Genomic DNA, 43,562 nt, shown 5'->3' with positions numbered 1-43,562 from the left:
GCCGTATACCGAACGGTACGTACGGTGGTGTGAGAGGTCGGCTACTCAATTAATGAGCAGCCTCCTACTCGATTTTTGTTTGATTGCGAATTGAGTTATAGTAAGTAACGTGTCTCGAACGGTCTGTTCAACGATGGCCGTCGTCGTACAGGTTAAACCTTCGAGGTAGAACGTTTCAGACTTTAGTGTGGAATGAAACGATTCGATGGGGCATTATCAGCGGGCGTACCCTTGCGGGACATGCTCATGGTAATGCCTTTTCCCTTTACAGCTTCTTGATATGCCTGAGAGGTGTAGACGCTGCCCTGATCGCTATGGAGTATCGTGCCTGAAAGATCGGGTAACTGGCCCAGTGTGTCCAGCACCAACGCCGCATCTTGCTTGTCAGCTATACTGTAGGCCACAATCTCCCCGTTATACAAGTCCAGAATACTCGACAGATATAACGTTTTTCCACCAAACGGCAAATACGTAATATCGGTAACGAGTTTTTGCAGGGGGGCATCGGCCACAAATTGGCGCTTTAACAGGTGTTCTGCTATGTAGGCTGGCTGCCCTGTAGGTTTGCGTTTCTTCACTTTGACACCCTCAGCCCCTCACGCTGCATAATCCGCTGTACGCGTTTGTGGTTAATCCTGTGCTCCCTCCGAAGAAGCGCCGCGATCTTCCGGTATCCATAACGAAACTTATGCTGTCTGCAGAGTTCACGAATTTTCTCTACCATGTGATCCTTGCATTTCCTCCCATAGGAGGCTTTCCAACGATAGTAGGTGGCACGAGGAAGTCCGATCCATGCACATGCTTGGCTCACAATGACTTCCCCACGAATGGACTCCATCCATTCCACTATGATCTTGGGAGACACCTCCTTTCCAACTGCGACATCTCTTCCATGAAAGCTTCGTGAACCGAGCGCCATCCAAGGCATTTGCGAGGCCTTCAAAGACCGGCTTATTGTGCCGTTATACGTTACCATCGCTGGCAGCGATGAGGTCAGGGGTTCGATCCCCCTAGGCTCCATAACTAAAGAACCCGCCAAACACAAGGATTTCTGAGTGTTTGGCGGGTTTTTGTTATGCATTGATGTTGAAGATTATGGGGCGTGGTCACACGTTTGGTCACACTCAGGATTTTTTTGAGTGATTTCGAGTAAGATTTAGTTAAAAACGCAGAGTTCAACTGTACGGTTTGATGCTTCTCTTTATTAGGTATTTAAGGGAAAGAGGACTTGGTGAAATATTAGCCGAACAGCATCTCACCATATTGCGAAGCGGTCTCTTTGTGAACAGAGGGTAAAACGTGGGAATAGGTATCAAGGGTTACTCTGATATCAGAGTGACCGAGGATTTCCTTCACCACTTTAGGATTTATGTTACGAGCAAGCATAAGTGTCGCAACGGTATGACGTAGATCATGGAATCGAATTTTTGGGACATCAGCCTTCTTCATAATTTTATAGAAAGTTCGGAGTAAATTGCGAGGATTAAGCGGTTTGCCAACTTTAGTACAAATAACTAAGTCATGATCTTCATAAAGTGATCCAGCAGAAAGCTTCTGCCGCTTGATTTTCTTGTGATGTTTTTTCAGATCGTCTAATGTTCTTTCGATTAAAGTAATTGTTCTTGCACTTGATTTAGTTTTAGTGTCTTGAATCAATTCTTTGCCGTCATGACTTAACGTTTGACGTACGCGTAGGACACCAACTTCAAAGTCGATATCCTTCCAGTGGAGACCAAGTATTTCTGACTGTCTCATCCCCGTGGATAGAGCGAGAAGAAACACAATATGCAGATCATTCTTTTCAGCAATTTTGAGAAATCGAACTGCTTCATCGAGATTCCAGACAGCCATTTCTTTATGGGGCACTTTAGGAGCGTCAGCATCAGCTGCAGGGCTATAGGAGAGGTATTTCCGCTTTACAGCTGTTTTAAATGAGCTTTTTACGATCTTTTGAATATCTTGTATCGTGCTTTCGGATAGTCCTTTTTCTTTTAGAAGATAGCCGTAAAAACTTTCGATCATTTGTGTTGTAATCTTACCCATCTCCTGATTTCGAAAATAGGGTGTGATATGCTTCTGGATATTTGATTTATATGTTTTAAAAGTCACGGTTCTGAGTTTATATTCTTTGCTTGAGAGCCATTCACCTTCGAGGAACTCAACATATTTTGTATTGTTCTGTTTTACATAGGTGTGATCATCCACTTGTTTTAACAGGGTTCTCATTTCTTTCATGGCTTCCTTTTCTGTCCTAAAGCCACGTCTTTTGATTTGTCTCCGTTTGCCATTCTCATCTTTTCCAGCGCTAACGACAAACCAGTATGTTCCTTTTTTTTCATCCTTATGAACTTTCATCTGCATGTTGCCTCCGTTTCGGATCGTTTTTTTGAAATGCAAATAAGCAGGAGCGATATGCCCCTGCCAATTACAAGTCTGTTACCGACCGAATTATATTTTATTTTGTCTTCATTGTATTAAGCAATTGGTCACGCTCCGTTCGAAGGGATTGGACTTCCTTCTTGATCATCCCTTTACGTTCCATCTAAGTTCCTTTTTGACTGAATTCCAAGGCCAACTTCACATGTTTGGCAGCGAGAATTAACAGCCGCTCATGTTCGTACTCATTTTCAAGAACCATCTCAATATTGTTACTCATCGTTTACTAACAACCTTTCTGGTTCGGAATACAGCCAATAATCAGCCAACACAAATAAACTGCGACAATATTGCCGCAGCTTGTTCCAGGGGTTATTTAATCTTCCGTCAACTCTTTGAAGCGTTCCATGTTCATTTTCGCTTCTGACAATACAAAGTCTTTTACTGCCACTTTAGGAATTCGATATCCCTTCATCTTGAGCGACTTTATTTGTTTGCTGCGAAGAAGCTCATAGACTTTGGAACGCCCAATATCCAGCGCCTCCATAACATCTTCCACCGACATAATATCATCGTACTGCGAAAACATAGCATCACCCTTATCGTAAGATTTCTTTCTTGCTCTGGAAATAATGTATATTTGAATCTGTTGAGTGTTCGATTATGATACTGTTCAATGCAAATTGGTTTTGATTGAATAACGATTTTTCTGATTGGATAGAGTTGAATGTTAAAAGAAGCAATAAAGTCATCTAAACAGATTATTTTTGTTTTAAACTCGTTTAAAGTGTGATAGTGTGATAGAAATGAAATCTAAATCATCACACTATCACTGTTTTTTTAAAAAAGGGGATCAGTTATATGGAAAGTGAGTTTGGTGAATTTTCTAAACAGGAATTAATAAAGAAATTTAAAAGCAAATACTCCGATGACGAATTTGATATAAATGATAACGGAGAATTTTGCATTATACAAAACAACAAGCTGAAGCCGATAGCTAACTTTAGTCTTATTCCAAAGGGAACTGCTAAAAATACAAATGGAAAAACAGGCTCGTATATTTTTACCGCACTGATATTTGATGGTCAGAAGACTACTATTTTGCCTGAAATAGAAGTGTCAAATAAAGATATAGCAACTAAGAGTTGGTTGCGCGATCAGATTCCATTAGGCATGTTTAATATGAGTGAAACAAAGGGATATCAGTTCTTTAAGAAATTTATTCTTAGATCACAAAATAAAGAATTGTTAGATCTATTAGATATTGAAAGATCGGGATGGCATTGCATAGAGAAGAAATGGGTTTACGTACACAGTGGTGGTGCTATTGGTGAAATGGATAAGAATATACGGTTAACAGAAACGGAATCAAATCTTAAGATTGATAATCAAATTACATCCAAAGAAGCGTTTTTAGGAAGCTTGGGTATGCTGGATATTTGTGATCCGAAACTAACCCACGCTCTTCTTTCATTAGTATTGGTTTCAGTAATTACATCACCGTTGATTGAAAACGATTTAGCTCCTAGATTCAGTATGTGGGTCGAGGGGAAATCGGGTATGGGGAAAACGAGCTTATCGAAAATGTTTACTCAAATTTTTGAGAATCCCAAGCTCGTTCATGTATACGATTTTAAGAAAGACTTAAACAAGAATCTTATGAATAGAGATTGTGTTTCCATCTTTGATGATTACGGTACTGCAAAAACAAAAAGGACAGCGGATTTGACAAATGAAAAAATTGAAAAACTGATTAGAGATATCGGTGACAGAGAAGCAAGTGCGTATTTTACAACACATCCTGAAGGTATGTTTCTCTTCACTGGCGAAAAGTTTATTGCGATGGGCAATGCAGATATAACATCATCCGCAGGACGAGTTGTGCGAGTTCAAATTGATAATTTATTCGATAAAAAGCAAACTTCAACATATGATCCATTGAAGGTAGAAAGATTTAATCGCTTTAAGGAAACCAGTTTTTTGCCTACAAGTATGGCGAGCTATTTGAAGTGGGTGAGTGAGAAGTTGAACACCCATTTCATTGAAAGCTACCGGAGAGATTTCGAATATCATCGGAACTATTACTCAACAGATCCGAAAGTCCACAGTAGACAGAAAGACAGTTTTGCTCATCTGACGGTTTCTTATAATTTCTACTTGGCATATGGTTTAGAGAACGGGTATATAACCCCGGAAGAAAATTCTCTCTATGTCGAGAAGGCGAAAAATGTATTCTGGGAGTTGCTGAAGCAGCAGGCGGTTTCACCATTTGACCAGGACGTCCAAACATTTCTAGATGCACTTGAAGACTTGATATTACAGAGAAAAATCACTGTTACTGTCAAAGGTGTCCCCTATATGGAACGAAGTGAAGTATTAGGTATCGTTGATATATCTGAAAAAACGTTAAGTTTGGCATGGCAACCTGTGTTTGAAATGGTCGTTAATCATATCCTTCTCCAAACTGAAAACTCAGACTTCATGAGTGATATAAAGATTGGAAAGCTGTTGCGGGAAGCTAATCTAATTTACAGATACAATGACAGGGTTACGAAACCAGTAACTGGGCTGAATGGTCGTGCCATTCAATTCAATACTGATAAGTTTCCTGATCTGATTGAGTCAATTATAGAAATTAATAAGAGTAGAAACTTTAATAGTATGCTTGAAGAATACGCAAGGATTACAGAAAGTAATGATCGTAGAGAAGAAGAAAAGCGAGAATACAGAGAAAATAAAAGAGAATTGAAGAAGTTAAAGTCCAATATTTTTAAAACAGGCAAAGAGTATAGGGACAGCGAGTAATCGCTGTCCTGTTCTTTTTTTCTCATAGTTCTTCCGAGTTGAATAGGTTTATGTCGATTTCATTTGATAATTTATGATAAATATAATTTGTTTAAAATAATGTTTTAGGTAGCGTCAAGAATTATGTGTAAATGAAAATATCCTTGTCTGGTAGAAGATGGTGCTAATCTTTGTTGGAGAACATCGCTAGTAGCTCGGATCGAGCTTGGTCAAAGCCAATATGGCAGCGTGTAGCGAAGCGTTGGTTATAGCTTTCAAACTGTGAAACCAAGAATTTCTCAAGAGCTTCTTCATGTGGAAATTGCTCTTTGCGCTTGGTATATCTCTTCATTTGTTTATTGAAGGATTCAATTAGATTGGTCGAATAAATGCTTCTCCATATGGGCTTTGGAAAGCTGTAGAATGTGAAGATATATGGATTTTCTCGTAGAGATTTAACGACCTTAGGATAAGTAGATTTCCACTTGTCACAGAAGGTCTCTAGAGCTGCCTTACCGGCTCTCTCACTGTCTGCCCGGTACACCGATTTAAAGTCCCCACAAATCTCTGCACGGTCAGATACACGGACTTTATGGGCAATATTACGTGCCAAATGAACACAACACGTTTGGTATTTGGCCTGTGGATAGACTTCTCCAATTGCATCTACAATGCCTTTCAATCCATCCGAAATAAAGAGTAGTACTTCTTGTGTACCACGATTCCGAACGTCTTGCAGGAGTTCTTTCCATACGTAGGCCGATTCAGTTGGCGCAATGGTGTATGCTAAAACTTCTTTTGAGCCATCTTCACGAATCCCAACCGCAAGATACACAGCTTCTTTGGACACCGTTTCTCGCTTAACAGCAATGTAAGTCGCATCTAAATAGACGCAAACATAACGTTTCGTTAGCGTGCGTTTCATAAAAGCTTCCACATGTTCAACCATAACTTTGGTCATGTTAGATACGGTTTGAGGCGTGTAATGATGTCCATACATTTTCTCCATAAGGTCAGCAATTTCTGTCATCGTCACACCCTTCTGGAACATGTGAATGACAAAGGATTCGAGCGTGTCATTGGAACGCTTGTACGGGGCCGCCGTTTGCTGCTTAAACTCTCCATTGCGATCTCGTGGGATGTGGAGCTGCAGGTCACCATACTCCGTATGAAGTGTACGTGTGTACACTCCGTTACGCGAATTACCTGAATTCATCCCCATCCGGTCGTACTTTTCATAATCTAGGAATGCCGTTAATTCCGTTTCTAACAAACGATTCATAGCTGATTCTAGGTGAGAACGAAAAACTTCCGTCACATCCTGTTTCGTGACTAGAGCTTGGACTAAATCTGATGTAAAATGATTCATAGGGAAGACCTCTTTTCTATGAATTGTTGTGTGGTAACTCAATTCTACAAGAAAAGGTCTTCCTTTTGCTATTTATCTATTTACACAAGATATTTTACGCTCTCCGAATATTAGAGTGTAGGCACGGTTGGATTACTTTTAAAACTGCGCATAACAAAAACCTAAGTCCCATACTAACTGGAGGTTTTTGTTATGCAGCATACCGTTCATATGTTTTACAAACTGAATTATCATTTCTATACGGCCTTGTTTGCAGTTCTACAGCAATTATCGGATTCCAACGGAACCAAGTTTTATAAAGAAGTGGATGGCACTTACCATTGTCATTTGCTTTTAAAAGAAACAGGGATAAAGCTGATACTGCGAAGGTATAGAATATGAGGAAGGAATCAGCTATAAATCCTTAGAGATCATTATGAATCCCATGAGACTGTTAGATGAGAACGATTATTTGCAATTAGCATCAATGGAAAACTCCAAAGCGATTTATGCTGCTTTTAAAAGAGCATTTGAACCGATTAAAAAGAAATTTGAAAGTAAAAGGCGTAATCGGAATTTTAAATTTAATTTACATCTGCTAGACGCCTACAGCTTCAAGAGAGTCGATTTTGCGGTTAATATCTATACAGAGCATATCAAGCTCTATATGAAACTGATTAAGCGTTCTAATGTTCCTAATGGCTTTCAACAATTCGTAACGTACAAGGAATCAAGCAAGCGTTGGGAACCGCCTGAACATAGCTTCTACCTATTCAGAAAGAGCAAATCAGGTTCAAAGTCGAGTCGTGTCACCTTGAACATTCAATGCTATGATAAAGGCGAGCAACTAAAGGAGCACAATTTAGCCTGTGATGAAAGAGCAGAATATACAATTCGATTTGAGGTTCAATGCCATTACAACAAAGTATATCGGATTATTAAACACAACGGCTTAAATAAGCAAGGGTTTTCTCAGTTTTTGCGAGAAGATATATCTGAACAAGAACTCCAAAAATATTTCAAAAAAACAATTGGCTACGGCAATTATTATACGTTATCTAAAGCAAAGGAACGCATCGGGAGCACACGGTTGAGTCTGGAAATGAAACAATCACTGATTGAAACACTAGAATTAGTTAGTGCTAAGAGAGGCATTTGGAAAGCAAAAGAAATAGCGGTGGATAAGAAAGAATTTGATAAGCGGATAAAAAAATTGCATAAAATTGGAGTTAATCCTGTAACGATCCCCATGACAGAAGGGATTGATTATTTACCCTGTTTATTTGATTTGTAGAAAAAATGGCGCAGCAGCACTTTACTGAAATTCGATGAAATGCTGCTGCATTGAAAGGTAAAGCGATTTATCAGCTATATTTCTGTTTCCAATCCCATTTCTTCCATAGTATTTCTTCACCGTGTTCACGCTTTACTGAATCCTTGAGCATCCAAAGGAAATTGTTCGGGTTATCAAAATCTCCGGTCAAGCAGCCTGCGCAAAATTGGTGACAGTTATCCATGACAAGGTTATAAGAACGACTTTGACCTACCATTTCGTAGGCCCGGTGGCCAGCCATTGGGAAGCTAATCGTGCTATCGTAATCGTGATAGCATGGAACATAAATCTCGTGATTAAATGTTGTGATGTGGTTGGTAAATTCTCTTAAGCTAACACGACGAATGTAGCCATCGCCATTTAACTGTATGACTTCACCTTCCGACATGTAAATACCTGAATGCTCCATTGTCCCAAAACCAAGATCAGTATAAATGATCGAGCCGTAAGAAGGTTCAAGATTTTCGCGGATCATCACACGGTTTCGAACAGATTCGATTTTGGATATTAACCATTCGCTCATTTATTCATACTCCTCCTTTTAAATGGGATGCGTTTTACCTTTCGATGGTCACGTACTTGGCTTCCATCCACTGATTTGTAAGCCATTCGATGCCAAATATTTTGGCAGTTTCTTGTTCTTTTCCTTTTTCAACTATGAAGGAAGCGTGGTTCCAGTAAACAAGTATTTTTGCTCCACTGATTTTTTTCACTGTACCACTGAAGGTCCCTAATCCTACCGTGTCACTAACATGAACAAGCTTCCCGCTGTAGTCCAATGGATCGCTGTCATTGTATTGAATTTTATCGTGTTCCTTTTGTATGTCTTCCACTGCGTTTGCAAGGTTTTGACGGTTGTCCTCCTGCTTTTGATAGCCGTCAAGTAAAGCAAGTTTATAACCATATACAAGCCAGTCGCTTTCTTTAGCTTCTGCTCCGCCGTTGTATATAAGGACCATCTGCATTTCCCCATCCCAAGCTACCTTTGCTCCTAAATTTTCAGTGACAAATCGAACGGGGAGCATTGTGCGCCCTTTAATCACGGTGGGAGGAACGTCCAATGTTTTCTTCACACCATTTACATTTGCTGACTTACTGTCTATCCGAAGTTCAATTACGTTTTTATTCAGCTTTATCGTTACTTTTCTTTCTTTACTATTCCAGCCAACGCTCCCGCCAAGTTCTTCTATGATTGGCGCGATAGGAAGCAGGGTTGAGCCCTTTTTGACAATTGGCGTCACACTATGATCCGAGTCATCGAAAAATTGACCGTCGTCCTCCGTCAGCAACCAAGGGTTGTTGATTTGCATGGCGAGAGTTACAGGATTCGCAATTTGTTCTACTTCGGTTCCGTCCCCTGTCAACAAGCTGAATTCTAAATTACGATCTTCCGTATAATGAGTTTGGAACTTTTTCCCGTACTTCGAGTTGGCTACAAGGTCGTTGATGAAGCTAAGCGGAACAAAAATTCCAAGCCTGTAATCGTCTAAATAGGTGGCTGGTGATTCAGTGGTGAAGCTTTCCTGTCGCATTTACACAGGTACCAGATTCGTCAAGCTCGTATTCCTGTACGTCAGTAAGCCCCTGCGTGATCTTAAAGCATTCTCCTTGGAAACTAACTAAGGAGTAGGGCGGTGTCTCGTCCCATACCACCGTTTCTGTCCCCGAAAGATCAAGAAATGCCAGGATCTCTTTGAGTGGAAAAACAGCAAGATCATCCACGACAACAGGTGTATGTACAAGGCTTTCTTTTTGACCGACAAGTTTGATTCCGATGTCACTTGCTGCATAAGCTGCTTGGGACATACAAAATGCCATAAGTAAGGACAAGCAAACAGCCACGATTCTCTTTTGCATAGTTCAACCTCTTTTCATTTGATTAGTTCTTTTTGTAAAGAGCATCGGATATCGGAGAATCTTGATTTCGACCGTAAAATTCGAGACTGTAGTCGCCAAATGAGTAGGAAATTGTATAATTACCATCCAAGTCAGAAAACCCACTCTCGTCAGACTCACCAAATTTGTCGATAACATCCTGTGGTGTCGATTCTCCAATCTTGACACCTATAACTGTATGTCCATCGATAAATCTCACAGTAGTTACTTCTCCCTCTGTGATATTCCCGTTAATATTCAATTGGCTTGTTGTATAAAAAACGACATCATTGAACTCATAAGCGAATCCTGTTCCGGTATCCACTTCCTGAAGCACTTCGCCGTTCAAATCGAATAATGTGATCGTGCTATCCCCAATTCCTGAAGGAACCCCCGGGATCTTCCCACCAAAAAGGCTATTCGGCAATGGAGAAGGTTCAGGCTGCGGCTTACTTGTTGCTTCAGATGCAACGGGCTTTTCTGTACTCGGCTTGACGGGTTCAGGTTTCGTTATTTCCGCCGCGACTTCCTTATCATCAGTTGATAAAGCCACTTCATGTTTGAGAGGAATTTCAAAAGTAAACGGTTCAGTACGCACCTCCCAATTATCGCTACTGCCTTCGAACGTTGCTTTGAAGTTTTCTCCGTTCACATTTATGGCTGGGAATACGATGATCCCTTCTACTGTGACTCCGGGGCGAATGTTGTCCGAATTAATTTCAGGGAAATCGGCGTAAGTATTACTTGTTCTCTCGTACTGTTTTCCTTCTTGAATCAGGACAGACGAGTAAGTATGAAAATCAATGGTGTCTGCCGATTCATTACTGATCTTGAAATAAACGCGAGTTTCCTGCTTAGCCAACTCTACTTTGGATATCTCCATGAGGTATCCATTTTGATTCTGCGTTTGATCGACTTCGATTGTCGTAATAGAAGGAGCAAATGCGGTAGCATAATCTGTCTGGTCGACATTCTTTACTCGAATGACCGGAATTTTTAACGTTGCACCAAAAGCGTCTTTCCCTTGGAACAATTCCTGAACTTCTCCTACAATATGCAGAATGTCTCCTTTTTGAATGTCAAGTGTCGTATCGTCCAAGCGTACTATTGTATTTTTACTATCGTCGTTTCGTGCATACACTTGGAACGATTGGAATTTGTCTGTCTTTTCGGGGGACTGAAAAACTCGACCATAAAAATCAACCTGATAACCTTCAAATGGCTTTGCATTTACATAAAGCTGATCGAACTGTTCGGAGGTCAAGATTACATCCTTGCTCTTTGACTGGCTGCTTTCATCGCTCATAACAATTCCTACCACAAATAAGAGCAGGATGAGGAGGCTAATGGCAACTAGGCTATATTTCAGTTTTGTGCTCATTTTGACTGATTGTTTCTCTGGTAGCAGGAAGCCGACACCAGATAACAGTGCTGAAGATGCACCTATCATGGCGGCAAGGCCAATGTCACCTACCATAAAACTACCGATGATAAGGCCTGCTACACCTAACAGTATTTGCAGTACTCCAATAACTTTCATTTTTTGCTCCTTTTAAAGTGTGATAAGTACTTGAGACTATTTTGAGCTGACTTTCCTTGTTTTCAGCAGAAAGCCAATCCCAGATAAAAGAGCGGATGTTGCGCCGATTATGGCTGCAATACCAATGTCACCAAACATGGAACTCCCCATAAAAATTCCCGCCGCTCCAATGATTATGAGAAGAATACCGATGATTTTCATATTGAATGATCTCCTTTTGTTGTGGGTTTATTGTTCTTGCAATCTGCCGGATGATTGGGCACATTGTTTTTAATGGTATCAATGATAAGTTGCTTTAAATCGTCGGTCGTAAGTACAGCAAGGACAGCATTTTTATCTTTTGTCTGATCGTTTGGCTGCGTTCCGGTACCAAATAAGCTTTCAAGAGAACAACCAAGACCAGTAGCTATTTTTTCAAGAGTGTTGATAGTGCAATTGTTTTTCTCTCCTCGCTCAATTTGTCCTAGGTAACTGATATTAACCGATGAGCTGAGTGCCAATTGTTCTTGACTCATTCCCCTTTGGAGTCGGAGGTACCGAATTTTCTCTCCGATATTCTGTCTTGGGTTCATATTCATCACCTCCATAAAAAGAATAGAATTTTACTATCTTTGCTTCAATATGATAGAGCCATTAAAAAAGTACCTGTGGATACGATATCGTGATTATTTGTTCAGATTACACTGCTGCTAAATATACGCCCCCCCCCCCTTTTTTGACAATAAAAAAGACGCCTACCACGAAGGCAACAATAAGACTGCATGAGAAATAAACAATTCCTCATGAATCTTTAAAGTTGTCTTGTGTCTGCGTCAAACGTTGGATATTATTGGCAGCTAATGCAAAGCTTGAAGGCTTTGCGGCTGTGGAACCTTTGCTGAAATCGCGAGTTCCAATTATTAAGTGGGGAAAAGCAATGTTTGAGAACTAATATACACATTTTTATTGTTTGTTTCAACGGTTAATCTTCTTTCCCCACATTCACATTAGGCCACGCTCTTTAAGGGACACAAAATTACCTGCTCCAATTATTATATGGTCGAGAACTTCTATCCCAACGATTGCGCCTGCATCCACCAGTCTTTTTGTTAATTCAACGTCTTCCGGAGACGGAGTAGAGTCACCGCTAGGATGGTTATGAGCGCAGATCAGGGAAGCGCTGGCACGTTTAATTGCAGCTCGGAAGACTTCTCTTGGATGGACGATTGCAGCGTTGAGAGAGCCGATGGAGATGATCTCCTTAGTAATGAGACGATTCTTTGTGTTTAGGAACAGGCATACGAAATGCTCTTTGGTCAGATGGCAAAGTTCTTGGGAGAGCAAGGAATATACATCCTTGGGGCTTCGGATTATGTACGGTTCATCGGTAGGTATTGTGAGTGCTTTTGCCAGCTTAAGCATTGCAGTGATTTGTCGAGCCTTGCTTATGCCAATACCTTTGATCGTTGTTAATTGCTGTTCGGAAACATCTAATAGTTCCGTGGTCGTTGGAAACTGTTCAAAAAGCTGCTGGATCGTGTAGCTGTCCTGTTGCTCCCTGAGGGATTGGGACATAAGCGACTTCAAATTTTCATTGTGCTGAAGGTTCATTTGGACTCCTCCTGATTATGGGATTTGGGAAGAAGAAAGAACCAAACACATTGGATTGTGTCCGGCTCCTACATGATTAGTCTCTTGCGAGGACTATCTATCACGTATAGGTATCAGGGGTATAATATAGATTTAATTCTTTATAGTTTTCGAATTTCAATAGAGCAATTGTCTTATTTACATATTTCTATAAAAGGGAAATGACGGAAGCTGTCGAATTTATATGGTGGGTGACAAAGTACCTAAGCAGAGGAGCGTTTGTCAATGTTTCTTTCAGAAGTCAGAATTACAAACTTCCGAAAATTTGGTCAAGGAACTAATGGTGAACCTGGACTGGTTCTCGAATTAAATAAAGGTCTAAATGTCCTTATTGGTGAAAATGATGCCGGAAAATCGACAGTAATCGATGCAGTCAAATTTGTATTGTTAACTCAAAGTCGAGAGTATTCCAGACTCGAGAAAGCAGATTTTCACAATGATTCTAATGAATTGAAAATTGAATGCATTTTCAAAGGATTTTCTGTGAATCAAGCGAAGGATTTCTTAGAGTGGATCACTATTGATTCAGATAAACAATATAATCTTCGTGTTTTCCTGACTGCCAAAAAGGATATTAAAGGAAAGATATTAATTGACGATGTGCATGCAGGAAGTGATAGTGAGGGCCAAATTTTACATAGTAAAGCACGTGATTTACTTAGAACGATTTACCTTAAACCCTTGAGAGATGCTGAAAATGAACTTGCAGCAAAGCGGAACTCACGATTGTCTCAGATTTTATATTCACATCCCGAGTTTTCAATGGGTGAAGATCATAGACTGGTTGAAATCATTAGGGAGGCTAATGAAAAAATCAGGAGTTACTTTGATTACGACGAAATGACCAGTGATGAGAATAAGATTCTAAGATCAATTAATATGTATTTGTCGAAGTTTTCTGATAATAAAAATTTGTTGCGTTCAAATATAGAGATAGCTGCAGTTAACTTGAAAATGATCTTGGAGAAAATCGATCTATTGCTTGTTACTACGAAGTCAGGTCTAGGTTCGCTTAATCAACTATACATCGCGGCTGAATTATTGCTTTTACAAATCGAAAAAACAGAAGGCATCAATCTTGCCCTGATTGAGGAAATAGAGGCTCACTTGCATCCGCAAGCCCAGATAAGGGTAATAGACTACCTTCAAGAATTAAGTGAAAGTAGCACATCTCCAATGCAGATACTATTGACAACTCACAGTGTCACATTAGCTTCAGTTATCAAATTGCATAATTTAATCTTGTTTACTGAGGATGGTTATACCCCTGTCAAGTAGACAAATGAAAAAGACTAAGCAGCCAGCGCGTGCCGGTACTCAATCGGCGCGCGCTGTTTGAGTTTTGCCTGANTAGTTTTGCCGCGCGGGATAATACCAGGATAAGGCTTTTTCTTTAGCTGAAGGCAATACTAAACTACACAAAGGAGACTATAAATTTTTAGAAAGATTCTTAGACTCTACGAAGGCCAATTTATTTTTTGCAAAAGGAGTTATGATTGTTGAAGGTGATGCAGAGAACTTATTGCTGCCCACATTTGCCGATAAGCTAGGAAAATCTTTTGCTAAGAATGGAGTCTCTGTTGTTAATGTGGGAAGTACAGCACTGCTGAGATATTCAAAAATATTTGCTAGGCAGAAAGAGCCGATGATGCAGCTACCAGTTGCAATTGTTACCGATTGTGACGAACCAGTATCAAAAATTGACAAAGATTCTGGTAACGTTATCTTTCTTGCTGACAGAACTCCCCAAGCCATAATATTTGATAAAAAGCTCAAATATAGCGATGGAAATATAAAAGCTTATATTTCTCATGAGTGGACTTTAGAATTCGATATAGCTTGTAGTTGCTTGAAAAAGGAGCTATTCGCCTCAATTCTAATGGCAAGGGATTATATCAATCAAGATAAGGCATTAACAGAGGGCAGAGAAGTAAAAAAACACAAAGAAATTAATGACTATCTAACAGAAGCGGGGACACAAATTAGTGAATGGGACACCTATGACCCCTTCATGCTGGCTTCAAACATAGTTAGAGATGTAGTACTGAAGAAAAACATTTCAAAAGCTGTTGTAGCTCAATGCTTTTCTGGAATTTTGAAAGAACGTAACTTCACTTTGGAGGAATTAGATGTTATCAGAAGCGACATTTATCTAAAGTACTTAGTTGATGCTATAGATTATGTGACAGGAGCTTAGGGTAATGAACATGTTAGCCATAACAGATGAAGACATTGAATACGCAGCTGGAGTTTTAAATATACCCAATGGTTTTGATGTACCAAGAGTCAACGTTATAAAATGTATGGAAAGTAGAGACATAGTTGCATGCCCAGGGAGCGGAAAAACCACGGTATTACTTGCTAAGTTATTAATTCTAGCAAGACATTTACCTCTAAAAAATAATAAAGGAATATGTATTTTAACTCATACAAATGTAGCGATTGACGAGATTAAAGAGCGGCTAGGAGACAAAGCTAATGATCTACTCTCTTATCCAAACTTTGTTGGGACAATTCATTCGTTTATTAGCAGGTTTTTAGCAAGTCCAGCATTTGTTCACTCTCATTCTTCAAGAATTTCAAGGGTTTTTGAACCTGAAGATTATAAATTACGACTAGTAAGAAAATATAAGTCATTGTATCCTCCGTTTTCAGGAAGCAAGCTAGATGGTTTTCTCTATGGAAGACTTGAAAAAAAGATTAAAGATTCGAAAGACAATAATATCATAAATAGAGCAAAAGAAGACTTACTGCGTTCCTTAGAAATAGATTATACCGACAATACCATTAAAAAGGTGGCTTTTAACAAGAAGGTTACTCTTTTAAAGAATCCTGACTCAGATGCTTATAAAGACTGGTTCATCACCTTCAAAATGAAGGCATTTGTTCCTACAATGAGCTTCAAGGACTTGCACTTAAGTATGTGAATGATTTCCAAAGAGAGCTGCAATCTATATTCTCTGAGCGTTTTTCGTTTGTTTTTGTAGACGAAATGCAGGATACTAGCCTACTTCAAATGCAAGTTTTAGAAAAAACTTTTGATAAGGAAAAAGTAACCTTCCAATGTTTTGGTGATCCGCAACAAACAATTTATGAATCTGACGACAATGGCTGTGCTTGGGAACCCAGAGATCCTTTGTTAATTAAAAACAGCAACAGACTGAGTGAAAGCATAGCAAAAGCTGCTGATGTTGTAGCATTAAATCCTTACGGAATGCAAGGTAGAAAATCTCAAAATGGAGTTTTACTTCAACCAGTCATAATCACTTATAAAGATGATGATGTATCACATGTACTTGAAGCTTTTTCTAAGTTGATAGTTAAACATAAGCTTAGTGAACGGGATAATACAATATTTAAAGCAGTTGGAATGGTGAAGGATAAAAATGAAGGGCTATCAATAAAAAGTTATTTCCTGAATTTGAGAAGTTCGAGACTAGAAGTAAGGTGAATAAGGATTTCTCTGAACTTCAGGGGTACTTAGTTAAACTTGACAGAGAAGTAATTGAAAAAGAAGGTATAAAAGCGTATTACAATAGATTCATTTTAGCAATCTTGAAGTACTTACGAATAAATGATATAAGGTCTGACGAGGGCAGATATTTTTCAAGCGTATCCTTGTTAAAGTATTTACGTGAAAATGACGAGAGATTATATAAAACAACCCATAGGTACTTTGCAAGAATAATTTTATCTATAGAAAAAGAGAAATCTGTAATAGCCAGTTTCAAGTGCATTATCGCTATCATCACGAATCGACTATTCCGTTTTAAAGTTGATATATCTAAAGATAAATTTATGTATGGGACTCCTGTCTTTAAATCAGTAGCCGTTAATCAGGAAAAAGAGAATACGTACAAATATAATAAATTAGAAATTGAGTTAGACAGTGTTCATGGAGTTAAAGGGCAAACACATACTGCAACCTTGTACATGGAAACTTTTTATTTTTCTAAAACAAATGAGAGCATTATTAAGTATTTGATTGGAGAAAAAAGTTCAACAATTGAGGAGCACACTGAAAAACATATACGAGTTGCATATGTTGCGATGACGAGGCCTACTGATTTGCTATGCTTGGTATTAGATGAAGATGTCTATTTTAATAACAAATTAAAATTAAATGATTTAGGGTGGGTTCATTATTCGGACATACTCTAGTATAAGAGGACAACTCTATTAGCATCAATATGTGAATATTAAGAGAGGAATATATTCATGAATTATACTAAAGTAATCACTACTATTGAAAAAATTTATGATAACAATTTTAATGATAATCTTTGTGTGTTAATTGATGGAGAATGGGGGATAGGTAAAACTTATACAATCAAAAAATGGAGTGAGGATAGAAAAGAAAAATATGATTTCAAATATGTATCCGTATTTGGAAAGCTTTCCATTAAAGAGGTAGAGAAAGATTTAATTTTACAATTGTATGAGGTGTTTAATTCACTTCAAAAAATAACAGATAGTAATATGATGAAAATAGGTAGTAATGTGGCTAAAAAAATGGCTAAAAAATTTACAGGTATAGATTTTAACTTAAGTGATCTGATTGAAAATATATCCATAGAGAACATTTCAAATGAAAATTCAAACAAAAAAATAATTTTGTGCATTGATGATATTGAGAGAAAATCTAAGAGTATTGCAATTAAAGACTTGCTTGGATTGATAGAGAGAGCTTCAAACAACTTCAATGTTATTCTAATTGCAAATTCATTAAAGCTAAATGATGATTTAAAGGACTTCAGTGATTATAAAGAAAAGATAATAGATTATGAATTTAAAATTAATGAGTTAGATCCAGACATATTGGATGAAATTGCTTTGAATAAAATTCCCTATCTGACTAAAGCGCAACTTGAATCACTTGTGCAGTCCTATATAAACGAGGGTTCAATTCTGATTAACTTCAATAATAACTCTGTTACAAAAAAAGAAACTCAGTTAGAGAAAAGTAATATTCGTATTTATAAAAAGTTCGTTGATTTGATTAAACTCGTAAATGAAGAGGCTATTGATTTATTAAACAAGAAGGATATTTTTAGTCTCGATGAAAATGTCGTTACTTTATGCAAAAATGTAGTATATCATTATTATTTTAGCAGCGAGAAAGAGTTCAGAGAAGCTTCTGGTGCAAATTTTGATAAATTATCTCTTTTTAAAGAAATTCAAAAGATATTTAAATATGAAGATTATAGTAAAGACATTTTACGAGACTACTTTTTGAACGATACTGAAATTAGTAGAGATATTAAAGTCTTATACAAGGCATACAAATTGAATATGCCTGATTTTACGGCATTGTGCGATAAGATTAGTAATAATATATCGAACGATAATCTTTTGTACTTTGTGGGTCAGAAACAAATAATATCACTTGCTGATGTTCTCCACGACTTAGGGATGTTGAGGGAATTCAAAGAGAAATTACTTGAAATAGCCGATAGGTTATACAATCCCGAGTTACAGAAGCAGCCGCCTTACTTTGATAGTGAGGACTGGTGCAATATTGATTATTTCGGAATGGAGCCTTGTAGTCGGGAAACATTAGAAATAATTAGTTCGATAAATAAGATTAATGTGGAGAAGCATAGGACACTTTTAAAGCAAAAGTATGATGAAGCTTTAAACCAAAAAGACATTAGAACATTGGGTGAAAGAATAAAAAATATTTACATAGAAAAGCTATCTACTTTCGAAACTTTATTTGAAATTGCATTTGAAAAATTAAAGGTTCAATTTAACGTCGATACATGGGAATTTATACATTTATTGATTGGAAGGACAAATAGTGATTTAATAAAAGACTTTTTTAGAGAGAGAGAAAAACGAGAAAACGATTTAATTTTGAAAAAAAGATATCAACAACTGAATGAAGTTTTGGCTGAAAGGATGTATTTTGAGAGGGAAACTGAGCGTTGCCAGGAAAGCATTGATGATTAATGTTAGTGAAAATATAAGATTGTGATTACATTATTTCCCAATCGAAGTGCCGATTAGCAAGTCATATCTACATCTATTTCCCTTTAATATTGCACTTTTAGGTGTGAAGTGAACTTTTTAACTTTTGAGATTTGGAGTTGGGAGAATTATGGACGTCATTTCATCTCATCAAACATACGCTGTGATAATTGCAGTAGAACATTATCAATTTAATATATCTCAGGTACAGTATGCTGAAAATGATGCTAGAGCATTTTATAGTTGGCTCACAGAAGACCTAGGTGTTCCGGCGGAAAACGTAAAAATATGGATTAACCAAGACGCAACTGCAACAGCGTTACGGCAAGAACTTTTATACGAGATTAGAAATCTTCAAGAAGATAATCGATTTATTTTCTACTATGCAGGGCACGGGTTCTACTCTGATGGATGTAATAAGTTAACAACTTGGGACACACACCCAACCAACCTTAGTGGTACAACTGTAGCTCTAAAGGATATTTTATTCGATCCCTTACAAAATTCCGCATGTAATAAGAGTTTAATTTTTATTGATGCTTGTGCAAGCCACATTCAAGAACAGTTTCCTTCACGAGATTTACTCTCGGAAATGAGCAATAATGAATTTGTCGAATTTGTTCGATCCAGCAGTTACCAAGCTATGTTCTTTTCATGTTCTCCTGGGGAAAAATCGTATCCCAGTAACATGTTGAAACATGGGATTTGGACGTATCATCTCCTTAAGGCGCTCAAGGGCGAGGTTAGGGAAGCATTGGTAAGGGAACAATATATTACTGATAATTCTTTGCAAAATTATCTTCGCCAAGTTGTTCCTGAATTCATTCGAAGTCGAACTACACTACGTGCTATTCAAACACCGTGGGCTCAAATTTCAAGCTCCAACACATTTGCGGTGTGTGAGATTGGTATAGACGAGCAAAGCATTGATTTACCATTAATGGGCATTGATTTAGTTTATGAAGATATGATATTTCGACAAATTGAAGAAAAAAATGTTCGTAACTTACCAGGTTTTATTAGAAGTTCACATAGAGAACCTGAATACCACTCTGGAAATGCGAATAACTTCATCAATCGACTTATGAGCACACCGATATCAGAGGAAATTAATACAATTTATGAGCGTTGTAAGGATATTTTGAGATTGCGAAGAAGAGATATTACTAAAAGTGTTCAAGTGGGTGGTGGCTCATTAGATTGTAATCTGTTTCGTTTTACAATTGATTCTTGCCAAAATCCTGATAACCCAAAGCAAGTAATGATAACACGTACTTTGATACTCATTATGGATGCTAATGAACTTCCTGAAGACTTTGAGCGTGTTTTTCCAATCCGTCCAGATGAAATTGTCATTCCAATTAACGGCGAAATTGATTTTGATTTAATGGTTGAAAAGTTCGAGAACGCTGAGGATGAAATTGGGGGAAATTTAGTTGAGGATGATACAAGGGGTTACATCGAATTTGAAGCTCCTGATGGAGTAAAGTTTATTATTCTAACTGAAACAAATGAGCTAGTTATTAAACCGAGGGGTACAAAGACTATTATGGAAATGCTATCAAGCGCCAAAACAAGTCTTGTTGCACTAGCTCAGGCAAACCAACTGGAATTAGAATAAGCATAAAATATTTGGTCACATTTTTGGTCACGTTTTTTCATTCCTGAGCGCCGCGGCGCACTCGAACGTAGAAACAGAAAACTCTAGAAAGCCTTGTCCTACAAGGATTGCTCCCGCCTTTTCCTTAACGTAAAAAACCCTATCTCTCCACTGGCAGCGATGAGGTCAGGGGTTCGATCCCCCTAGGCTCCATAACTAAAGAAAACCGCCAAACACAGGGATTTCCGAGTGTTTGGCGGTTTTTTGCGTGTTGAAATCTGTTGATTGATCCATGGTCATAGGAAATAATGCGTTTAATTGCTGTTTTAAATGAAGACTTAATCTACTTTACTCTTTCAAAAAGCAATTGCTTGTCAATTATCCGCTTCCCTGAAATAGTTCTTTTTGGGGCGAGTTTGTATGAATATGGAATATTGACTCTTTATAGATTCAATTGTTATTTTTGATAATAACAAGAAGGATTTTCAGTTATTTTGTCAAATAATTAAAGGAAATTGTTTTTAGGTAATTTAGTATAATATGTTAATCGTTCGTGCGGAATAGTTAAGCATCATAGATAGCTAAATTAGGTATTTATTTAAGATGTAATTACTAAATTTCGATGCGGGGGATAATTAATGTATCTACCGATTCAACCGGTAAGAGGAATCAGCACGGATTGTTTCCAAGATCTCATCATTTCCACGATGATATATTTGGGGCTGCCTTATCAGTTGACATTTTCAGAATCCATGGGTTTTAACTTTGTACAGCATGACCGCAACGACTTGATTGGAAAATGTATCGTTAATAACAAATATACTTCACTGGATTTATTGAGGGGCTTTCATGGAGTCTTGTTGAGCAAGTCTACATTGCAATCTTCAAAAGAAGTATATGACAACATATTGAATGAACTTCGGCAAGACATGCCGGTCATCATTTATTTAAGCTCTTATTGGAATCCTTGGGGAAATCCTCATGCATATCAGACGATCGATAGTGCGCATTTTTGTTTAGTGAGCGGGATTGATAAAGATCATCTGATGTGTGTAGATCCTACCTTTGGAAAAGAAATGAAATCGCTTCCATTTAAGAACTTTTTTGAAGGGAATAATGGAGTGTGTTTTACTTTCAAGCGTGTGGAACCTGAGATCAAGAACACCAAGGACGTTTTTTTGCGAGTGATTAATAATGTGATATCCAATAATAATTATTTAGCGTTATATGATTTGGCGAATGCTATAGAGTCTCAGGAGACTTTAAGGCATGAATTTGAAGGGTTTCATGATTTTTGGGCAAGTGATTTTTTCCAGGGAATCGATACCTTGTTGTTTAGCAGGCTATATTTCCGTAAGGCGATAGAGTTTCTATCCCAAATAATCGATGATGATTCATTGAGCGTAAAGATGACTCAATTGATAAGCTGTGCTGAGCAATTATCGAATGGGTGGGAGATTGTTCAAAAAATGATTATACGAGATTATCTGGATTTTGAACTTGTTAGACATAACAGATCAATCAGAAAAATGTCGAATGCAATTAAAAAAAATGCTGAACTTGAAGAACAGCTAGTTAATGAACTGATTGAGATGAAAAGATTGCTCATCTAATTTCGTTATAATTAAAGAACCCGCTAAACACAAGATTCCCGTGTGTGTGGCGGGTTTTTGCTACATTGAAAGCTAAGAATATGGCCTGTTCATATTCCGTTCATATTGACGTCATAGAGAGTACATATCCGTCATGTAAGATTTCCTGGAAGGCTTGAAGCTATTAAAACAGACAAGGTCAGGAGTCGATACGAGTGAAACGAAGTGAGGACATAAAGGGGAAAAAGAATCCTGCTACAGATAAGAAGTCAACTTCAGTGACGAAAAAAGTTCTTATTCTCTTACTGAAAGCAATAGCAGTATTGGCCATACTAGGAGTCGTATTTATAGCAACTGTTTTTATTGTGGATAAGGTCGCCACTAAATCGGAGCAGGGGAAAATACACTCCTATGGTCAATTAGTGCCTGTAGACGGTAAAAGGATGAATGCTGTGATTCAAGGAACAGGGGAAGAAACAATTGTGCTCTTGCCTGGCTTTGGAACAGCGGCGCCAGCCCTTGATTTTAAGCCGTTAATAGATGAACTATCACCATTTTACAAAGTGGTCGTGATTGAACCTTTTGGTTATGGACTGAGTGATACAACCGACAAAGAAAGAACCACGGAAAATATCGTAAGTGAAATTCACGAAGCCGTGCAGAGTCTTCAAATTGACCGTTACATTCTAATGGCTCATTCCATTTCCGGCTTGTACGGATTAGAATATGTGAACAAATATGAAAACGAAGTGAGTGCATTTGTTGGGCTCGACAGCAGTGTACCAACGCTTAGCGAACAAGAGGTTTCATCTTCAACATTAGGGATATTAAGCCTAATCAAAAAATCAGGGTTCACCAGATTATATGCAAAACTAGGCGATGACCCGTATGCTGAGCTGCCCTATGATGAAGAAGCTAAAGAACAAATGAGAATGCTTGGTCTCAAAAACATGTTAAATCCAAGCCAACTAAATGAAATCAAATGGATGCCTTCTAATTTCAAAGGGGCTGAACAGTTAAGCTTCCCTAATAAGCTTCCCGTTGTTTTCTTTATACAAGCGAATCATCCTGTAACGGATAGATGGTTACCAGAGCATGAAAAGCAAGCAAAAGATTCTGTTTATGGTAAAGTGATCACATTGGAAGCGGATCATTATTTGTATCGTACCGAAGCAAAAGAAATTGTAGAAAAATTCCGGGCATATATGGAAGAAATCAAATAAGCAAAGCTGTTGCGGCATCTTGTGCAAGGGTCCTTGCATAGGCTGCCGTTTGTTTTTTCGCATTCATCCAAAAGTTCTACAGCGCTCCACCTTTATGCACAGCAAATGCTTTATAGTATACTGGTTACCAAGTATAGCGAGGGAAAAGAGGGAACGGATGGATGCCTACGATATTAGTTGCTGATGATGATGTGAACATTCGCGAACTCGTCTGCTTGTTTTTGCGCAATGACGGATTCGATACCTTAGAAGCCGCAGACGGCAGGGAAGCGATGGCAGTATATAACTCGACTAGAGTCGATCTTGTCGTGCTTGATATTATGATGCCGCTTATGGACGGCTGGGAGCTGTGCAGGGAGCTTCGAAAAGCTAATCCTGACCTCCCGTTGCTAATGCTGACGGCAAGAGGAGAAACATGGGAGAAGGTGAAAGGGTTTCAGCTGGGTACGGATGATTATTTGACGAAACCATTCGATCCGCTGGAGCTGACCGTCCGCGTGAGGGCGCTGCTAAAGCGTTACGGAGTCAGCACGACGCAGACCATCCAGATCGGCAGCGTTCTACTGGACCGGCAGACTTATAAGGTGACGAGGGGGTCAGAATCGCTGGCGCTCCCGCTCAAGGAATTTGAATTATTGTACAAGCTGGCGGGCAAGCCTGGACAAATCTATACGCGCGAGCAGCTGATCGATCAGATTTGGGGGATGGATTACGCTGGCGATGAACGGACGGTCGATGTCCATATTAAGCGGCTGCGCGAACGGTTCGCGGAAACGTCTGATTTTCGGATCGATACCGTGCGGGGTCTCGGTTACCGGCTTGAGGTATCTCCATGATCAGCTCCTTATACACCCGTGTCGTATTGACCTTTCTGGTGTCTGTTATCGGAGGGACGATCATTGCCACCTTTACCACATCGTGGCTGTACAAGGAGAAGCTGAACGATAATCTGATGCTCAACGTATTCCACTTCGGCGAAGACGTCTCACGGATCTATGATGCTTTGCCGCTTGCGGAGGCGGAAGCGTATGTCCGCGGAATGAAGCAGCTCCATTCCTACTATATTCGCATGTACGACCAAGGCGGGCAGATTCAGTCATTCGGAGAGCTGAATGGTCAGAGCGTATCCGAAGTAACACCGGAGCAAATCAGTCGAGTGCTGGCTGGAGAAGTGCTTCAGATCAGCTCACAGGGAATTGTGCCTGTTCTGATGGGGATGCCTCTTCACACAGAGGAAGGAACGAAAGCTATGTTTGTAGAGCCGCTTGCCGCTTCTTCCGTCTCACTGTTGGTGAGGTTTTTGACCAACTCCTTAATAACCGGAAGCTTGCTCATTCTGATCGCTGCCGTATTTCTGGTTAGGCCAATCAAGAAGCTGACAGAAGCAACCAAGCGCATCGCGGCGGGAGACTTCAACGTTAAACTGAACATTAAGCAAAAGGGGGAGCTGGGCACGCTCGCCCGCAGCTTCGAGGAGATGATGCGCGACCTGAAGCAGCTGGAGCAGATGCGCAAGGAGTTCGTATCGAATGTATCGCATGAGGTACAGTCACCCCTCACCTCGATATCCGGTTATGCCATAGCGCTCAAGCAAGCAGGCATCCCTGAGAGCGAGCGAAATCGCTACATTGATATTATCATCTCCGAAGCGAAGCGCATGTCCAAGATGAGCGACAGTCTGCTCAAGCTAAGCTTGCTGGAATCCAGCACTCAGCAGCTGCGGGTAACTGAGCTTAGGCTTGATGAGCAGATCAGGCGGGTCATTGTAGCGATTCAGCCGCAATGGTCAGCAAGCAGCATTAGCTTTGACATGAACCTGAAGCCTATACCCGTCACGGCAGATCACGACCAGCTTAACCAGGTATGGACCAACATTATAGGCAACAGCATTAAGTTTTCGGAAGAGGGCGGCACCATTCAAGTCAGTATGAAGCAAGACACCAAAACCGTAACCGTACGCATAGCCGACGCCGGTATTGGCATCTCTGGGGAGGATCAGAAACGTATATTCGAGCGGTTCTTCAAAGCCGACCGTTCCCATAGCCGCAAGTATGACGGCAGTGGCATGGGGCTCGCCATCGCGAAGCAGATCGTATCGCTGCATCAGGGACATATCCGTGTCGAGAGCGAGCTTGGAAGAGGCGCTGCTTTTATCGTCACCTTACCGCTTGCGTCATCGCTGGAGTAGTTCGCAAGATTAACGAGGCTGTTCATATTCAGTTCACATTCATGTCATCGTCTGTACATCTTCATCAGTTAAGCTTTCTATACGGCTCGCAAAGGCAGCTGAATGATCTGAGAGGAAAGGTGTAGGTAAGATGAACAAGTGGCTGAGGATTCTGCTCAAAACTTTAGCAGTAGTTTTAATATTGATTGTAACTTTTATCGCGATCGTATATATCGTGAATGTGGTCAGCAACAAGACGGATCAGAAGAAGATCGAGGCATATGGACAGCTTGTTCCCGTCGACGGCAAGAATATGAATGTGCTCATTCAAGGGGAAGGCGAAGAGACAGTCGTGCTTCTGCCGGGTTATGGAACAGCGTCGCCTGTTCTGGACTTCAAGCCGCTCATAGATGAGCTGTCGCCTTATTACAAAGTGGTAGCCATAGAGCCATTCGGATATGGATTAAGCGACTTGACCGATAAGGACCGCACGACCGGCAATATCGTTCAAGAAATTCATGCGGCGCTACAAAACCTTAACATTGACCGCTATATCCTGATGGGACACTCGATTACAGGTCTATATGGGGTTGATTATGTAAGCAAGTACAGGGATGAAGTGACTGCGTTTATCGGAATCGATACCAGTGTTCCAACCCAGGGCGGCATGGATGTCGATTTCCCGATCGGCCAATATAAGCTGCTCAAGAACTCAGGCTTTGCCAGATTGATGTTGAAATTTAGTCCAGATCCTTATGAAGGCTTGCCTTATGATGAAGAGACCAGGAAACAACTGAATTTGATCCAGCTCAAAAATATGTTCAACCCGTCCATCTTGAATGAGATGGAGCATATCTCCTCGAACTTTAAAGAGGGCAAGCATATGAAGTTCCCGGTTGATCTTCCTCTGCTGCTTCTTGTCGGAAGCGATAATCTCTCAGAGGAATGGGTTCCGCTTCATGAAGAGCAAGCGGCTAGTGTAGAGAATGGCAAAATGGTAGTCTTCGATACAAGCCATTATGTACATCATACGAAATCCAAGGAAATTGTGGAGAACTTCAGACAGTTCATGGAGGACATGAAGGAAGCATCATTATAGCTTAGATTTGAAATCTGCATTGATAGAACAGTTTTTGGTAGTGAAACCAGCAATAGTGGGAGAGCGCATCGCTGGCAGCGATGAGGTCAGGGGGTCGATCCCCCTAGGCTCCATACATGAAAGAAAACCCGGCAAACACAATAGTGTTTGTCGGGTTTTTTGCATATTGAAATAAATCTGTTGATTGATCCGTGGTCACAAGGGGGGATTACTGTGCTGTGAATAAAATTGTCAATAAGTTCTGTTGACCGCAGTGGAAGAGGCGTTACATCATTCTGTAGCCGTTGCATCATCCTGCCGACACAGCAATAATCCCGCACTTCCACAGTTTATTGCTTAGTCCATGTGCCAAGCTTATACGCTCCATCGGACAGTCGGTCCGTATTCGCAAAATCAACCGCTGGGCGGTTCGTGGCTGGATCCAAGATTGCGATGGCCAGATCATAGGTACCGTTTGGCAGCGTGGATGTGGAGAGAGAGGACGCGGCCGTGTGCAGGCCGGTTCTCCACGTTCTTAAGTCGGCGGACGTCTCTTGACGCGCCACGATGTTTCCGCCGCTGCGGAGTTGGATTTCAACAGGCCAGTTGAACGGGAAGTGCTGAACCCCTTTATTTTCCACATGGACGGAAACGTCTAATGTGCTTCCGTTCTCCACGGTCGCCTTGCTCACGACAAAATGATAGCCCATTCGTTTCTTGAGCTGATCCATATTGCTTTGCAGCGGATTACCTACCGCCAAGGAAGCCGGGGCATTCGGGCCAAGCCAGCTTGGCTTGCTGAGCTCGGTTTGCCGCATCGTCTCGTTAAAGCCGCTGCCTGTCGTCAGTGCGGATTTCATGCCATAGTCGCCGCCATAGAATTCCCCGCCTGACACGCGGATGTCCCAGAAGTTCGGATGGCCCGGCTGCTTCTGGCTAATATCGTCCCAGTAACCGTTCTGCGTCCCCGTGTACCATCCCCATTCGGAATCAAAGCTCGGCTTGTCCCCGAATACGTCGTTGTACATGCCCATAATGAGACCTTTGTTATTGTTCTTGGCTAGCTCCACGCTCCGCCGGATCATTAGCTGCGTATGATCTTCTTGATTGGCAAATGCATCGATATAATGCTGAATGTACTGGTTAGAAATAGCGTTCGGTGGAAACGCACCAGTATAGTTGCTTTCCCCTTTGGGTCCTATGTAAGGCCAAGTGTGAAATTCCGCCCAATGGCCGAGAGAACCGATTTGTACAAAAGCGATCGGGCTGTCAGGGGTGTCGTAATGCTTCGCAATCGCATCGATTGCAAGCTTGTGCCGGGCGATCAGATATTCGGAGCTATAATTTGGAGAGAAGCCCATATTGTTGCCGGCGCCCATGCCTCCGGTTTCATCATTATAGGCCTTTCCCGGCGATTGCCCCAGACTGACCATGTCATTGTACAGCCAGTCCGGAATATCCCGGTGAGGTACGCCGGAAGGACTGTCCATAATAAAACGCAGAACGACTTTGACTCCGCTGCTCCGCCATTGCTCGAAATGATTGGAAGCTTCAATTGCGCTGAAATCATACTTGCCCTTCGTAGGTTCCAGTTCTCTCCATGTGACGCCGACATACACGAGACGGTGGTCCTGAGGATAGCTGGTTGATTTCGCAGAAGGAGCCCAGCCCTTAAACGGGTTGTTGAGCGGATGATCCAGCTCGGTTGGATAGAATTCGATCATAGTTTCTCCGGGATTCCTTTCGCTTAGAGTATAGACAGGAAGCGTCTGGTTTTGCGCAGGCAGGCGATTGGTGTCCGAGTTGTTGTCTATATATCCGATGCTTACGCTGCTGCCTGCAGAGAGTCCAAGCTCCGAGAGCGGAAGTGCAACTTCAATAACGGATGAGGTGCGTGCGAATTGGGTAGAAGGAAGAGTTGAAGACAAATTCCAGCTCCAGGTGCTTCCGTTGCCCCCATAGCGGTACAGGGAATTATTTTCAAGAAGCCACTCAATCCCTGTCTCCTTCCAGCCATAGGCTTGATATCCGGTGGAAGCGCTGTCATCCGTATTTAACCAGAGACTGCCCATGGCCGTACTCAGGCCGGAGCCTTCCACAAGGAGATACAGATTCCGGTCGTCGTGGGCAGCCTTAAGGGTTTTGGCTGTTCCGGAATTCGTGGATAGAGCCGGAATCCCCTCCCAGTCGCTTGTTTTGCCGTCGATAACAATCGAGGCCGCTTCTGCAGTCGGAGTAAAAGCGGGTAAGGGGGATAATGTAAGAAGAATGGCCATCATCATTAAAACAATCATTTTCATTGGATTACCCCGTGTTCTCATGTCAAATCTCCTCCTAGAAATATGGGTTAGCGTAAAACTCCAGGTCCATAATCGGTTAACCTGGGTATCGCGATGATTTGGAAGCGCTCACCTCCTTTCATATCGATCGTTAGAAAAAATAAATCACCTTATCAGGTGCTCCTTTCCTTTACAGATCAATAGCTTACGTACACATTTGACCCTGTGCGAAAAATGCATGCTCCACGGTATGCATGAATATGGCCGTCGACCTCAAGGTTGACTTCAAACATATGCTTTAAGTCGAGCTGCGCACGATCAAGTGGGTAGGCAGTATGACTTTCTTCGGTAGCAGCTGGTTCCCGTTGATGCGGTCGATCAAGTTGTCCACGGCAACCATGCCGATTTCCTTGGTCGGCACTTCGATTGTCGACAGAGGAGGATTGGAATATTTGGATACCTCAATGTTGGACAAGCCGATAACAGCCACTTGATTCGGAACGGAGATGCCGTTGTTGTAGAGCCCGTTAAGGGCGGCCATTGCCATTAGATCACTTCCGGCGAAGAAGGCGGTCGGATAGTTGCCAGTTTGGCATAAACGGTTGATTTGTTCGATGCAGACAGCCTCATCCCATAAGCAATCGATTACCCAATCGGGATTTACCGTCAATCCTGCGGCATGCATGCTGGCGTAATACCCTCGGTAGCGACGGCTGTCTTTCAAGTTTCCCGTATATCCGCTTCCCCCGATATATCCAATATGGGTATGGCCTTTCTCAATGAGATGGTTCACCGCCATCGAAGCCACATTGTAATGATCATAACCCACGTTATCGATATCTCCGCGCTCCGTATCAATCCCCACGATGTAAGGGACCTGCTTGCGAATATACTCGTAGGTTTCGCTGTTCAAGGACTCCATCAGGATCAGGCCGGTAATCGGCTCGCTGAACGTATTGAACAGAATTTTGCGGTCATCCAGCTCAATGCCAGTCCGAATAAATGCGATGTTATACCCTGCACTGAGGAGCCTCTCTTCTACGCCGGATAAGATCGACATGAAGTACGGATCGTTGTACTTGTCTCTCGTTACGCTTAAGACGCATCCGATTTTGATTTGCGACTTGTTATCGACTTGATCCTTGGCTGTTAAATTTCGCTTGGGGCTGGAACTGATTTTATAGTTGAGCTGTGTAACAGCTTGCCATACCCGTTCTTTAGTTTCTTCCGTAATTTTATATTTTGTATCATTATTCAAAACTCTGGACACCGTGGCAGTAGATACGTTTGCTAGCTTCGCAACATCCCGAATCGTACTCATGGATAGACACATTCTCCTTTGTAAAAATGCTTTTAAATTGCAAATTGATTATCAATTTTAGGATTAATTAGAAACGTTAAATCGCAAACAATGATTCGTACATTAATATGAATCGTTACGTAATTTGTTACGTTGTTCGCTGATGTTCTTACAGTTTACATGATTATTATGGTGAATTCAATATATACATATATGAATCAACGTTTATGTAGATGAAGTTTATAAAAATTTCAAAATTGTTATTGCAAGATTAAGGCAGAATGATATAACATGAAGTCACTAAACACGAATAAAGTGTTGCGTAAAATTTACGTAACAAACAATGTAACAATTTAGTTGTTTTCTACTAGTCAAATGGGGGTATAGCGCGAAATGGCGAGCCTGATGAATTTTAAAGAGTGTATTGCAATCTGCAACTTCGATTACCTGCCTGAAGGTCTGGAAGCAAAGTTCAACCGGTATACGCCGGATAACAATTCCCAGCTCATCCCGCGAGCATTCCTTTCGGAGCTCTTCGAGTCCTATCAAGTTCCAGAGAGTCTCCAGCAGCGACTTGTCGCCGGCATTGAGGAGATCGAACAGGATGATGTGTTGTTTCACTTCACCAAATTTTTGGTGGAAGACCTTTGCTCCGTGCGCGATCGCTGCGACGAGACGCCGTATTCGAACATGACGCCAGGGTGCATGAAACAGTACGGAGATCTCTATTCCTTTCTGCTGCTGCTTGCCTGTGTTGTTCCTTCCATGAACAAGCTTGAGCGGCGTAACGTGCCCAAAGCGTACTATGAGCAGATCCCCCATCAGCCGCTAAAACTTCAATTGGAAAAATTGGCGCTCCATGGAGATCCCAAGGTTCATGATTTTCCATGGGTGATGAATTTTTATACCTGCTCCATCTTTCTATTGGACCGGTTTTATTTCATCCCTTACCAGTTCGGAGATCCGTTCACCATGTTCCGCCAGATGAACACAAGAGAGGTAGCCGCCCTCCGGCATGCTGGGGAAGAGTTTCGCAGCGATGGGCAGCGCAATGGGATTAACGATGTGCTTGACCTACAAGGAAGCTTCACTTCCGAATGGGATGAGAACGATACCTTCATCATTGCCAACCGGATCAATCCGATGGGCTTCGTCGAAAGAGAAACGACGCCGATCTTCAAGAACGAATGGGAGCGGGTGCTTGAACCAGGGGATACACTTCTGGCTCTTCATATTCCATCCGGTGCCGGATATACACCGGAGCGGGTGAAGAATTCAATGATGATGGCGCTTGAATTTTACGACCGATATTTTCCGGAGTTATCGATCAAAGGTTTCTGGAGCTCGAGTTGGCTTTACGATACAAGGCTATCACTCATCTTGGACAACGAGAAAAGCAACATTGTCCGTGTTCAACAACAGTTTTACAACTATCCGACATTGGATGGGGATGGCATGCTGCGTTATGAAGTCTTTGGCGATTGGAAGGCCGATCCCGTGGGCAGCCCCGGCGAACTGACAACTTCGCTGCAACGGGCGGCGGCTGAATATATGCGTACGGGCGCGCGGTTTAATACGTTAAGCATGGTGGTGCTGAGGGAAGATGTCCCACAGATCGGCAACATGCCTTACATAACCGACGCGGATAAGGAGCAATTCCTCCGAACCGTAGACAGTCACTTATCCAACCTGTCCGGTAGAGCGCAGCAGGATAGATAAGATGAGGCAGGCGCGATTGCAGATATTGAATTTTTGACAAAATACGAGTCGCTGGAGGTTATTGATTTGAAACTAGCATTAATTGGAGCAGGACAACGAGGCATGATCTATGCGAGGCAGGCTCATCAAAGTGATGAAATCTTCGCGGTGGTCGAGCCAGATGATGAGAGAAGAAAGGCGGCAGCAGACGAGTTCCGGATTCCGCCTGATCGACAATTTGCATCAGTTGATGAATTTTATCGTTTAGGGAACATTTGCGATGCCATCATCATCTCTTCCATGGATCGGGATCATTATGAGCAGACGATGGCAGCACTTGAGCTTGGCTATGATATTTTGCTCGAAAAGCCGATCTCTCCAAGTCCCGAAGAATGTATGAGAATCCAGGAAAAAGCCGATGAAAAAGGCCGTAAAGTGATTGTTTGCCATGTCCTGAGATACACGAATTTTTTTACGGAGATGAAGAAGATCATCGATAGCGGGGAGCTCGGAAAGGTCGTCACGATTCAGCATAACGAGAATATTGGCAATTTCCATATGGCCCATTCCTTTGTCAGGGGCAATTGGCGGAGAAGTGATCTTGCCAGTCCGATCATCATGCAGAAGTCCTGTCATGACATGGATATTTTATCTTGGTTGGTGGACAGCGGCGCCAAGCGAATCTCTTCCTACGGCGGCCTCGCATATTTCAAAGAGGAGAATGCGCCGGCCGGCAGCGCCGAACGATGCTTGGACTGCAAGGTCGCTCCAGATTGCCGGTTTGATGCAAGAAAAGCCTACTTGCCTATAAGAGGGCAATGGCCAGCTGCGGCCGTGTCTGCAGATCAAACAGAAGAAGGATTGCTGAAGGAGCTCGAAACGAGTCCTTACGGACGATGCGTGTATCGGGTGGACAACGATGTGTGTGATCATCAGGTAACCTTGATCGAGTTCAAGAACGGGGTGACGGCTACGTTTAACTTAAGTGGATTTACCAATAAAATGTACCGAACCATCAAAATCATGTGCGAGCATGGAGAAATTCGAGGCGATGATACTTTGAATGTCATTGAAGTCACTCGATTTAACTCCAATATGGCCGAATCCCAGCAGCACACCGTCATTCGGCCGGCTGCGATGGATGGTGGGCATAACGGCGGCGATACGGGGCTGATGATCGACTTTTTGGCGAATTTGAAGACCCCCGACTTCAGCAGCAGATCCTCAATTGAGATGTCGGTCGAGAGCCACATCATGGCCTACGCAGCAGAAGAGGCAAGAATGACCGGTACCGTGATCGATCTCGATGAGCTTAAAGCGAAGCTGCAGCAGAGCATTACAGCCTAATCGATTGTATAAAGGTGGTGAGGGTATGAGCTCCGTCGTTAAGGGGTTTCTCCATGAAATCAAGAAAAACCGAATTCTGTATCTCATGTGCGTGCCTGCACTGATCGTGCTAATCATGTTCGCGTACATCCCTTTTGCGGGAGTATGGATGGCATTTACCGATTTCAATGTGGTGGATGGAATCTTCGGCAGCAAGTTCGTGGGGCTGGACAATTTCAAATATTTCTTCTCGGCAAACAGCATGGGGTGGAAGGTAATATACAACACGCTGTACATCAACTTCTTCGGTCTCATCTTAGGGGTCGTCGTCCCGGTCAGCATTGCTGTCCTGCTTCATGAAATCCGGCATAAAACTTACAAAAAAATCGCCCAAAGCATGATGTTCTTTCCATACTTTCTGTCTTGGGTCGTCGTCGGGGCGATTCTGTACGGCATCTTTTCCACGGATGTGGGTGTTGCCAATAACATCCTGGAGTTCTTTGGAGCCGATCCGATCAGATGGTACTCGGAGCCGAAGTATTGGAAGTGGATCATCATCCTATCGAGCGTGTGGAAATGGAGCGGGTACAATTCCATAATCTATTTGGCGGCGATGTCCAATTTCGACGGAAGCTTGTACGAAGCGGCTAAAGTCGATGGAGCCAGCAAATTGCAGCGTGTTTTTTATCTTACCGTGCCTATGTTGAAACCGACAATCATCGTTTTGACCCTGCTGAGCGTGGGAAGAATCTTCTATGGTGACTTCGGTATGATTTACGGCATTGTCGGCAACAACCCGGTTCTGGCTGATGAGGTAACAGTCATCGATACATATGTATACCAGTCGATGCGGACGCTGGGCTTCTCATACTCGACGGCCATCGGACTGTTCCAGTCCTTGATGGGATTGATCCTGATCACGGTTGCCAACAAATCGGCCAAGAAAATAAATGATGGGGAGGGTCTGTTTTAATGTTGGGAAAGAATCGATTGCTCAGCGACAAGCTGGTTATCGCCTTTGCTTACGGTTTCGTCGGCTTATTCGCTCTCATTTGTCTATATCCTCTTGTTTTAACCTTAAGCGTATCCTTTTCATCAGAGCAGGCCGTCGCAAGAAGCGGCTATTCGATCCTCCCCTTGAGCCCCACTTGGGATACGTATAAATACATCTTCGTTAATAGCGGTATGAAAATATTAAAATCTTACGGCGTGACGATCTTCATTACGGTTGTAGGTACGACGGGCGCCTTGCTTATCACTAGTTTGATAGCGTTTTCATTATCAATCAAAAAGCTGAAATACCGTAACGTGCTGGCCTTTATCAGTAATTTTACGATTATTTTCTCGGCCGGGTTGATCCCATGGTACATGGTAAGCGTTAATTTCTACGGCTTGAAGGACAGCATTCTGGCCCTGATCCTGCCGTCCATCTTCAGCGTATGGAATATGTTTCTCATGCGCACGTACTTTTCCAACATCTCGACCGCGCTGTATGAAGCTGCCGAGATGGATGGCGCCAATTATTTTACGATCTATTGGAGAGTCGCTCTTCCATTAAGCAAGACCGCACTCCTTACGGTCGGATTAATGTATGCGCTTCAATATTGGAATGATTGGTGGCATGCACTGATCTTCATTCAGGAGCAGGATTTATTTCCGCTGCAATATTACCTATACAATATTTTGTCCAACGTCAATGCAATCAGCTCTGGACGCATTCCATCCGGAGCAGCGGGCAGCATTACTCTGCCTGCGGAGACCGTGAAGATGGCCGTCACGGTCATAACGATCGGACCGATCATATTCCTCTACCCCTTTGTGCAAAAATACTTTGTTCACGGGATTATGGCCGGTGCAGTCAAGGAATAGGCTGTGCATGGTTACTGCCGAATCAGGCTTTATATAGATGAACCATTTTATTAGGGGAGGGTCTTATATGAAGGCAAGGAAAATGATGCTGATCAGTTTGGTTCTACTGCTCACTTCGCTGTCGGTTTTGGCAGGGTGTGGCGGAAGCGAAGAGGGGAAAGAAGAGGCTAAGCTTGAAACCGTGAAGATTTTGTACCCTGGAGATCGAAGCGATCGTATGAACGAATTTCTCAAAAACGAATTCGCAGAGAAGATGGCAACCGATCTTGGGTTGAAGGTGGAGGTCGTATTCGTGCCGTGGGCCCAGTATTGGGAGCAGAAAGACATCATGCTGGCCGCGAATGAGTCGATCGATCTCTATTGGGACGGGCTTCCGGACCTTTCAACGATCGTGAACAAGAAGCAAGCGATGCCGCTGGATGATTTGATTCAGCAGCACGGTCAGGATATGCTGAAAGTGCTGCCGATGGAGCAGCTTCAAGGGGCAACGATTGATGGGAAGATTTACGGCATTCCATCGGCGTATGCGCCATCCTCTGCGATGTTTCAGTTAGTCGCTGTTCGTCAGGATATCCTGGAGGCCGTCGGAATGACGGAAGTAAAGACTACGGACGATTTGAAAGAGTTCGCAACGAGGGCAAAAGAGAAGTTTCCTGAAATGAAAGGGCCAGCCGATATTATATTTAAGCCATTGACACGATATTTTGCCGATGAGCAATATAACTGGATCGCCGTTGAAGACCTGGTCGTATTCGGAGAAGACAGCAAAAAAGCATACAGCTATTATGAAACCGGGGCTTTTCAGGAGGTCGCCAAGTTTAACCGCAGCATGTATGATGGGGGATTATATACGGAGGATCTGACGATTAAATATAACGAAAGAGACTCTCGCATGCAGACAGGGTTATACCTATGGGTGGAAGGATCCTTGGGTAAAGAAATGGAAATTATCGATGCCGTCAAAGCGAATGCCCCGGATGCCGAAATTAAAACGTATCTGTTGGCCGAGGATAAGCCTCGTTATATTACAGCGGCAGGTGGTGAGGTTCTGGGCATTCCGGTAAATGCACCAAATCCGGAAGGCGCCATGAAGTTTATCAACTGGATATACAAGTCGCAGGAAAATTACCTATTCGCCCTGTATGGCGTTGAAGGCAAGGATTACGAGATCGTGGACGGAAGAATCAAAAAGCTGTCTTCCAGCGAATTTTTCTATGAGTGGATGTTCCGGAATCAAAATTACCAATTGTTCGGTCCGGAAGTGGCCCAAGAGTCTATCGATCAGTATAAAAGCTGGGATACCAATGCGGTTAGATCCAACTCATTAGGATTCCGCTTCAATAACGAGAATGTGAAGCTCATCGAGACAGCCTTGAAGGAAGTGGCAGGTAAGGATATGGCCGCGATCCGTTCCGGTTTCGTGGATTTCGAAACAGAATATCCGAAGGCCGTCCAGAAGCTAAAGGCGGCAGGCATTGATGATTATGTTGCTGAGGTGCAGAAGCAGCTGGACGAGTTCTTGGCTGGTCAATAAAGATACATTATGGAAACAGGAAAAAGTCCTTGTATATTAAGGGCTTTTTCCTGTTTGTAGGGGGAGGGCTTTATGTGCGAAAAATCGAACAAACGCCGGATTGAGTGATGCGAAAGAGTTCACTTTGTGTGGCCAGACGACGTTCCGAAAACGCAAATTTTCAATAGCCCATTGAATGGCTGCTTTACCGTGAGAATCTCCAAGACCCAGCATGAGCGATATATAAATAGCCTCCGTAACTGATATTATCCCCTTTAAGTAGACAGCGTATAAAAAGCGCATTACCTTTAAAGAGCTATCACGATAGTATATGTACCTTAGTAAAACCTTATAGAATCAGGCTTCTTAACAAACGAACTTATTGTGCCGTAATACGTTTCCATCGCTGGCAGCGATGAGGTCAGGGGTTCGATCCCCCTAGGCTCCATACATGAAAACCCTTGATGCTATATCATCAAGGGTTTTTGCTTTTTCTAATAACTCATAAGTATTGTTCGAAAACGTCATTGGAGACGAAAATTGAGCATTATGGAGATGAGTAATCATTTTAGGTCATAAGAATTCCTCGGTATAGGCGAAAAGCCAGGTTCTTAAGGTCTAAAGTATCGGAAACATTGACCGGGCAGAATGTACCTGGAAATGACGCCATAGTGTGAGACAAATTAAAACACCTTCAAGATAATGCAATCATGTCGTAAGATATGGAGAAAACCTTGAGGTGTTTTTACATTGGCAACAAGAGTCAGTGTAAAGAAGAAAGCCAAAGAAATGAGATTGAAAAGGCATTCCAGTGATTGTGTTTGACTATGTAACCTTTAATGCAGATGGCAGAATACGATTTTGCTGAATATGCCCCTGATGGCATGCTTTTACAGCTCGGACTTTAACTGTTTCTCAAAGTCGGCGGTAGGCCATGGGAATGAACATTATTACCGGGGCTAACGATCAACACGGTTACCGAAGGGTTTCCATATGATATGTTTAACGGTGAGTACAATGCGGAAGCGGTTTATACGAGGATCATAATAAATCAAGGATAAAGCTATCAACTTACGAATGTGAGCACGAGATGGATACGCTGGAAAGTGACGGCAAGTCCAGTGACCGGATCGATTATGTGGTTTATTTACCGGATGAAACTGAGTACTCAAGAGGAATGATACGTCCAATAAACTTAGTGTTGTAGCAGGACGTACCGCAGTACTAACGATGGTAACGACGCCCCTTGTTACATTCGGCGTCACATACCGAACGCTTGTTTTGTACGGCCCGCAGAGGCAGTACCTTAGTCGGATAACCATTTATCCGGGAGATACTGGGAGCCTGAAGAGGCGTTATGTTTGTGTCTATATCGATGCCACACACATTGCGCTTAAAAGCGTGAAACGCTCTCTATAGAGGCCGTGGCTCTCCTTCCGAACCAGGGGGGAATAACCACGTTTACGGTTCTAAACCGCTTTGTATTATAGGGTTCACCATTACGGCGGATGATTAAACAAGTATGGTCGAATGTGTTTTGATACGAGGACTGGCGATTGTATCAGGACCAACTGCGTTAAAATATCGATTTAATGAAAAAAACTGTCGAATTATGGTGACTCGTTGCTATAATAGTCTTATATGGAACAAACGATGTAGTACCGGGCGGGGGATGGACACCAACCGATGCGGGACAGGCAGAGAAATATGCTGGCAAGCTGCTTTTATAAGCTCTTTGCAATGCGATGCATACAAGTGTTTTTTAAGCGAGTGTCCGTTTGGAAGCGCCTTCTCTATGACTGTCGTGTAATCGGACTAACCTTATGAATGTCAGGCTGATAATCGAAGGCATCATCATGTATGAAATCATAGAAATGATATTTCCATTGATAGCTTATATTGCGAGGAGCCTTTAACATGAGAACAAAAGATGATCATTGGATAGCCCGGAGTCGATGGTTTATGAGCAAGCCGTCCTTTTACCGGAAAATGATATGGATTGCTTTACTGTCATCGATTATTCCGGTTATGATTTTGGGAATATCCAGCTATATCATGACAATGAGGATGGTGGAGCGTGACGCCAGTCAGGATGTATCGCAAATTTTGAGCTATACTTCACAGACGATCGATTCGGGACTCGACCGTATCCAGGATAATTTGATTCAGATGCAGATGGGAAGCTTCTTCACCTCTGATTTTAAGGAGCAGAAGCATAGCAACTACGCGGGCTTCTATGCGAATGTATATCAAAATCTGGCGGCGTTTAAAAACGGGAATCCCCAGATCAAGGATATTTCTCTGTACACGCTGGACGAGAACTATTTTATATCTGCTACATATGGCGGTCACAAGGTGGTGGCAGAGGAAGAAAAGAAGGTAGCCCACCAGATGCTGAGCAACAAGCAGCAATTGTATTGGAAGGCGGGATATTCAATTAATGGGACAGACGCCAACGGCATAACGATTGTCAGTGCGGTCCCGCTGCATACCAATGATCCGATCGGCTTTATCCAAATTACGATGGATAACCGGATGTTCGAGTCTTTGGCCAAGCCATTTGTCAAATATGCCAATGAGCGGATGTACGTGCTGAACGATAAGGGTGAGCTGGTCTTCCAAATGAGCGACGCTTCGGTACCACAAGAACTGTACAAAATGATAACGGTTACAAATACAGAGCATCAAAAATTTATGTACCCTTTGGAAGGGAAGGAATACCTCGTCACAACGAAACTTTCCCCCGTGTACAATCTGCTGTACATCAACATGATCCCAACCGATGAATTGTATAGCAGCTCGCGCTGGATTGCCGGCATGACGCTGGTTCTGGTCGTGGCCGTTATTGTTGCAGGGACTGTCCTTGCATGGCTCGGAGCGAAGAGAGCCTACCGGCCGATCAAAAAACTGGTGTATCAGGTCAGCGGCAGCCATGCGGACGATATGGGCATGGATGAGATCAGCTATGTGAACAAGCGTTGGACCGAGATTAACAGCAAGGCGCTGGAGCTGGAAGGACAGCTGAATGAGCAGCTGCCCATTATCCGGGAAATTTTTGCCCTGCGGCTGATGGAAGGTCAGTTTACCCATGACCGTCACGAGCAGCTGGTTGCGCTGCTGCGCAGATACAGCATCCCTGAGCTGCAATCGGCGGTTGTATTTATCATTGCCTGCGACCAGTTTGCGGAAGAAGCCAAATTCCAGGAGTCCGATAAGGATCTGATTCTGTTTATTATGAAAAATATTACGTCCGAGATACTGGAGCAGCGGAAAATTCAGGGGATTGTAATCAATGCGTTGAACGATGAGGTGGTTGTCTGGCTCTGGACCGAGGAAGCAGAAACGGAGGCATGGGAGCACAATCTGCGGTCTGCTGTGGAAGAAGTGCGTCAGCAGATCGCTCATTACCTGCGCTCCCCCGTGACGATTGGCCTCAGCAGAAAGGCCGATCAGGTGGAAGAGCTGCCGGATTTGTACCGCGAGGCTCATCTCGCTATTCATTCGCGTATAATTCATGGCGGCAACCAGATTATCGAGAGCAAAGGCCTGACGAACTCTATGAACTACCGGTATCCGAGCGAGCTGGAGGCCCATTTCACCGATTCGCTTCAGGTTGGCAATTTTGACGAGGCCGAGCGCATGCTGCAGGCGTTCTCTGATAAAGTGAGGTCGGCTGTTCATAATCCCGAACTGATATTGATGTCCTATGACCAGCTGCTGTCAACGACACTTCGGACCGCTTATCTGATGGAGATCGATTCCGAGCTTGTGGTTGGCCGGCCGGTAGTGGACCTGTACAGCGAGATGAGAAGGTGCTCGACGATCCAGGAGCTGGACGACTGGTTCAAGCATGAAATTGTAGAGCCGATCATTATGTCGCTGAGCAATAAAAAGAATCAGGAGTATGAGCATCTCATTCAAAAGGTAACCCAATACATTGCCGAGCATTACCATCTGGACATTTCCCTGGACCAGTGCGCGCAGATTTGCAATTTAAGCCCCCCATATCTCAGCAAGCTGTTCAAACGAGTGATGGGTATTTCCTTCATTGAATATTTGACGCAGGTTCGGGTTGGCAAAGCAATGGAGCTGCTGGTGACGACGGACCTGCTGGTGAATGAAATAGCCGAGCAGGTCGGCTATAATCCTAAAAATTTCATTCGGGTGTTCAAAAAACAGACCGGGCTGCCTCCGGGCCAATATCGGGATGTGAACACAAAACAACGCTCATGCCAATAACGCTCATGCCGCAATAGACTTGCAAAAGAGGGGAACACTGCACCTCCCCGATTTTGCAAGTTTTTTTGTGCAAAAACGCAGGGTTCTTTTTTTAATTAACATCTCCTCACGACAGTTAAAAATTGAGGTGCCGCATGCGGAAAAGACTGCTGTATCAAGGGATTCACAATAATTGCTTAAGGGAGGGGAACCTTCAAAAGAATTGGTCATTGTCGGGGAAATCGCCGGCTTGCTAAGATGCAGACATGAAACGATTAGGCAAGTGAAGCTTCATGAACATGCAGGAGGTGGTGGTTACCTTGTCGCAATCCAATATCCAACAATCGATTTTGGCATCTGGTAGTGAGAGGGAACAAAAAGGAAAAAAGGCATCAAAACTGGAACGATTTAAAGTCGTGTTCGCCCGGGAGAAATATTTGTATTTGCTTGCACTGCCGGGGTTGCTCTTTTTCCTTATATTCAAGTATTTTCCGATATGGGGACTGGCGCTCGCCTTCCAAAACTATTCTCCATATTTGGGGTTCTGGGACAGTGAGTGGGTCGGTTTTAAACATTTCATTGATTTCTTTACCAATCCGGACTTTTTGCTTCTATTCCGAAACACGATGGCGATCAGCCTGATGAACATTTTCTTCTTCTTCCCTATTCCGATTGTGCTGTCATTGCTCATCAATGAAGTGCGGAGCATGAAGTTTAAGAAGACGGTTCAGACCATTATTTATTTGCCCCATTTCTTGTCATGGGTTATCATCGCTGGGATTTGTTTTATAATCCTGGGCCACGACGGTATTATCAATGAGATTATCGTGGCTTTCGGCGGTCAGCCGATTGGAATTCTGACGGAGCCGAATTATTTCTGGGGCTTGCTCACAGGGCAAAGCATCTGGAAGGAAGCCGGCTGGGGTACCATCATTTTTCTGGCAGCGCTCGCAGGGATCAACCAGGACCTGTATGAAGCGGCCCAGATTGATGGGGCCAACCGATGGAAGCAGATGATTAACGTTACGCTGCCGGGGATCAAAAGCACAATCATCGTTCTGCTGATCCTGAGACTCGGCCAGGTCATGGAAGTCGGGTTCGAGCAAGTGTACCTGATGATGAGCTCTCCCGTGTCGCACGTAGCGGATGTATTTGATACGTATGTGTACCGGACAGGAATTCAGAACGGCCGGTTCAGTTATGCAACAGTAGCAGGTATATTTAAATCGATTGTCGGTCTCCTGCTTGTTGTGATGGCCAATCGCCTGGCTAAGAAAATCGGCGAGGAGGGTCTTTACTAAATGCAGAAAACCTTTGGATATAAATTTACTAACGCGATCATTTATACCGTACTGGCGATTGTGGGATTAGTTACCCTGCTGCCATTCCTGTATGTCGTTATTGTATCGTTCACCGATCCGACGGAATATTTAAGCAAATCACTGATCATTATTCCGGAAAAATGGAGCATCAGCTCCTACAAGTACATTTTGTCGACGGAAATGTTCTTGCGCTCCCTAGGAGTCAGCGCCTTTCTGGCTATTGTGGGCTCGGCCATCAGCATCATCGTTACGAGTGCGCTTTCATATGCACTGTCACGCAAACGGTTTTTCGGGAAGAAATTTTTCCTGCTGGCCATTCTGATGACGATGCTCTTCAACCCCGGCATGATTCCGAACTTCTTGCTGGTGGAGAGCCTTGGGCTGATTGATACAATCTGGTCGCTCATTCTGCCAGCCATCACCAGTGCCTGGTATGTATTCCTGATGAAGAACTTTTATCAAGAGCTGCCGGACGAGCTGGAGGAAGCGGCAAAAATCGACGGCTCGAACGATATCGGGGTGTTCTTAAGAATTATGCTTCCGATCTCGCTGCCGGCCATCGCTGCCTTTGGCCTGTTCTTCGCCGTCGGCTTCTGGAATACGTACTTTAACGGGGTTCTGTACATTAATTCCGAGGAGCTGCGTCCGATGCAGGTCGTGCTCCAGATGATGCTCATCTCCGCATCCACCAACGTGGCTGATCCGTCTGTTGCCGCCATGCTGCAGAGCGAGCAGATTCTTCCGCCGGAGACGATCAAGATGGCAGCCGTTGTAGTGGCATCACTGCCGATCATCATGGTCTATCCATTCTTGCAGAAGTACTTTGTCAAGGGTATGCTGGTGGGTTCCGTGAAGGGTTAAAACCTTCCGGGATCCCCCTTACTATAGCTTCATAAATTATAAAGGGAGGGTCTTTACGAATGAAAAAACGAAGCTGGGTCACCAGGTTATTCGCAATAACGCTTACACTAACACTAACCCTGGTAGGTTGCTCCAAAGGGGGAGAGACGACAAACACTGCTGATACGGGAGCAGCAGGAGGCGACAAGCCTACGGAGATCACCATCGGCACCATGACCTACGGTGAATCGCCAAGCAATGATCTGGACAGCATCAAGCAGTTGAACGAAGAGCTGAACGTCAAGCTCGACATTGATTTCTATCCGATTAATAGCTACAAGGAGAAGGTAAACGCATTACTGGCCTCCAAGAGCCTGCCGGATGTTATCTTGATTGAAGACATTAACGATCCAGTATTCTCCACCGCAACCGAGCAGGGAGCGTTCTGGGATCTGACACCATATATCAAGGACTATCCGAACCTGTCCGCTTACCCGGAAAATACGTATGAAAATACGAAGTTTCAGGGCAAAACCTACGGCATTCCGCGTGTCCGCCCATTGGACGGCCATGAATCCCTCATCATCCGCGAGGATTGGCTGAAGCAGGTTGGCATGGAAGCTCCAACAACGATGGATGAGCTTTATAAAGTATTGGAAGCCTTTACAAAAAATGATCCGGA

General features: G+C 42.6%; 34 protein-coding genes, 1 tRNA gene and 2 pseudogenes (1 of these 37 only partly in view). 24 read left to right on the top strand and 13 right to left on the bottom strand.

The features are described from left to right. Positions 1-64: 64 nt before the first annotated feature. The 3 genes and pseudogenes from AM231_RS30460 to AM231_RS16530 form a co-directional block, all read right to left on the bottom strand. A pseudogene (locus tag AM231_RS30460) lies at positions 65-877 on the bottom strand (IS3 family transposase); the annotation flags it as partial. 362 nt (positions 878-1,239) lie between these two features. Then, positions 1,240-2,355: a site-specific integrase gene (locus AM231_RS16535; protein ID WP_054403491.1), complete on the bottom strand. Its 1,116-nt coding sequence runs from the start codon at positions 2,353-2,355 to the stop codon at positions 1,240-1,242. A 397-nt stretch (positions 2,356-2,752) separates the two neighbouring features. Then, on the bottom strand, positions 2,753-2,941 hold the full coding sequence (locus AM231_RS16530) for a helix-turn-helix domain-containing protein (RefSeq protein WP_242615178.1): 189 nt from the start codon (positions 2,939-2,941) through the stop codon (positions 2,753-2,755). A 296-nt stretch (positions 2,942-3,237) separates the two neighbouring features. Here AM231_RS16530 and AM231_RS16525 point away from each other — a divergent pair, with 296 nt between their 5' ends. Then, positions 3,238-5,181: a hypothetical protein gene (locus AM231_RS16525; RefSeq protein ID WP_054403489.1), complete on the top strand. Its 1,944-nt coding sequence runs from the start codon at positions 3,238-3,240 to the stop codon at positions 5,179-5,181. Between the two features lie 163 nt (positions 5,182-5,344). On the opposite strand, the gene AM231_RS16520 is transcribed toward AM231_RS16525, so the two are convergent. Further along, positions 5,345-6,529, bottom strand: coding sequence for an IS256 family transposase (locus tag AM231_RS16520; protein ID WP_054403488.1), 1,185 nt, complete (start codon positions 6,527-6,529; stop codon positions 5,345-5,347). 424 nt (positions 6,530-6,953) lie between these two features. Here AM231_RS16520 and AM231_RS16510 point away from each other — a divergent pair, with 424 nt between their 5' ends. Beyond that, positions 6,954-7,802, top strand: a complete 849-nt coding sequence (locus AM231_RS16510; protein WP_207383586.1) for a hypothetical protein — start codon at positions 6,954-6,956, stop codon at positions 7,800-7,802. 70 nt (positions 7,803-7,872) lie between these two features. On the opposite strand, the gene AM231_RS16505 is transcribed toward AM231_RS16510, so the two are convergent. From AM231_RS16505 to radC, 7 genes are all read right to left on the bottom strand, one after another. Then, positions 7,873-8,364 (bottom strand): lecithin retinol acyltransferase family protein, encoded by a 492-nt coding sequence (locus tag AM231_RS16505; protein ID WP_054403485.1) that lies wholly within the window; start codon positions 8,362-8,364, stop codon positions 7,873-7,875. 34 nt (positions 8,365-8,398) lie between these two features. Beyond that, positions 8,399-9,373, bottom strand: a complete 975-nt coding sequence (locus AM231_RS16500) for a stalk domain-containing protein (RefSeq protein WP_054403484.1) — start codon at positions 9,371-9,373, stop codon at positions 8,399-8,401. Continuing rightward, positions 9,348-9,698 carry a hypothetical protein gene (locus AM231_RS16495; protein WP_054403483.1) on the bottom strand — a complete coding sequence of 117 codons (351 nt, stop codon included), beginning with the start codon at positions 9,696-9,698 and terminating at the stop codon, positions 9,348-9,350. Before AM231_RS16495 ends, AM231_RS16500 begins: the two co-directional genes overlap by 26 nt. Positions 9,699-9,720: 22 nt before the next feature. Next, a complete protein-coding gene (locus AM231_RS16490; RefSeq protein ID WP_054403482.1) occupies positions 9,721-11,256 on the bottom strand; it encodes a hypothetical protein in 1,536 nt (511 codons plus the stop codon). A gap of 36 nt (positions 11,257-11,292) precedes the next feature. After that, positions 11,293-11,457, bottom strand: a complete 165-nt coding sequence (locus AM231_RS29120; protein WP_165593413.1) for a hypothetical protein — start codon at positions 11,455-11,457, stop codon at positions 11,293-11,295. After that, entirely contained in the window at positions 11,454-11,828 is a 375-nt protein-coding gene (locus tag AM231_RS16485; RefSeq protein ID WP_054403481.1) for a helix-turn-helix domain-containing protein, read from the bottom strand. The genes AM231_RS29120 and AM231_RS16485 overlap by 4 nt, the downstream gene beginning before the upstream one ends. Positions 11,829-12,237: 409 nt before the next feature. After that, positions 12,238-12,846, bottom strand: coding sequence for a RadC family protein (gene radC, locus AM231_RS16480; RefSeq protein WP_054403480.1), 609 nt, complete (start codon positions 12,844-12,846; stop codon positions 12,238-12,240). A 264-nt stretch (positions 12,847-13,110) separates the two neighbouring features. On the opposite strand from radC, the gene AM231_RS16475 reads away from it, so the two are divergent. The 13 genes and pseudogenes from AM231_RS16475 to AM231_RS29115 all read left to right on the top strand — a co-directional run bounded on the left by AM231_RS16475 (position 13,111) and on the right by AM231_RS29115 (position 26,649). Then, positions 13,111-14,163: an ATP-dependent nuclease gene (locus AM231_RS16475; RefSeq protein ID WP_054403479.1), complete on the top strand. Its 1,053-nt coding sequence runs from the start codon at positions 13,111-13,113 to the stop codon at positions 14,161-14,163. Between the two features lie 208 nt (positions 14,164-14,371). Continuing rightward, positions 14,372-15,082 (top strand): annotated as a pseudogene (locus AM231_RS16470) (ATP-dependent endonuclease); the annotation flags it as partial. Positions 15,083-15,086: 4 nt separating this feature from the next. Further along, the gene (locus AM231_RS16465; RefSeq protein ID WP_054403477.1) at positions 15,087-15,812 is read left to right on the top strand and encodes a UvrD-helicase domain-containing protein; all 726 of its coding nucleotides are present in this window, start codon (positions 15,087-15,089) and stop codon (positions 15,810-15,812) included. Further along, positions 15,740-16,336 (top strand): UvrD-helicase domain-containing protein, encoded by a 597-nt coding sequence (locus tag AM231_RS16460; RefSeq protein WP_082341669.1) that lies wholly within the window; start codon positions 15,740-15,742, stop codon positions 16,334-16,336. The genes AM231_RS16465 and AM231_RS16460 overlap by 73 nt, the downstream gene beginning before the upstream one ends. Beyond that, on the top strand, positions 16,333-17,046 hold the full coding sequence (locus AM231_RS16455; protein WP_054403475.1) for a DEAD/DEAH box helicase: 714 nt from the start codon (positions 16,333-16,335) through the stop codon (positions 17,044-17,046). The genes AM231_RS16460 and AM231_RS16455 overlap by 4 nt, the downstream gene beginning before the upstream one ends. 57 nt (positions 17,047-17,103) lie before the next feature. Beyond that, complete coding sequence (locus AM231_RS16450; RefSeq protein ID WP_054403474.1) at positions 17,104-18,837, top strand: P-loop NTPase fold protein; 1,734 nt, start codon at positions 17,104-17,106, stop codon at positions 18,835-18,837. A 148-nt stretch (positions 18,838-18,985) separates the two neighbouring features. After that, entirely contained in the window at positions 18,986-20,476 is a 1,491-nt protein-coding gene (locus tag AM231_RS16445; protein ID WP_054403473.1) for a caspase family protein, read from the top strand. Positions 20,477-21,093: 617 nt separating this feature from the next. Then, entirely contained in the window at positions 21,094-22,068 is a 975-nt protein-coding gene (locus AM231_RS16440) for a hypothetical protein (RefSeq protein ID WP_054403472.1), read from the top strand. 194 nt (positions 22,069-22,262) lie between these two features. Beyond that, positions 22,263-23,270 (top strand): alpha/beta fold hydrolase, encoded by a 1,008-nt coding sequence (locus AM231_RS16435; RefSeq protein ID WP_082341668.1) that lies wholly within the window; start codon positions 22,263-22,265, stop codon positions 23,268-23,270. A gap of 161 nt (positions 23,271-23,431) precedes the next feature. Continuing rightward, positions 23,432-24,106, top strand: a complete 675-nt coding sequence (locus AM231_RS16430; protein ID WP_054403471.1) for a response regulator transcription factor — start codon at positions 23,432-23,434, stop codon at positions 24,104-24,106. Continuing rightward, the gene (locus AM231_RS16425; protein ID WP_054403470.1) at positions 24,103-25,458 is read left to right on the top strand and encodes a sensor histidine kinase; all 1,356 of its coding nucleotides are present in this window, start codon (positions 24,103-24,105) and stop codon (positions 25,456-25,458) included. Before AM231_RS16430 ends, AM231_RS16425 begins: the two co-directional genes overlap by 4 nt. A 130-nt stretch (positions 25,459-25,588) precedes the next feature. Next, the gene (locus AM231_RS16420; protein ID WP_054403469.1) at positions 25,589-26,536 is read left to right on the top strand and encodes an alpha/beta hydrolase; all 948 of its coding nucleotides are present in this window, start codon (positions 25,589-25,591) and stop codon (positions 26,534-26,536) included. Positions 26,537-26,584: 48 nt separating this feature from the next. After that, positions 26,585-26,649, top strand: a tRNA-Ala gene (locus tag AM231_RS29115). Positions 26,650-26,865: 216 nt separating this feature from the next. Here AM231_RS29115 and AM231_RS16415 read toward each other — a convergent pair. Next, complete coding sequence (locus AM231_RS16415; protein ID WP_054403468.1) at positions 26,866-28,836, bottom strand: DUF4832 domain-containing protein; 1,971 nt, start codon at positions 28,834-28,836, stop codon at positions 26,866-26,868. A 256-nt stretch (positions 28,837-29,092) separates the two neighbouring features. Continuing rightward, positions 29,093-30,115 (bottom strand): LacI family DNA-binding transcriptional regulator, encoded by a 1,023-nt coding sequence (locus AM231_RS16410; RefSeq protein ID WP_054403467.1) that lies wholly within the window; start codon positions 30,113-30,115, stop codon positions 29,093-29,095. Positions 30,116-30,487: 372 nt separating this feature from the next. On the opposite strand from AM231_RS16410, the gene AM231_RS16405 reads away from it, so the two are divergent. The 9 genes from AM231_RS16405 to AM231_RS16365 form a co-directional block, all read left to right on the top strand. Further along, a complete protein-coding gene (locus AM231_RS16405; RefSeq protein ID WP_054403466.1) occupies positions 30,488-31,813 on the top strand; it encodes an acyltransferase domain-containing protein in 1,326 nt (441 codons plus the stop codon). Between the two features lie 66 nt (positions 31,814-31,879). Next, positions 31,880-33,139 (top strand): Gfo/Idh/MocA family protein, encoded by a 1,260-nt coding sequence (locus tag AM231_RS16400; RefSeq protein WP_054403465.1) that lies wholly within the window; start codon positions 31,880-31,882, stop codon positions 33,137-33,139. A 25-nt stretch (positions 33,140-33,164) separates the two neighbouring features. After that, positions 33,165-34,091 (top strand): ABC transporter permease, encoded by a 927-nt coding sequence (locus AM231_RS16395; protein ID WP_054403464.1) that lies wholly within the window; start codon positions 33,165-33,167, stop codon positions 34,089-34,091. Further along, a complete protein-coding gene (locus tag AM231_RS16390) occupies positions 34,091-34,987 on the top strand; it encodes a carbohydrate ABC transporter permease (RefSeq protein WP_054403463.1) in 897 nt (298 codons plus the stop codon). Before AM231_RS16395 ends, AM231_RS16390 begins: the two co-directional genes overlap by 1 nt. A gap of 67 nt (positions 34,988-35,054) precedes the next feature. Then, positions 35,055-36,521, top strand: coding sequence for an ABC transporter substrate-binding protein (locus AM231_RS16385; protein WP_054403462.1), 1,467 nt, complete (start codon positions 35,055-35,057; stop codon positions 36,519-36,521). Positions 36,522-38,417: 1,896 nt separating this feature from the next. Next, a complete protein-coding gene (locus AM231_RS16380) occupies positions 38,418-40,739 on the top strand; it encodes a helix-turn-helix domain-containing protein (RefSeq protein ID WP_054403461.1) in 2,322 nt (773 codons plus the stop codon). A gap of 272 nt (positions 40,740-41,011) precedes the next feature. Next, positions 41,012-42,019, top strand: coding sequence for an ABC transporter permease (locus AM231_RS16375; RefSeq protein WP_054403460.1), 1,008 nt, complete (start codon positions 41,012-41,014; stop codon positions 42,017-42,019). Continuing rightward, positions 42,020-42,901 (top strand): carbohydrate ABC transporter permease, encoded by an 882-nt coding sequence (locus AM231_RS16370; RefSeq protein ID WP_053492031.1) that lies wholly within the window; start codon positions 42,020-42,022, stop codon positions 42,899-42,901. It begins immediately after the preceding gene. A gap of 59 nt (positions 42,902-42,960) precedes the next feature. Next, positions 42,961-43,562, top strand: partial view of an extracellular solute-binding protein gene (locus tag AM231_RS16365; RefSeq protein WP_054403459.1) — the beginning only. 919 nt of this gene lie beyond the right edge of the window; 602 of the gene's 1,521 nt are visible here — the first part of the coding sequence; it begins with the start codon at positions 42,961-42,963; its stop codon lies off the right edge, out of view.

It is taken from the genome of Paenibacillus solani, from assembly GCF_001277345.1.
In the GTDB taxonomy this organism is placed as follows: domain Bacteria; phylum Bacillota; class Bacilli; order Paenibacillales; family Paenibacillaceae; genus Paenibacillus_AQ; species Paenibacillus_AQ solani.
Note: the sequence above shows the minus strand (reverse complement) of the source record. Positions and strands in the feature narration are given on the sequence as shown.

Excerpts from the sequence above, each read along its gene's own strand:
- AM231_RS16530 (WP_242615178.1), bottom strand. The coding sequence starts at position 2,941 with ATGTCGGTGGAAGATGTTATGGAGGCGCTGGATATTGGGCGTTCCAAA.
- AM231_RS16485 (WP_054403481.1), bottom strand. The coding sequence starts at position 11,828 with ATGAACCCAAGACAGAATATCGGAGAGAAAATTCGGTACCTCCGACTC.
- AM231_RS16410 (WP_054403467.1), bottom strand. The coding sequence starts at position 30,115 with ATGAGTACGATTCGGGATGTTGCGAAGCTAGCAAACGTATCTACTGCC.
- AM231_RS16380 (WP_054403461.1), top strand. The coding sequence starts at position 38,418 with ATGAGAACAAAAGATGATCATTGGATAGCCCGGAGTCGATGGTTTATG.
- AM231_RS16475 (WP_054403479.1), top strand. The coding sequence starts at position 13,111 with ATGTTTCTTTCAGAAGTCAGAATTACAAACTTCCGAAAATTTGGTCAA.
- AM231_RS16465 (WP_054403477.1), top strand. The coding sequence starts at position 15,087 with ATGAACATGTTAGCCATAACAGATGAAGACATTGAATACGCAGCTGGA.
- AM231_RS16375 (WP_054403460.1), top strand. The coding sequence starts at position 41,012 with ATGAACATGCAGGAGGTGGTGGTTACCTTGTCGCAATCCAATATCCAA.
- AM231_RS16385 (WP_054403462.1), top strand. The coding sequence starts at position 35,055 with ATGAAGGCAAGGAAAATGATGCTGATCAGTTTGGTTCTACTGCTCACT.
- AM231_RS16505 (WP_054403485.1), bottom strand. The coding sequence starts at position 8,364 with ATGAGCGAATGGTTAATATCCAAAATCGAATCTGTTCGAAACCGTGTG.
- AM231_RS16370 (WP_053492031.1), top strand. The coding sequence starts at position 42,020 with ATGCAGAAAACCTTTGGATATAAATTTACTAACGCGATCATTTATACC.
- AM231_RS16425 (WP_054403470.1), top strand. The coding sequence starts at position 24,103 with ATGATCAGCTCCTTATACACCCGTGTCGTATTGACCTTTCTGGTGTCT.
- AM231_RS16430 (WP_054403471.1), top strand. The coding sequence starts at position 23,432 with ATGCCTACGATATTAGTTGCTGATGATGATGTGAACATTCGCGAACTC.
- AM231_RS16510 (WP_207383586.1), top strand. The coding sequence starts at position 6,954 with ATGAGACTGTTAGATGAGAACGATTATTTGCAATTAGCATCAATGGAA.
- AM231_RS16445 (WP_054403473.1), top strand. The coding sequence starts at position 18,986 with ATGGACGTCATTTCATCTCATCAAACATACGCTGTGATAATTGCAGTA.
- AM231_RS16415 (WP_054403468.1), bottom strand. The coding sequence starts at position 28,836 with ATGAGAACACGGGGTAATCCAATGAAAATGATTGTTTTAATGATGATG.
- AM231_RS16535 (WP_054403491.1), bottom strand. The coding sequence starts at position 2,355 with ATGAAAGTTCATAAGGATGAAAAAAAAGGAACATACTGGTTTGTCGTT.
- AM231_RS16500 (WP_054403484.1), bottom strand. The coding sequence starts at position 9,373 with ATGCGACAGGAAAGCTTCACCACTGAATCACCAGCCACCTATTTAGAC.
- AM231_RS29120 (WP_165593413.1), bottom strand. The coding sequence starts at position 11,457 with ATGAAAATCATCGGTATTCTTCTCATAATCATTGGAGCGGCGGGAATT.
- AM231_RS16395 (WP_054403464.1), top strand. The coding sequence starts at position 33,165 with ATGAGCTCCGTCGTTAAGGGGTTTCTCCATGAAATCAAGAAAAACCGA.
- AM231_RS16495 (WP_054403483.1), bottom strand. The coding sequence starts at position 9,698 with ATGCAAAAGAGAATCGTGGCTGTTTGCTTGTCCTTACTTATGGCATTT.
- AM231_RS16440 (WP_054403472.1), top strand. The coding sequence starts at position 21,094 with ATGTATCTACCGATTCAACCGGTAAGAGGAATCAGCACGGATTGTTTC.
- AM231_RS16520 (WP_054403488.1), bottom strand. The coding sequence starts at position 6,529 with ATGAATCATTTTACATCAGATTTAGTCCAAGCTCTAGTCACGAAACAG.
- AM231_RS16420 (WP_054403469.1), top strand. The coding sequence starts at position 25,589 with ATGAACAAGTGGCTGAGGATTCTGCTCAAAACTTTAGCAGTAGTTTTA.
- AM231_RS16450 (WP_054403474.1), top strand. The coding sequence starts at position 17,104 with ATGAATTATACTAAAGTAATCACTACTATTGAAAAAATTTATGATAAC.
- AM231_RS16390 (WP_054403463.1), top strand. The coding sequence starts at position 34,091 with ATGTTGGGAAAGAATCGATTGCTCAGCGACAAGCTGGTTATCGCCTTT.
- AM231_RS16490 (WP_054403482.1), bottom strand. The coding sequence starts at position 11,256 with ATGAAAGTTATTGGAGTACTGCAAATACTGTTAGGTGTAGCAGGCCTT.
- radC (WP_054403480.1), bottom strand. The coding sequence starts at position 12,846 with ATGAACCTTCAGCACAATGAAAATTTGAAGTCGCTTATGTCCCAATCC.
- AM231_RS16525 (WP_054403489.1), top strand. The coding sequence starts at position 3,238 with ATGGAAAGTGAGTTTGGTGAATTTTCTAAACAGGAATTAATAAAGAAA.
- AM231_RS16405 (WP_054403466.1), top strand. The coding sequence starts at position 30,488 with ATGGCGAGCCTGATGAATTTTAAAGAGTGTATTGCAATCTGCAACTTC.